The sequence below is a fragment of the Asaia sp. W19 genome (assembly GCF_003994335.1).
In the GTDB taxonomy this organism is placed as follows: domain Bacteria; phylum Pseudomonadota; class Alphaproteobacteria; order Acetobacterales; family Acetobacteraceae; genus Asaia.
The window spans coordinates 1-55404 of the sequence record NZ_PNQZ01000005.1; the positions used below are offsets into that span (position 1 = coordinate 1).

At 60.4% G+C, this 55404-nt stretch carries 64 protein-coding genes, 2 tRNA genes and 1 rRNA gene (1 of these 67 only partly in view); 56 read left to right on the forward strand and 11 right to left on the reverse strand.

The genetic code is table 11. From position 1 onward, the window contains the following. Positions 1 to 165: 165 nt before the first annotated feature. From rrf to C0V97_RS00880, 3 genes are all read left to right on the forward strand, one after another. Positions 166 to 280 (forward strand): 5S ribosomal RNA (gene rrf / locus C0V97_RS00870). 35 nt (positions 281 to 315) lie between these two features. After that, positions 316 to 392, forward strand: a tRNA-Met gene (locus C0V97_RS00875). A 273-nt stretch (positions 393 to 665) separates the two neighbouring features. Next, positions 666 to 1457, forward strand: a complete 792-nt coding sequence (locus C0V97_RS00880) for an alpha/beta fold hydrolase (protein ID WP_127099816.1) — start codon at positions 666 to 668, stop codon at positions 1455 to 1457. 36 nt (positions 1458 to 1493) lie between these two features. On the opposite strand, the gene putA is transcribed toward C0V97_RS00880, so the two are convergent. Beyond that, on the reverse strand, positions 1494 to 5063 hold the full coding sequence (putA, locus tag C0V97_RS00885; RefSeq protein WP_127099818.1) for a bifunctional proline dehydrogenase/L-glutamate gamma-semialdehyde dehydrogenase PutA: 3570 nt from the start codon (positions 5061 to 5063) through the stop codon (positions 1494 to 1496). A gap of 140 nt (positions 5064 to 5203) precedes the next feature. Between putA and C0V97_RS00890 the strand changes: the two genes are divergently transcribed. After that, on the forward strand, positions 5204 to 5656 hold the full coding sequence (locus C0V97_RS00890) for an Lrp/AsnC ligand binding domain-containing protein (protein WP_127100060.1): 453 nt from the start codon (positions 5204 to 5206) through the stop codon (positions 5654 to 5656). Between the two features lie 11 nt (positions 5657 to 5667). On the opposite strand, the gene C0V97_RS00895 is transcribed toward C0V97_RS00890, so the two are convergent. From C0V97_RS00895 to C0V97_RS00910, 4 genes are all read right to left on the reverse strand, one after another. Beyond that, on the reverse strand, positions 5668 to 6759 hold the full coding sequence (locus C0V97_RS00895; RefSeq protein ID WP_127099820.1) for a hypothetical protein: 1092 nt from the start codon (positions 6757 to 6759) through the stop codon (positions 5668 to 5670). 458 nt (positions 6760 to 7217) lie between these two features. Further along, complete coding sequence (locus C0V97_RS00900) at positions 7218 to 8201, reverse strand: hypothetical protein (protein WP_127099822.1); 984 nt, start codon at positions 8199 to 8201, stop codon at positions 7218 to 7220. 492 nt (positions 8202 to 8693) lie between these two features. Further along, a complete protein-coding gene (locus C0V97_RS00905; protein WP_127099824.1) occupies positions 8694 to 9320 on the reverse strand; it encodes a hypothetical protein in 627 nt (208 codons plus the stop codon). Further along, the gene (locus C0V97_RS00910; protein WP_127099826.1) at positions 9317 to 10051 is read right to left on the reverse strand and encodes a LexA family transcriptional regulator; all 735 of its coding nucleotides are present in this window, start codon (positions 10049 to 10051) and stop codon (positions 9317 to 9319) included. The genes C0V97_RS00905 and C0V97_RS00910 overlap by 4 nt, the downstream gene beginning before the upstream one ends. A 197-nt stretch (positions 10052 to 10248) precedes the next feature. Between C0V97_RS00910 and C0V97_RS00915 the strand changes: the two genes are divergently transcribed. The 51 genes from C0V97_RS00915 to C0V97_RS01165 all read left to right on the forward strand — a co-directional run bounded on the left by C0V97_RS00915 (position 10249) and on the right by C0V97_RS01165 (position 47893). Next, positions 10249 to 10554 carry a helix-turn-helix domain-containing protein gene (locus C0V97_RS00915; RefSeq protein ID WP_127099828.1) on the forward strand — a complete coding sequence of 102 codons (306 nt, stop codon included), beginning with the start codon at positions 10249 to 10251 and terminating at the stop codon, positions 10552 to 10554. Next, positions 10551 to 11441, forward strand: coding sequence for a ParB N-terminal domain-containing protein (locus C0V97_RS00920; protein WP_127099830.1), 891 nt, complete (start codon positions 10551 to 10553; stop codon positions 11439 to 11441). The genes C0V97_RS00915 and C0V97_RS00920 overlap by 4 nt, the downstream gene beginning before the upstream one ends. Further along, on the forward strand, positions 11441 to 11893 hold the full coding sequence (locus C0V97_RS00925; protein ID WP_127099832.1) for a hypothetical protein: 453 nt from the start codon (positions 11441 to 11443) through the stop codon (positions 11891 to 11893). The genes C0V97_RS00920 and C0V97_RS00925 overlap by 1 nt, the downstream gene beginning before the upstream one ends. Further along, positions 11893 to 12723, forward strand: coding sequence for a hypothetical protein (locus C0V97_RS00930; RefSeq protein ID WP_127099833.1), 831 nt, complete (start codon positions 11893 to 11895; stop codon positions 12721 to 12723). Before C0V97_RS00925 ends, C0V97_RS00930 begins: the two co-directional genes overlap by 1 nt. Continuing rightward, positions 12720 to 14690, forward strand: a complete 1971-nt coding sequence (locus C0V97_RS00935; RefSeq protein WP_127099835.1) for a transposase domain-containing protein — start codon at positions 12720 to 12722, stop codon at positions 14688 to 14690. Before C0V97_RS00930 ends, C0V97_RS00935 begins: the two co-directional genes overlap by 4 nt. A gap of 50 nt (positions 14691 to 14740) precedes the next feature. Continuing rightward, on the forward strand, positions 14741 to 15727 hold the full coding sequence (locus C0V97_RS00940; RefSeq protein ID WP_127099837.1) for an AAA family ATPase: 987 nt from the start codon (positions 14741 to 14743) through the stop codon (positions 15725 to 15727). Further along, positions 15724 to 15924: a hypothetical protein gene (locus tag C0V97_RS00945; RefSeq protein ID WP_127099839.1), complete on the forward strand. Its 201-nt coding sequence runs from the start codon at positions 15724 to 15726 to the stop codon at positions 15922 to 15924. The genes C0V97_RS00940 and C0V97_RS00945 overlap by 4 nt, the downstream gene beginning before the upstream one ends. After that, positions 15921 to 16121 (forward strand): hypothetical protein, encoded by a 201-nt coding sequence (locus C0V97_RS00950; RefSeq protein ID WP_127099841.1) that lies wholly within the window; start codon positions 15921 to 15923, stop codon positions 16119 to 16121. The genes C0V97_RS00945 and C0V97_RS00950 overlap by 4 nt, the downstream gene beginning before the upstream one ends. Further along, the gene (locus C0V97_RS00955) at positions 16118 to 16855 is read left to right on the forward strand and encodes a hypothetical protein (RefSeq protein WP_127099843.1); all 738 of its coding nucleotides are present in this window, start codon (positions 16118 to 16120) and stop codon (positions 16853 to 16855) included. The genes C0V97_RS00950 and C0V97_RS00955 overlap by 4 nt, the downstream gene beginning before the upstream one ends. Further along, positions 16852 to 17151: a hypothetical protein gene (locus C0V97_RS00960; protein WP_127099845.1), complete on the forward strand. Its 300-nt coding sequence runs from the start codon at positions 16852 to 16854 to the stop codon at positions 17149 to 17151. The genes C0V97_RS00955 and C0V97_RS00960 overlap by 4 nt, the downstream gene beginning before the upstream one ends. After that, positions 17138 to 17416 (forward strand): hypothetical protein, encoded by a 279-nt coding sequence (locus C0V97_RS00965; RefSeq protein ID WP_127099847.1) that lies wholly within the window; start codon positions 17138 to 17140, stop codon positions 17414 to 17416. The genes C0V97_RS00960 and C0V97_RS00965 overlap by 14 nt, the downstream gene beginning before the upstream one ends. Continuing rightward, positions 17413 to 17691, forward strand: coding sequence for a hypothetical protein (locus C0V97_RS00970; RefSeq protein ID WP_127099850.1), 279 nt, complete (start codon positions 17413 to 17415; stop codon positions 17689 to 17691). Before C0V97_RS00965 ends, C0V97_RS00970 begins: the two co-directional genes overlap by 4 nt. Then, entirely contained in the window at positions 17688 to 17990 is a 303-nt protein-coding gene (locus C0V97_RS00975; protein WP_127099852.1) for a hypothetical protein, read from the forward strand. Before C0V97_RS00970 ends, C0V97_RS00975 begins: the two co-directional genes overlap by 4 nt. A gap of 16 nt (positions 17991 to 18006) precedes the next feature. Continuing rightward, positions 18007 to 18630, forward strand: coding sequence for a DUF3164 family protein (locus C0V97_RS00980; RefSeq protein WP_158625314.1), 624 nt, complete (start codon positions 18007 to 18009; stop codon positions 18628 to 18630). A gap of 10 nt (positions 18631 to 18640) precedes the next feature. Continuing rightward, entirely contained in the window at positions 18641 to 18958 is a 318-nt protein-coding gene (locus tag C0V97_RS00985; RefSeq protein ID WP_127099856.1) for a hypothetical protein, read from the forward strand. After that, entirely contained in the window at positions 18955 to 19431 is a 477-nt protein-coding gene (locus C0V97_RS00990) for a regulatory protein GemA (RefSeq protein WP_127099858.1), read from the forward strand. Before C0V97_RS00985 ends, C0V97_RS00990 begins: the two co-directional genes overlap by 4 nt. After that, positions 19428 to 19772 (forward strand): hypothetical protein, encoded by a 345-nt coding sequence (locus C0V97_RS00995; RefSeq protein WP_127099860.1) that lies wholly within the window; start codon positions 19428 to 19430, stop codon positions 19770 to 19772. Before C0V97_RS00990 ends, C0V97_RS00995 begins: the two co-directional genes overlap by 4 nt. Continuing rightward, on the forward strand, positions 19769 to 20023 hold the full coding sequence (locus tag C0V97_RS01000) for a hypothetical protein (RefSeq protein WP_127099862.1): 255 nt from the start codon (positions 19769 to 19771) through the stop codon (positions 20021 to 20023). The genes C0V97_RS00995 and C0V97_RS01000 overlap by 4 nt, the downstream gene beginning before the upstream one ends. Next, entirely contained in the window at positions 20023 to 20412 is a 390-nt protein-coding gene (locus C0V97_RS01005; RefSeq protein WP_127099864.1) for a hypothetical protein, read from the forward strand. Before C0V97_RS01000 ends, C0V97_RS01005 begins: the two co-directional genes overlap by 1 nt. A 69-nt stretch (positions 20413 to 20481) precedes the next feature. Then, positions 20482 to 21189 carry a glycosyl hydrolase 108 family protein gene (locus tag C0V97_RS01010; protein ID WP_127099866.1) on the forward strand — a complete coding sequence of 236 codons (708 nt, stop codon included), beginning with the start codon at positions 20482 to 20484 and terminating at the stop codon, positions 21187 to 21189. 85 nt (positions 21190 to 21274) lie between these two features. Next, complete coding sequence (locus tag C0V97_RS01015; protein WP_127099868.1) at positions 21275 to 21649, forward strand: hypothetical protein; 375 nt, start codon at positions 21275 to 21277, stop codon at positions 21647 to 21649. A gap of 15 nt (positions 21650 to 21664) precedes the next feature. Beyond that, positions 21665 to 21985 (forward strand): hypothetical protein, encoded by a 321-nt coding sequence (locus tag C0V97_RS01020; RefSeq protein ID WP_127099869.1) that lies wholly within the window; start codon positions 21665 to 21667, stop codon positions 21983 to 21985. Continuing rightward, positions 21982 to 22293: a hypothetical protein gene (locus C0V97_RS01025; protein ID WP_127099871.1), complete on the forward strand. Its 312-nt coding sequence runs from the start codon at positions 21982 to 21984 to the stop codon at positions 22291 to 22293. Before C0V97_RS01020 ends, C0V97_RS01025 begins: the two co-directional genes overlap by 4 nt. 3 nt (positions 22294 to 22296) lie before the next feature. Then, on the forward strand, positions 22297 to 22944 hold the full coding sequence (locus C0V97_RS01030) for a DUF3486 family protein (protein ID WP_127099873.1): 648 nt from the start codon (positions 22297 to 22299) through the stop codon (positions 22942 to 22944). Further along, complete coding sequence (locus C0V97_RS01035; RefSeq protein ID WP_233581874.1) at positions 22941 to 24506, forward strand: hypothetical protein; 1566 nt, start codon at positions 22941 to 22943, stop codon at positions 24504 to 24506. Before C0V97_RS01030 ends, C0V97_RS01035 begins: the two co-directional genes overlap by 4 nt. Beyond that, a complete protein-coding gene (locus C0V97_RS01040) occupies positions 24503 to 24733 on the forward strand; it encodes a hypothetical protein (RefSeq protein ID WP_127099875.1) in 231 nt (76 codons plus the stop codon). The genes C0V97_RS01035 and C0V97_RS01040 overlap by 4 nt, the downstream gene beginning before the upstream one ends. Further along, complete coding sequence (locus C0V97_RS01045) at positions 24733 to 24963, forward strand: hypothetical protein (RefSeq protein WP_127099877.1); 231 nt, start codon at positions 24733 to 24735, stop codon at positions 24961 to 24963. The genes C0V97_RS01040 and C0V97_RS01045 overlap by 1 nt, the downstream gene beginning before the upstream one ends. Before the next feature lie 4 nt (positions 24964 to 24967). Further along, on the forward strand, positions 24968 to 26734 hold the full coding sequence (locus C0V97_RS01050; RefSeq protein WP_127099879.1) for a DUF935 domain-containing protein: 1767 nt from the start codon (positions 24968 to 24970) through the stop codon (positions 26732 to 26734). Between the two features lie 3 nt (positions 26735 to 26737). Beyond that, complete coding sequence (locus C0V97_RS01055) at positions 26738 to 28090, forward strand: phage minor head protein (RefSeq protein ID WP_127099881.1); 1353 nt, start codon at positions 26738 to 26740, stop codon at positions 28088 to 28090. 147 nt (positions 28091 to 28237) lie between these two features. Then, positions 28238 to 28744 carry a phage virion morphogenesis protein gene (locus C0V97_RS01060; protein WP_127099883.1) on the forward strand — a complete coding sequence of 169 codons (507 nt, stop codon included), beginning with the start codon at positions 28238 to 28240 and terminating at the stop codon, positions 28742 to 28744. Between the two features lie 216 nt (positions 28745 to 28960). Continuing rightward, positions 28961 to 29953, forward strand: a complete 993-nt coding sequence (locus C0V97_RS01065) for a phage protease (RefSeq protein WP_127099885.1) — start codon at positions 28961 to 28963, stop codon at positions 29951 to 29953. After that, positions 29943 to 30416 carry a hypothetical protein gene (locus C0V97_RS01070; RefSeq protein WP_127099887.1) on the forward strand — a complete coding sequence of 158 codons (474 nt, stop codon included), beginning with the start codon at positions 29943 to 29945 and terminating at the stop codon, positions 30414 to 30416. Before C0V97_RS01065 ends, C0V97_RS01070 begins: the two co-directional genes overlap by 11 nt. Before the next feature lie 13 nt (positions 30417 to 30429). Then, positions 30430 to 31374, forward strand: coding sequence for a Mu-like prophage major head subunit gpT family protein (locus C0V97_RS01075; protein ID WP_127099889.1), 945 nt, complete (start codon positions 30430 to 30432; stop codon positions 31372 to 31374). 4 nt (positions 31375 to 31378) lie between these two features. Next, a complete protein-coding gene (locus C0V97_RS01080) occupies positions 31379 to 31867 on the forward strand; it encodes an HI1506-related protein (RefSeq protein ID WP_127099891.1) in 489 nt (162 codons plus the stop codon). Between the two features lie 20 nt (positions 31868 to 31887). Continuing rightward, on the forward strand, positions 31888 to 32304 hold the full coding sequence (locus C0V97_RS01085) for a gp436 family protein (protein WP_127099893.1): 417 nt from the start codon (positions 31888 to 31890) through the stop codon (positions 32302 to 32304). Further along, on the forward strand, positions 32292 to 32927 hold the full coding sequence (locus tag C0V97_RS01090; protein ID WP_127099895.1) for a hypothetical protein: 636 nt from the start codon (positions 32292 to 32294) through the stop codon (positions 32925 to 32927). The genes C0V97_RS01085 and C0V97_RS01090 overlap by 13 nt, the downstream gene beginning before the upstream one ends. Then, a complete protein-coding gene (locus tag C0V97_RS01095) occupies positions 32924 to 33241 on the forward strand; it encodes a hypothetical protein (RefSeq protein WP_127099897.1) in 318 nt (105 codons plus the stop codon). The genes C0V97_RS01090 and C0V97_RS01095 overlap by 4 nt, the downstream gene beginning before the upstream one ends. Beyond that, a complete protein-coding gene (locus C0V97_RS01100) occupies positions 33238 to 34737 on the forward strand; it encodes a phage tail protein (RefSeq protein ID WP_127099899.1) in 1500 nt (499 codons plus the stop codon). Before C0V97_RS01095 ends, C0V97_RS01100 begins: the two co-directional genes overlap by 4 nt. 6 nt (positions 34738 to 34743) lie before the next feature. Next, complete coding sequence (locus tag C0V97_RS01105; RefSeq protein ID WP_122050356.1) at positions 34744 to 35106, forward strand: phage tail tube protein; 363 nt, start codon at positions 34744 to 34746, stop codon at positions 35104 to 35106. Beyond that, positions 35106 to 35549: a hypothetical protein gene (locus tag C0V97_RS01110; RefSeq protein ID WP_122050355.1), complete on the forward strand. Its 444-nt coding sequence runs from the start codon at positions 35106 to 35108 to the stop codon at positions 35547 to 35549. The genes C0V97_RS01105 and C0V97_RS01110 overlap by 1 nt, the downstream gene beginning before the upstream one ends. A 139-nt stretch (positions 35550 to 35688) precedes the next feature. Further along, a complete protein-coding gene (locus tag C0V97_RS01115) occupies positions 35689 to 37983 on the forward strand; it encodes a phage tail tape measure protein (protein ID WP_127099901.1) in 2295 nt (764 codons plus the stop codon). Beyond that, a complete protein-coding gene (locus C0V97_RS01120) occupies positions 37980 to 39386 on the forward strand; it encodes a DNA circularization N-terminal domain-containing protein (protein WP_127099903.1) in 1407 nt (468 codons plus the stop codon). The genes C0V97_RS01115 and C0V97_RS01120 overlap by 4 nt, the downstream gene beginning before the upstream one ends. After that, positions 39386 to 40744, forward strand: coding sequence for a phage baseplate assembly protein (locus C0V97_RS01125; RefSeq protein ID WP_127099905.1), 1359 nt, complete (start codon positions 39386 to 39388; stop codon positions 40742 to 40744). Before C0V97_RS01120 ends, C0V97_RS01125 begins: the two co-directional genes overlap by 1 nt. Next, a complete protein-coding gene (locus C0V97_RS01130; RefSeq protein ID WP_127099907.1) occupies positions 40744 to 41295 on the forward strand; it encodes a phage baseplate assembly protein in 552 nt (183 codons plus the stop codon). The genes C0V97_RS01125 and C0V97_RS01130 overlap by 1 nt, the downstream gene beginning before the upstream one ends. Positions 41296 to 41352: 57 nt before the next feature. After that, entirely contained in the window at positions 41353 to 41844 is a 492-nt protein-coding gene (locus C0V97_RS01135) for a phage GP46 family protein (protein ID WP_127099909.1), read from the forward strand. Beyond that, the gene (locus C0V97_RS01140; protein WP_127099911.1) at positions 41841 to 42938 is read left to right on the forward strand and encodes a baseplate J/gp47 family protein; all 1098 of its coding nucleotides are present in this window, start codon (positions 41841 to 41843) and stop codon (positions 42936 to 42938) included. Before C0V97_RS01135 ends, C0V97_RS01140 begins: the two co-directional genes overlap by 4 nt. Continuing rightward, on the forward strand, positions 42935 to 43495 hold the full coding sequence (locus tag C0V97_RS01145; protein WP_127099913.1) for a putative phage tail protein: 561 nt from the start codon (positions 42935 to 42937) through the stop codon (positions 43493 to 43495). Before C0V97_RS01140 ends, C0V97_RS01145 begins: the two co-directional genes overlap by 4 nt. Continuing rightward, positions 43495 to 44589: a hypothetical protein gene (locus C0V97_RS01150; RefSeq protein ID WP_127099915.1), complete on the forward strand. Its 1095-nt coding sequence runs from the start codon at positions 43495 to 43497 to the stop codon at positions 44587 to 44589. The genes C0V97_RS01145 and C0V97_RS01150 overlap by 1 nt, the downstream gene beginning before the upstream one ends. 294 nt (positions 44590 to 44883) lie before the next feature. Further along, the gene (locus C0V97_RS01155) at positions 44884 to 45351 is read left to right on the forward strand and encodes a hypothetical protein (protein ID WP_127099917.1); all 468 of its coding nucleotides are present in this window, start codon (positions 44884 to 44886) and stop codon (positions 45349 to 45351) included. Continuing rightward, positions 45348 to 46124 (forward strand): hypothetical protein, encoded by a 777-nt coding sequence (locus C0V97_RS01160; RefSeq protein ID WP_127099919.1) that lies wholly within the window; start codon positions 45348 to 45350, stop codon positions 46122 to 46124. The genes C0V97_RS01155 and C0V97_RS01160 overlap by 4 nt, the downstream gene beginning before the upstream one ends. Then, positions 46121 to 47893 (forward strand): hypothetical protein, encoded by a 1773-nt coding sequence (locus C0V97_RS01165; protein WP_127099921.1) that lies wholly within the window; start codon positions 46121 to 46123, stop codon positions 47891 to 47893. Before C0V97_RS01160 ends, C0V97_RS01165 begins: the two co-directional genes overlap by 4 nt. A gap of 139 nt (positions 47894 to 48032) precedes the next feature. On the opposite strand, the gene C0V97_RS01170 is transcribed toward C0V97_RS01165, so the two are convergent. The 6 genes from C0V97_RS01170 to ssb form a co-directional block, all read right to left on the reverse strand. Next, positions 48033 to 48413: a hypothetical protein gene (locus C0V97_RS01170; protein ID WP_127099923.1), complete on the reverse strand. Its 381-nt coding sequence runs from the start codon at positions 48411 to 48413 to the stop codon at positions 48033 to 48035. A 236-nt stretch (positions 48414 to 48649) separates the two neighbouring features. Next, a tRNA-Lys gene (locus C0V97_RS01175) sits at positions 48650 to 48725 on the reverse strand. A gap of 120 nt (positions 48726 to 48845) precedes the next feature. Then, entirely contained in the window at positions 48846 to 49319 is a 474-nt protein-coding gene (locus C0V97_RS01180) for a peptidylprolyl isomerase (protein ID WP_127099925.1), read from the reverse strand. Between the two features lie 45 nt (positions 49320 to 49364). After that, positions 49365 to 49892: a pantetheine-phosphate adenylyltransferase gene (gene coaD / locus C0V97_RS01185; protein ID WP_233581886.1), complete on the reverse strand. Its 528-nt coding sequence runs from the start codon at positions 49890 to 49892 to the stop codon at positions 49365 to 49367. Then, the gene (gene gyrA, locus C0V97_RS01190; RefSeq protein ID WP_370264822.1) at positions 49882 to 52659 is read right to left on the reverse strand and encodes a DNA gyrase subunit A; all 2778 of its coding nucleotides are present in this window, start codon (positions 52657 to 52659) and stop codon (positions 49882 to 49884) included. The genes coaD and gyrA overlap by 11 nt, the downstream gene beginning before the upstream one ends. 119 nt (positions 52660 to 52778) lie before the next feature. Next, positions 52779 to 53324, reverse strand: a complete 546-nt coding sequence (gene ssb, locus C0V97_RS01195) for a single-stranded DNA-binding protein (RefSeq protein ID WP_127099931.1) — start codon at positions 53322 to 53324, stop codon at positions 52779 to 52781. Positions 53325 to 53502: 178 nt separating this feature from the next. Between ssb and uvrA the strand changes: the two genes are divergently transcribed. Beyond that, positions 53503 to 55404, forward strand: partial view of an excinuclease ABC subunit UvrA gene (gene uvrA / locus C0V97_RS01200; protein WP_127099933.1) — the 5' portion only. 1032 nt of this gene lie beyond the right edge of the window; the window shows 1902 of its 2934 coding nt (coding positions 1–1902); its start codon is at positions 53503 to 53505; its stop codon lies off the right edge, out of view.

Genomic DNA, 55404 nt, shown 5'->3' on the forward strand with positions numbered 1-55404 from the left:
AGCGTGGTAACACGTGAAGCTAACCGGTCCTAATCGCCCATATCGCTCACACAACGCTCTCACAAAGAGAGCATACACATGCATAGCAATCATCCACGTAAACACACTCATCATACCAAACACCAACCTCCACACCGACACATAGTTGTCGGGTGGATCAGAAGACCTGGTGGCTATGGCGGGAGACTTCCACCCGATCCCATCCCGAACTCGGCCGTGAAACGCCCCAGCGCCTATGATACTGCATCTCAAGATGCGGAAAAGTCGGTCGCCGCCAGGTCCCCTGATCCACCCCACAAAACACCCCACCACCCTCGCGGGGTGGAGCAGCCCGGTAGCTCGTCAGGCTCATAACCTGAAGGCCGCAGGTTCAAATCCTGCCCCCGCAACCAAATCCCCACACATACAGATACAGACGTACTCAGCAGCGTAGTGCATAGCGCTTAGCATGCGCTCAAGTGTATGCCTGCTCGCCCTGCACATAGAACGTGCATAGCATAGAGGCGTGGCATGAGCCGCACAGGTTGGCCTCGACGCAAACCACTCTCAGAGGGTTAGAAACGGCGCGCAGGCATCACAAGACTGGCAGATGTAACAACGCTCTCTTGAGCAAGCGGAATATGTCATGAGAAGATGACGTCTCTGTCGAAGCAGGGAGTCGTAAGATGCAGCGTCGTGAGATCCTGACAGGACTCCCCATAGCCGCCGCACTCGGGGGAATTTCCGCCGCCGAAGGAACACCAATGCACCGACCGGTCGTGCTCGTCCATGGATTGAATTGCGGCGGATGGGTCTGGCGCTTCGTCGCACCATTGCTCACAGCGCGCGGGTTCGACGTGATTACTCCGACACTGACCGGCACGGGGGATCGGGCCCATCTCCTCTCCCATGAGATTACGCTCGAGACGCACATAGAGGACGTCATCGCCACAATCGACATGCTGGATCTGGAAGATGTCGTGCTCGTCGGGCATTCCTATGGCGGCATGGTGGTCACCTGCGTGGCCGACAGGCTGAGAGAGCGTGTGAGCAGGTTGATCTATCTCGACGCATTGGTGGCGCAAAACGGGAAGACGGCTTTCGATATCTTGCCTGTCGGCATGGCCGACACACGGCGCGAGCGAGCCCATACGAAAGGGGCTGACGTTGCATTTCCTGTTCCGCCCGAATCTGCGATTTCCTTCCCTGATCCTGAACGCAAGGACTGGTTTTACGCCCATTTGCGGCCTCACCCGGTGGGGACCTATGAGACCCAGGCTCGGCTGAGCCATCAACCGGGTCATGGATTGCCGGTGACCTATATTGCTTATGAAAATCCTGCTTTGGCATCGATAGAACCCAGCCGCGCCTATGCGCGGTCCCGGAGCGATTGGCATTATCGCTCTGAGGCGGTGCCGCATGATGCAGAGGTCGTGTACCCGGAAAAGGTTGCCGGTTTTATCGCTGAGTCCGTCTGAATATCGCCGGAGTGCCTGGCTCCGGCGATATTGGTATCAGACGCGCGCCATCAGGGCGGCGTTTCCGCCTGCGGCGGTCGTGTTCGTGCTGCAAGCGTATTCCAGCACGAGCCATTCTAGCGGGTAGTGGCCTGACATGTCGGGTGCATGCAGGGAGACGATCTGACCGGGACGTGTGGCAAGCTCAGCGCCGAGCGCACGACGGAATGCCTTATCCCCGTTTGCCAGGGCGACGTCGAGTGTTTCGACACTCTCCGCTTTGACGATGAGAGCGTCAAAACCGGGCGGTAATTCGGGGAGCCCGGACAGGAGCTGATCCGGCACGGCACAGCGATTGCCAGTGGCGAGTCCCGCCATGATCTGTGTGCACAGATCATGGGTCGTGGGGCCAGCGCAGAGGACCGTTCCTCTGGGAGCCAAATTGTAGAGATTTGTCTCGCCTACCGGTCCCGCCAGGGAAAGAGAGAGGCCCAGCAAGGTGGTGTCGGGAGCAGGAAGCACGGTCTCGGAGAGGCTCGTCGCGACCCAGTCAGCGAAGAGCCGGGCATTGCTCGGGAGGGCGGTTGTGTACTCGGCAGGAAGAGCTGGGCGCTGGGCGAGCAGGCGACGCAAATAGAGTGGGCCGCCCGCCTTTGGGCCCGTACCGGAAAGTCCGTGGCCACCAAAGGGCTGTACGCCGACGACCGCACCCACGAGATTGCGATTGATATAGATATTGCCCGCATGGCTCTGGGCCTTGAGGGTTTCGATCGTGTCATCGATGCGGGAATGAACGCCGAAAGTCAGGGCGTAGCCTGTCGCATTGATAGCCCTCATGACCTGCGAGATATCCTCGCGGCGGTAGCGCAGAACATGCAGGACGGGACCGAACACTTCCTTCTTAAGGTCGGATATTGCGTTGATCTCGATCAGGGTCGGGGGAATGAAGGTGCCGGACTGGACCTCAGGCGCGAGGGAGGTCTGATAGACGCGATGACCCTGAGCCCCGAGCGTTGCGATATGATCCGCAATCATGGTCTGGGCCTCGGCGCTGATAACCGGGCCGATATCGGTTTCGGGGCGTTCGGGCGTGCCTGTTCGCAACTCTCTCATTGCTCCCTGGAGCATGGTGACCACGCGATCTGCGCTTTCCTCCTGCACGCAGAGCAGGCGCAGGGCGCTGCAGCGCTGGCCCGCACTATCGAAGGCAGAAGCCAGTACGTCGGCGACGACCTGCTCTGTCAGGGCTGAGCTATCAACGATGAGGGCATTCTGACCGCCGGTTTCAGCGATGAATGGCACAGGGGTCAGATCGCTGTTCAGACGACCCGCGAGCTGTTTTTGAATCAAACGAGCAACGTCGGTGGAGCCGGTAAAGAGCACGGCGGTGATGCGTGGATCGCCGACGAGCTGCGCGCCAGCTGCGCCTTCGCCCGGGATAAGATGAACCGCGTTTTGCGGAATGCCGGCCTCATGCAGGAGGCGGATGGCCTCGCGGGCAATGAGGGGCGTTTCTTCCGCAGGTTTGGCGAGAACGGTGTTGCCCACAGCGAGGGCGGCCGATACCTGACCGAGGAAAATAGCCAGGGGGAAATTCCAGGGGCTGATGCAGGCGACCGGACCGAGAGGCGCGGCATCTTGCAGCGCGCCGCGTGCCTGCGCTCCGTAATAGCGAAGGAAATCGACAGCCTCGCGTATTTCGGCCACGGCATTGGCGAGTGTCTTGCCCGCCTCGCGCATGATAAGCGCCATGAGGCGAGGCATATCGGCCTCCAGAAGTTCTGCTGTTCTCTCGAGATGCGCTGCGCGCTGTGTGGCCGGTGTATCGCGCCACAGCGGGAAAGCGGCTTGCGCTTGCTCGATGGCGTTTTCGATGTCGGCCGTACCCATAAAGCCTATATGCCCGACGATATCGTCTCGATTGGCGGGATTGCGGACAGGCGTTCCCTGTGTGCTCGTCAGATGCGGGTCGGGGGCCAGGAAGACCCGCGCGAGTTGGCTCAGTGTGTTTTCGTCGGAGAGGTCGAAACCACGCGAATTCAGCCGCTCGTCACCGTAAAGCGCGGGGGGGAGCGGTACGGTATAGGCAGGTGGCGTTGCCCGGGCGAGGGTAACCGGGTCGGTGCTCAACTCATCCACGGAGATTGTTTCATCCTGGATGCGATTGATGAACGACGAATTCGCGCCGTTTTCGAGAAGGCGGCGGACCAGATAGGCGAGCAGCGTTTCATGGGTACCGACCGGCGCGTAAATGCGTACGGGGCGGTCGAGCTTTTTCGGGCCGACGACCTCGTTATAGAGCCCCTCGCCCATACCGTGCAGACACTGAAACTCATAGCGATCGACGGAGAATTCGGAGCCTGCATAGGCGTGAATGCTGGCCAGGGTCTGGGCGTTATGGGTCGCGAATTGAGGAAAAATGGCGTCCGGCGCGTCCAGCAGTTTCTTCGCACAGGCAATATAGGCGATATCGGTATGCAGCTTGCGGGTGTAGACGGGGAAGTCGCTCTGGCCGTCGCTCTGGGCGCGCTTGATCTCGCTGTCCCAGTAGGCGCCTTTGACGAGGCGGACCATCAGGCGGTGCTGGCTACGTCTGGCGAGATCGATGATCCAGTCCAGCACGAAGGGCGCACGCTTCTGATAGGCCTGCACCACGAACCCGATGCCCTTCCAGTCTTTGAGCGATTCATCGAAACACAGGGCTTCGAGGAGATCCAGCGAGAGCTCGAGACGATCCGCCTCTTCAGCGTCGATATTGAAGCCGATATCATAGGAGCAGGCGAGATGGGCAAGCTGGGTCACACGGGGAAGAAGCTCAGTCAGCACGCGCTCGCGTTGCAGGCGGGCATAACGAGGATGAAGCGCTGAGAGCTTGATGGAAATGCCTGGCCCGCGATAGACGCCCTGCCGGCTTGCAGCCTTGCCAATCGCGTGGATGGCGTTTTCGTAGTCCCGGTAATAGCGCTCGGCGTCCTCAGCCGTCATCGCGGCTTCGCCCAGCATATCGTAGGAGTAGCGGAAGCCTCTCTCCTCAAGCTTGCGGCCGTTTTTCAAAGCCTCATCGATGGTCTGGCCGGTGACGAATTGCTCGCCCATGAGACGCATGGCCATGTCTACGCCACGACGAATGACAGGCTCGCCGCATCGCTTGAGCAAGTTATCGAGCGTTTTCGGGAGGCGGCTTGTTTGCGTGCTGGAGAGGAAGCCGCCCGAAACAATCAGACCCCATGTGGCCGCATTGACGAAAAGCGGCGTGCTGCGGCTGATATGGCCGTGCCAGTTGCCGGTTGCGATCTTGTCCCGGATGAGGGCATCGCGTGTGGCGATATCGGGAATGCGCAGAAGCGCCTCGGCGAGGCACATCAACGCCACCCCCTCCTGCGAGGAGAGATCATATTCCTGGATCAGTCCTTGAACGAGGCCCGGTGTGCCATTGCGACGAAGGGCTTCGACCAGGGCACGTGCCGTCACGCGCGCGGTTTCTGCCTGTGCGGGATCGAGCGTGGCCTCTTTTGCCAGTTGCGTGACGCGGGCGTCTTCCGGCGCGCGCGTATGGTCGGTGATGGCCTGACGCAGGGGGGAGCGTTCAGGGACGATCGCGCGGAAGGCAGAAAAAGGAGCGGTCATGCGAGGCCATATCGTTGCTGGTTGTTTATGATCCCTTAAGGCGGCTTCAGCAAAATGAGCTCTGGAAGATTGATGTTTGAGCCGTTTATTATTCTGTGTTTCTGTGGGTAGGCGAATTAAAGTTTGGGGACGCCATGACGCTGGACGAGATGGATCGCAGGATACTGAGAATACTGCAGAAGGACGGGCGGATCACGAATGTCGAGCTGTCACGCATGATCCATCTGAGCCCTGCAGCAACGCTCGAGAGAGTGCGGAAACTCGAGCAGGCCGCGGTAATACGAGGTTATATGGCGCGGCTCGAACCAGAGACGGTCAATCTTGGTCTGCTCGTTTTCGTGCAGGTGACGCTGGACCGGACGAGCGCCGATATCTTCGACTCCTTCGCCAAGGCGGTGCGTGCCATTCCTCAGGTGAGCGAATGCTATATGGTGGCGGGCGGGTTCGATTATCTGGTCAAGGCGCGCGTACGGGACATGAACGCCTATCGGGCGTTTTTAGGCAAAACCCTGACGCGTCTGCCCGGCGTGAGACAGACGCATACCTACACGGTCATGGAAGAGGTAAAGGCGGATCTGGAACTGCCGATTTGAGGGCAGTGCCGTCAGTCCAGACACGCAACGCCCTGATGGAGGTCAAAAGAGAGTTTCGCGCCCTCGAGAGCGGACATCGTCAGGATGGGAGGCTTCGTGGAATCCCCGACCCTATAGCGTATGCGGGCCTGCACATTGTGATGGTCCAGACGCAGGGTAGTGCGATGCAGAACTGCGTTTTCACTGATCATGCCGGTACCGGTTTCGAATTTTTGTTTGGTCTTCATCCCAGCCTGAGCAGCGAGCGTGGGGCGCTGGATTACCAGCGGCTCTGGGGAATTATCGCCTGTCATCAGTGCAGCCAGACGACGCTGGCCGTCATAGGAGACAGGGAGGAGGAACGCGGCATCGAGCCCCCCGATATCCGATTGCAGCGCGGCATGACGATGGCAGGAAAACGGAGCGTCCGGACCGAAACTCATGCCGTGATCCGTCATGACGACATGGATCAGGACGCCGAGGGACTGAAGGCCAATGACGACATGGCTGGTTTTTGCCACGATCATGAGCTGATTGTGAAAGATCGTATGACCGAGGGTCAGGCTCGAAACCTGCACGAGATCGGCTTTTTCGGCCTGTATCGTGTCGTCGCGCAGTGATGAGACAGTGCCGACCACCGGCCAATGATGACTGCGCTGCAAAGCCTGAGGTACTGCTCCCAGGACACTGCCTGTATTGATGACCGCATGCACCTGGCTTCCGTCCAGATCGATCAGAGTGCCGGCCGTCGCCGTTGTCACACCATCGACGAGCGTCTGGAACGGATTGAAGGAGACCTCATCGCTGCGTGGCCCTTTGACTTCAACTGGGAGCACGCCTGATTCCGGAACTGAAAGGGTGACTTGATCAAGGTCTGTGAGGACAAGGTCGGGTTTGTCGTAAAAGGCGACGAGGGGCGTGCGAAAAGCGCGATCAATGAATCGTTTTCCACCTGCCCATTCGGGAAGGCGGTTCTCAAGAAGAAGGTCGCCGGTCAGGAATGTGACGAGCATGAAATTGAACGGATTGACGCTCTGAGCCGGGTTACTCCATGGGGCTGCGCGGCGTAGTGCTTCCTGAATGATGTGATCGGCGTGGAAGAGGTCACCCTGAGTCCGGGCCATGGAGGCATCACATAGGGCGAGCAGCATCATATTGAAGGCTGGTTCAGGACCAGGAGTTCTTTCGAGGGAATTTCTTATCGTGACCAGTCGGCTAGTATCCCCTGCTTCGAGGGCGGAGAGAATGCCTCGGGTATCGCTCGCGGCAAGCGTGGTTCTACCTCGTTTGTCGGTGGTCAGCAGGTCTGTCTCGAAGAAATGGACTGGCCCTTTTGGCGTTTCTGACGGGGAGTTCCCAGCATGGGCGGGGTAAGCCGCATAGAGAAAAGGTGCTCCAACCATGGTCGTGAGAAGGAGTAGTCGAGACAAGCGCATGTTTCGGAACCCGTTTTGACTCAAAAGTGACGCGGACCGCAGTGCGGGAGAGCAGGATGTCGGCCGCTCCCGGTGTTTCTGGCTCCACCTGTATTCCGGAGGAGACTATCTGGCTCCCCGAGGGACAGGTGAGGCACCCTGGTTGCTCAGCGCAGGCAGGCCATGCTCTCAGGCAGGTCGAAGGAGAAGCTTAGTGTCTTGAGCGCCGCCATTGAGATGACAGGCAGGTCGGCTGGGTTGCCGATCTGGTATCTCACGCTGGAGTGCAGACTCTTCCCGGCGATCTCGATGGTATCACTTTGCATGAATGTCTCGTGGGCGCGCTGACCATAGGCCGTGCCGAGATATTCTGTCCTGCTGCGATGCGCCATATTACCGGAGAAGCTGGCGATATTGACCGTCAGAAGATCGGGAGCATTGTCTTCTGTTCCGATGATTGCCTGGGTATCGCCTCGTGAATAGGACACGGGGAACAGAAGATACATGCTGACCCCGGACCTGAAGCTGCTGACGACAGGCCGCAGATTGCATGAGATTGGCGCTGAGGCGCCGAAGCTGAGGCGACGGTTGGTCATCGTCAGATGACGGAGACGGCTCAGTTGCTGCAAGCCAATCAGAACCGTATCTGAACGCGTTACTGTCATGATCTGGTTTGTCAGGACTGTCCGTCCAATTTTGATGGACGGGATGAGGACGACCGCTTCCGTGCGCGGGTCGGGTGAGGAATCCTTGCTTCCAGCCAACCGGCCAATGACAGGCCAGCGATGGTCCCGTTGCAAAGAGAACGGGATGGAACCGATAACGGTCGCGGTGCCGAAGGTGGCTGTCGCTGGCACGTCGTCAATCAGCACAGTCGCCTTTGCAGAAATTGAGGTTTGGTCGTCGAACTGGGTTTCGGACGGATCCAGATCGATGGCATCCGAGGGCGGTCCATCGAGTTTCGATTCAGGAATTGCACGAGCTGGTACGGAGAGCTTGAGGAAGTCGATATTCTGGAATTCAAGGTCGGGTATATTGTAGTAGGCCCTGACAGGCGCATAGAAGCCGGACTGAAGATGCTCTGTTTCTTCTGCCCAGTCACGGATGCGGCCCATCAACATCAGATTGCCGATATGGATGCTACGCAGCATGATCTGGATGGGATTGATCGTCTGGGAGAGGTCACCGATGAGGAAAGACAGAGAGATGGAAGAAATGGGAAGAGAGGTAACCCGGCATATCGCGGGATAGTCGGGGATACCGTGGGACGCGTGAAAGGTTGACGCGGCTAGGTTTCATCCGTTTCGGGCGATCAGTCAGCAGACCGTCCATGAACAAAGTCGCATTACGGGCACTTAATTATCTGGTTCTTGAGGGAGGCAGTGGGACACGAGGCTTGGAAGAGTTGCGGATTTTGAACCGACTGCTTCAAAAGCGTTTTAGGGGCATTCAAACACCGTTGAAAATTTTGGTACAACTTCGCCGGTCAGCCGATTAGAATCAGGTATCAACGTAGAGGCATGTGATGATGACTGACCTAGAAAGCGATCTCCCCAGCGAAGAGAGTAAGATTCACGTGTCCCAAGGAATGCTCGATGCAGGTAGTTGGGCACTCAATCATTCCTGTACCGAGGATGTAGCAGTTACATCCTATTCCCTTGAGATGGTTTATACTGCCATGGAGAGGAAGCGCATTTCTGAACAGAGTCAAAAATAGCCGAGAACACTTCAGGGATATCGTTCTGTGTTCCTAGTGCCTGCTTTTCAATAATGCGGGCGCAGAAACAATGTTGGATAGCGATTAAGTCTTCTTGCATCGCCGTTAAAATTTCAGGCGAAGCATTTATCTCACGCGTTGGAGGAAGCTTTCCACCTCGAAGTGCATACAAGCGCGCGTTTTCATCCGAGCGAACCCCATTATGTAATATTGCGTTTCTAACCTGCGAAATAACGGATAATTGGGAAATAGCTGCCGATATGTTGCAGGTGTCCGAAATAGCTCTGGCTTTCCTGATATCTTCGAGGTTGTTAATGAGCTTACCGACGGGGGCATTATCGTAAACTACGCGGAAGACCTTTGTATCAATATCTGATTCACTCTGCAGAAGATCGCGTAATGCGGTTTCTGCTTCCGCGAACGTATGGGAAAATCTACCCAAAGCATCGAAATACCTTGCAGGAACTCGATAGGGATATTCGTCGAAAGGGATCTCCCTCTCATCTTCATTGACATCGTCATACTCAGTGACGTGACGTTCTTCTTCGCTCATGACATCCTCTGCATCTTATAGATGACGCGGCCTATGATGGTGATGGCGTCGCTTGTCTGGGGTTTGCCCCAGTGGAAGCGGTCTTTCTGCACTGCTTTTGAAGGGTAGCGATCGTTATCCGAGATGATATCCGCATATCCATCTGGGCCGAGCGAGATGCGCTTTACTAGAACAGTTCCGTCAGAGACGAATACATAAATACCCGACAGGTAATCAGACATTCTTGCGTCAATGATGATGCGATCATGCGGCATTAGGGTTGGTGACATGCTGTCGCCAGACACGCAGATCATGATTGCATCTTTGGCGGGTAGTCGCAGGTCTTCTAAAATTCCTGAAGGAATAGCGATCTCTTCGCAACGCACCTGATCGGCCCCAAGCATACCGTAGCCAGCACTGGCCTGGATGTCCGGGTAGTAGCGGATCATGGCGACATCGGCGCGAGCGGTCTCTGCAGCCGGTGCAGGCGCGGAAGCCTCGCCCTCGCCGAAGAGCAGCCAGTCGAGCGATACGCCACATGTCCTAGCAAGCTTGGCGGCAGGCAAAGCGCCCATCTCTCTTCGAGCAGCTAGATAGCCATTCAAAGTGCTCAATGGGACACCCGATTTCAACGAGACCGCCTTGTTGCCTCCTGATGCGCGGACGGCTTCCTTGAGGCGGTCAGCGACATCGGACACTTCCCAGTTCTCTTTGAGATCTGGGAAGTTTGAGATCGGAGCAGGGTCAGCCATCAAAAGCCCTTGCCGCGTAAGGATTTTGCGGACTTATCCACAGAAAATTCTCTTTTGAGAACTGGGAAGTGCTCAAAAGAGATTGCGCGGAGTTCTCTTTCGCGTATTCTCACGTCGTTCTCTCTCGTCTCGTTCACGCGTTTCGGAGTGAAAAATGAAGCCGGGTGGCAGCCCGGCTGTTTTGAAGGAGTCTCCTTATGGCACAGAAGCCATGCGGAATGCACGCGGAAGACATCCGTGCTGCGATCCGCAAAAAGTACGGCACCATGGCCGCGCTGAGCCGCAAACTGGGCAAACACCAGAACACGGTTGCCACCGTGATCAGCCAGCCGGGCCACTCGATCGTGTTGGAACAACGCATTTGTGAAGAGCTTGGGCTCAAGCCCGAGATTGCGTTTCCCGATCGGTATCATGCTGACGGCACTCCTGTTTCCACTCGTATGGCCAGAACCAATACGGCTTTGCGGGTGTCCGATCTCCGTAGAAACGGAGCGGCAGCATGAACGTCCAGGAGATTGCAATCGAGCTGATCGACATGGGCGATCGCCTGCGCTCGATCGACACGGATTATGTCTCGTTCCTTGCCGCAAGCATTGAGGAGCATGGCCTCCGCCAGCCGATCGAGCTGCGCAAGATCGGGCGTAGTGGGAAGTATGCGCTGATCTCAGGTGGGCATCGCCTGAATGCGGTGATCTCGCTTGGTCATCAAGCCATCATGGCGTGCGTGGTTGTGGCCAACGACCTTCAGGCGCAACTGCTCGAGATTGATGAAAACCTGTTCCGCCGTGAGCTTTCGCCACTGGACCGCGCGACCTTCCTTGCACGCCGCAAGGAGGTTTATGAGGAGCTTCACCCCGAGGCGAAGCATGGTGGTGACAGGAAGTCCGATCAAGTGGACAAGCTTGGCCACTTGATCCCATCCTTCTCGGAAGTCACGGCAGAGAAGCTTGGCGTTTCCGAGCGAACGGTTCGCCGTGCCGTCCTGCTGTTTCAGGGCATTGCTCCGGATGTGCGTCATCAGATCGCCCATACCTGGCTGGCCGATAGCGGGTCGCAGCTGGATGCGCTGGCCAAGCTGACGCCCGATCTCCAGCGTAAGGTGCTGGCAGCCATCCCCCAACTGCCGGATATCCGTCAGGTCGGCGAGATCATGCGCCAGATCGAAGGCAAGCCTAAGCCTGAGCCGGCGGGAAAGCTGGAGAAGTTTCTGGCCTTCTGGCGCAAATGCGACCCGGAAGAGCAGGAGCAGATCGTGCGCCACGCTGCGGGTCAAATGCCCTCTGTCGCCTTCGAGGCGGCATGGGAGAAGGGATCGACCTACCAGCGCGACACGATCATCGATTTCCTGTCTCCCCACCTGCCGGGTGCGGTGCGTAAGGAGGCTGCCTGATGCCGACCATTCATACCAGGGCACAGATGGACCTGCTCGACTGGTCCGCGCCGGTCGCACTTGCCGAGTTCGACCCACGTCTTATCCGGGGCAACTCGTTCCAGTCGCGTCTGAGCCGGGCGGTGTCTCTGGCCTGTGACGGATCAGGGATGTCACGGCCTGAGATCGCCGAGGGGATGAGCAGCTATCTGGATGTGAAGATCTCGCTGAATATCCTGAACGCCTATGCCTCGCCCAGTCGGGACGATCACGTGATTTCGGTGCCGCGCTTCGATGCGCTGCTCCACGTCACGCGGGACAGGCGGCTTCTGGAATTCGTCGCAGCCGATCATGGCTGGGCGGTGATCGATCGCCAGTATCTGCCAGCCGTCGAGCTGGCGCATCTGGAACAGCACAAACGCAATGTCGAGGCCCGTGTGCGCAAGCTGCGTGCCGGTGTCAGGGGGCGGTGATGATCAGAACTGCTTACTATACGAAGATGGATTTTCAGCCTTGCGAGGCCGGGGTGCTCGGTATCGTCGTCGAGTTTGAAGAAACCGATCTGCCCGACATGTTCAAGGTTTACATCGCCGAGGGGCTTTATCTCGACTTTGAGCGGTGGAGCTCTGATCGCACATATCGAGCGACGACGCCCAGCGCATGGAACGTTCATAGGGATCAAATCCAGCCTATCCGTCGGGATTCGGGTCGAAAAGCAACAAATGCTAATCCTAACGACCCACAGGTTAATGGCGGCGAGGGCACGGCCTTGCAGCGGCATCTCAGGGCAATGCGCGCGGATGCAGAGATACATGAGGCAGCACGGCTCATTGGTAAGGCGCTGGCATCGCTCGGAAGAAGTGGAGCGCAAAACGCGGAGCTTCCAAGCCGTTTGGAGCGTATGACCGCAGAGCTTATGACGGCTGTGGTCTTGGATCTGTCTCATAAATCGTTGCCTGTCGAGCCTGCTGGTCTTCGGCTAAATGCTGAAGCTGTGCGCAAGCATTTGGCCGCCTTGCACGAAGCAGATGCTCGCAGAGATAATTTTGCCGATCGCTCTGTGAAGGATGCCGTCAAGGGAAAAACCGGCCTCGAAGATCCGTCAGAAGGGCGGTCCAGGCACTGGGCGGAGCTGTGGGCCGAGGGACAGCCACGTGGGCATATGGTTGCCAGTGAAGGCGCGCCTGATGCTCTTCTGAAAGAGCTTCGCGTGTTCGTTGACCAAGCTCTGGCCGGGAAAATCACCTTTGGTGAATTTCAGGCCAAGTTCAATGAGCTTGCCTTTTCGTGGAGGGGCGCATGAACCTCGCCGAAACAGGACACGCCTGGTTCACTTTGGCCGAACTGGCCGGAATGGGACTGCCCGACGTGCCGACGACAAAACGCGCCCTGCAGCACCGCGCGAATGCCCAGAACTGGCTCGCCCCGGAAAAGGAAGGCCTGACCTGGCGCAAGCGCAAGGGTGCGGGCGGCGGATACGAGTTCACGCCTTACGTTCTCCCGCTTGCAGCCCGTGCGAAGCTCGCTGTGGCGGCTCACAAGGCAGCGGAGCCGACACAGGCTGAGAAGCGCGAGAAGGAAGAGCTATGGCGCCGTTACGAAGCCCTGCCTGACGTTCACAAGGCCAAGGCGATCAAGGCCCTGTCCGTCATTCAGGCGGTGGAGACGCTGTGCGCCTCGGGAACACGCAAGACCTACGCCATCATGATGGTGGCACAGGAGGCCGGTGTCGGTCACACGACTATCAATAACTGGTATCGCGACCTGCGCGGCCTCAACCGGTGTGACTGGCTTCCGGCACTGGCGCCGAAATACAGCCGCTTTACCGAACAGGCAGAGTGCGCTTCGCGGATCTGGGATTTTATTCGTGCGGACTATCTGCGCCCGGAAAAGCCGAATTTCTCGGATTGCTACAGCCGTGCCGAGGGTCTCGCGAAGGCAGAGAAGCTGCCGATACCTTCAGCAAAGACCCTTCTGAGGCGCTTTCAGAAGCTGAATCCTGCCATTCTCATTCTTGGCCGTGACGGACAGGAAGCGCTGACCAGGAAGTTTCCACCCCAGGAGCGCGACCGGACGTTCTTCTATGCCCTTGAGGCTGTGAACGCGGACGGTCACGAATGGGATGTGTTCGTCAAGTGGCCGGATGGCACGGTGGGCCGTCCTGTCATGGTCGGGTTTCAGGATCTCTATTCGGGCATGATCCTGTCATGGCGCGTCGATCGCTCGGAAAACACCGAGGTCGTGCGTCTGGCGTTTGGGGATATGGTTTCGGAATGGGGCATCCCTGAGCGCTGCTATCTCGATAACGGCCGTAACTTCGCGTCCAAGTGGCTCACGGGCGGCACACCGACACGATACCGCTTCAAGGTGCGTGACGAGGAGCCGGACGGGATCATGGTTCAGCTGGGGGTCGATGTGCGATGGACGACGCCCTACTCAGGCCAGTCCAAGCCGATCGAGCGCGCCTGGAGAGATTTTGCGCAGCGTATCGCGAAGCATCCGGCATTTGCGGGAGCCTATAGCGGCAACCGCCCGACAAACAAGCCGGAGAACTATGGCAGTCATGCTGTTCCGCTCGACGTGTTCCTCACGACGATTGCCGCCGAGATCCGCGAGCATAATGCCCGCACGGGCCGCAAATCGAAGACATGCGGGGGCAAGCTTTCGTTCCTTCAGGCGTTCAAGGCGTCTTATGAGAACGTGCAGATCCGCAAGGCAACGGAAGAGCAGGCCCGCCTGTGGCTGATGGCAGCGGAATCCATCCGTGCCGATAAGGTGCGGGGTGAGATCAAGTTCGCGGGCAATCGCTACTGGTGTGAAGAGCTTCTCCAGGTCAGGGGCGAGATGTGTGTCGTTCGGTTCGATCCTCAGGATTACCACGCCGGTATCCACGTCTATCACTCGAACGGGTCTTATCTGGCGTCGGCAGCCTGCATCGAGGCGGCAGGGTTCTCCGACCGGACGGCTGCACAGGACCACAATCGTGCGCGCAAACAGTGGAAGCGGGCGACGAAAGAGGCTCTGGCTGCCGAGCTCAAGATGTCGATCGCAGAAGTTGCGCAGATCACGGCGAACTACACGGAAGAGAGCGACGAGCCAATCGAGGCGAAAGTTGTGCGCCCCGTGTTCTCTCCCGGATCGGCCCCGACGCGAGGCAACGCAGCCCTGGCGCTGCGCGAAGCCTCGGAAGAGGATCTGTATTTGGAGAAGTATAACGAGATGGTTCGACCGGACCGTCAGCGTTTTCAGGTGATCAGTTCAGACGACTGACGCGAAGTATTTCATTCGCACCAGTACCAAAGCTCCACAGGATTGAAATAATGAATATGGCTGTCATTGACAAGGGAAACGCCGAAATGGCGAGAGAGGAGCTGCGCGCTCGTGTCCGGACGGAACAGGCACGCCTCGGCCTCTCACAAAAGCAGATTGCCGACCAGGCGGGTATGTCGTCGGGCACGTTTTCGACATGGCTGAGCAACACATACAAAGGCAATTACGAGGCCTACGATGTGCTGATCGTCAAATGGCTCGAAAGCTGCTCGGCTAGGTCGCGCATCCGTGCCGTCCGCGCCAGGGCGCCGGAGTTTGTGCATACCCACACGGCGCGCAAGCTCATGGCGCTGATGGAAGCCGCGCAATATGGCCCTGAACTGGGCGTCGTGGCCGGTGCAGCGGGCGTCGGCAAGACCATGGCGGCAAAGGCCTATGCGGGCCAGAACCCCAATGTCTGGATCATCACGGCAGACGAAAGCATGAAAAGTGCTGCTGCCACGCTGATCGAGATCGAGGACGTGCTTGGCTGCGCCTCGGAACGCGGGTCGCGCCGTGTGCGTCGTGTCGAGCGCTTTCTCGAAGGCCGTCAGGGGCTGATCGTCATCGATGAGGCGCAGTTCCTCAGCACGAAGGCGATCGAGCAGCTGCGCAGCATCTTCGACAAGACGCAGACCGGCATCGTGTTCATGGGCAATGCGCCCCTGAACGATCGCTTCGGCGCTCTGGGCCGTCTGCCGGATCATGCGCAGCTTTTCTCGCGCATCGATGAATGGGAAATCATCAAGGGGCCGGTCTCGCAGGACGTGGATGCAATCCTCGACGCCTGGGGCGAGCTCGACAGCGACGTGCGCGAGGCGTGCCGCGCCGTGGCTGTCCAGCAGGGTGCGCTGCGCTCCATGAACAAGGTGCTGCTCAAGGCTTCCACCATGGCGCGTGTACGCAACGCCGAGACGATCAGCGTCGATGACGTCAAAGCGGCCTGGAAGAAGCACATGACGGGCGAGATGCCCGCTTTCCGGAGGATCGCGGCATGATGACGCCGATCGAACACTTGCCCGCGCGTGACAAGCTTACCGCTGTCAATCGGGCGCTGTCCTTCCATCGCACTATGCCGTTCGGTCTGCACAAGACGCCGGAACGGCTGCGCATGATCGCCGAACTGGAGGCTCTGCGCAGTGTGGCGATCGCGGCCAGTCGCGTGCGCTTTCCTGAGCCGGGAGACGTGCAATGACCGACGCCGTATGCGGGCTGATGGTGCTCTACCTCATCAGCATGGTGATCGTCCTGATCGGCTTGAGCCAATTGATGGAATGGGTCCGATGCCGCGAATTGCAGGCCAATCTCCGGCTGCTCGATGAACTCAATTCCCCACCCGAAACGCAGCCTTGGGCCGATCGCGTCCGGCATGCGCACGGAGAAGAAGCATGACCCAGACACGCTACGAAGCCTGCCTCAGCCTGCTGGAACAGATCGAGCAGCAGGCAGACCTGATCGAGGACCGATATCCTAAAGAGGATGGCTGCTACGGCTCATGCGAGAGCGAGGCAGGGGAAATCCGTGTGGCCGCTCATAAGCTAGGAGTTCTTCTCAAAGCCGCGCGCGCTCAGCCCCTTGGCATGGAAGGCGGGGGAAAGGAGCCAATCATTTGGGCGCTCCTCGATCTGGATTGCTGCAATGTTCTGGCAATCACGGATGAGCTGAAGCACGTCGAGAGCCTGAACGCGAAGTTTGGCTATCCGGTCATGACGCCTCTTTTCGCCGCCATTCCGGAGGAAGAACTCCAGACTGAGCGCCGGAAAGAACAGGGCAGGCTTCTGCATGCTCTCGATAGTGAAGTCGAGCGAATTCACGCGCATTGCTGCAGCGGCGCTGACATGACGGTGCTCTGGCGCGAGCTGCGTAACTTATCGGCCCGGATTGTCGGCATTACAGAGCCTTCAAACGCGCTTAATGACAGAGTGAAGGGTTATTTCGTCTTCAAAGGGGAGCTCGTCGATGCGTTGAACGAGCTTGTTCGCGTCCAGGAGGACTTCGGACAGGCCGACCGGGCCGATCTGCAAGGGCAAATCACTGCGGCGCCACAGCATATGGCACGTCTGGCCTACGCCGTGCGTGAGGTGATTGGCGCATGGCGCACTGTCCGCGAGGGAGACGCGCCATGACCCTCTCCAAGCGCGACGCCATGCTCGCCCGTCTGAAGTCCTGCGCCGAGGGCACGATCTTCGAGCAGCAGGAGCGCTTGGAGGGCACCGCAATCGCCATCCGGCAAATGATCCGCAGCAATGCTCCGAATGCCAATGCCTCGGAGCTGGCGATGATCGCCCGCTGCTTCCCCGATGCGTTTTCCGGCACCTCTGCGCGCCGCGCAGTCGTGGCCGAATTCTTCGACTCTTTTCCTGACGATCTGCCCGCGGTGCGTATCGCGGAAGGTCTGGAGAACAATCATGCGCAAGCTTGATATTCCGAACGATCCGCCCGGACCTGGGATGGGGCAGGAGCTTGTCCGTCTCGGGACGGATATGCTCGCCCTGAAGGGAACGATCACCGCCGCCGAAATGCGTGCCCTGGCTAAGTATCTGACGCAGGCAGGTGCTCGTCACCAGAGTGTGGTGAATGCCGCCAATATCTTGTCGGCGAAGGACCGTCTTAATCGGCCCTTTCGGCCACATGAGGTGACGTGTGATGGTCTCACGCTCATTCCGGTGATCGGAGTGGTGTCATGAGCGGAAAGACTGACTTTCTTCAGCTCTGGAAGAAGGCATGCAGCGGCACGTCCTTCGCGCAAGACGACGTGTCTGAACTCCTGCGCAAGCACGCAATCTCGACGCTCGTGAAGCAGCCGCCGGGACGGTCTGCCATGGAAACGGCAGACCGCAGCCGCGCCATGATCAAACGCAATCAGGGCGATCAGGAACAAGCACGGATTGTCGTCTCGTTCCTCTCATCCGTGCCGGCAGGCACCCCCATCAAGACAGTCGTGGGAGGGCTCTGGGTATGACCGACACCGTAGAGCTGAACGTCAAGTTCAACCTGGATACTCACCTGCGGGAGGTGGTGACCCTCGCTGATCGCCTTTGTGAGTCTCATCCTCGCTACGGGGAGCTGCGGGCTCGTTTGAGCGAGTTTCTGGCCCATTTTGACGCGCAAACGGCAGGAAGCGTTCTTCCGGAACCACACATCGTCGCTCTTGCCAAAGATATCGCGGCCACTGCGCTCGCGCTCTCGATTCATACCTCGGCGCTCTCGCTGGCGCTTTCCGGAACAGATGGTGGCGCTGTCACCGTCACTCGCCACTGACTTGGGAAACCCCACTATGAACACGATTGACAAAGCCCCCGTTAAAACGATCCCCGATGCCTCGGGGCGCCAGGTTCCCGTCAATTGCATTCGCGCTTCCACGGTGCTGCAGCACGAGGTGGCGGAGAAGATCAGGGACCATTTCCGTGAGCTTGCGGCATTCAACAAGGCCAAGAAGGAGCAGATTTTCGAAGCGATGCAGGCATACCGTGATCTGCTCGCGCAGGAATACGGCCTGCGCTCCGGCGGAACGCGGGGCGGTATGACGATCCGCACCTATGACGCCCATACCGAGATCAAGCTCGAAGAACGCGACTATCATCGCACGACGCCGGAGATCTCGATTGCGCAGGAGCTGGTTGCCCAGATCATCGACGATTACACCGAACGGGCAGATGTCGGGCTTCGGGAGCTCGTTATGCGCGCATTCGAGACAGACAAGAAAAACGGCCGTCCCAATGTAGGGGATATTCTCAAGCTGAAATCCCTGAACCTGGAACACCCCCTATGGCCTGAGGCAAAACGAGCTCTTGAGGACTCGATAGCCGTCCTTGCCTCGAAAACAGCCGTGACGTGCCGGGTGCGCCCCAATCGGGACAGCAAGCACGAACAGCTCGTCGTCGATTTCTCACGGGTTTGAGGGGCGTATTATGAGCGTTTCCAACAAAATTCCACGCACCTTGCAGGTGGGTATCTTGCTCTTAATTCCGGTATGTACGACCGGAGTTTTCGGGTTTTTGATCAGCGAGCTTGCCGCCTCTACCCGAGTACCGGAGACGCATGACTCCGAACTCATCGTGCAGATGGTCAAATCCGGGGCGTCACCCATCGAAGCCGCCTGCGCGATCGGCCGTATCGATCACAATGCGCCTGTCTGCGTCATGTCGCTCATGAGCGCGACCCCGGCTGACGCCCCGCTGCCCGAAACCCTGCCTCCAGGTGATGATCATCCGGGAGACCCGACATGACCCGCCGCCCGCATCTCGTTCAGCACGTTTCGGCCAATACTGGCCGGAACGTTTTCTATGTGAAGCTGCATGTCGCCCGCAAAGAGCTTGCTCTGGACGAGGATAGCTACCGCGACATCCTCCAGCGTGTGGGCGGCTCCTATCACGCCAAGGACATGTCTATCTCAGGTCTCGAAGCGGTTTTAGCGGAGTTTAAACGGCTGGGCTGGAAGCCCAAGCCCGGGAAGCGGCGCACGCCTGACAGCGTGAAGGCCCAGGTGCGCATGATCTACGCCCTATGGAAGGATCTCGAACCCTATGTGCGTTCCTCGGACAAGCTGGCTGCGCTCCGCTCTTTCGTGCTGCGCCAGACAAGGACCGCCGCCAATCCACAAGGCGTTTCTGCCCCTGAATTCCTGGACGCAGCCCAGGCGAACCGTGTGATCGAGGGGCTGAAGGACTGGCTTCGTCGCGAAAAGGAAAAACAGCCATGATGTTCTTCAAACGCAGACGCGACCAGCGCGCACCTGTAGCACTCGATGGTCATGGTGTGCGGCCAACGTCGCCGAGGCCCGGCCCCGCAAAATCGCAGCTCGTTCGGTCATTCGAGGTCGGGCGCATGACCGAACAAAGGATTCACGCCCTGGAGACGCGTATCAAAGAGCTTGAGTCGGATGTCGCTGAGGGACTAGACGCTGTGCTCTGTGTTGCTTCCTACGCGCTCGGCGCCTGCCAGGGCACGGGCAGATCGTTGAACTTCGACGCAGTCAAGGTGTGCGATAAGGCTGGGCGCCTCGGTGAGATCGTCCATCGCCTCAAGGCAATGCAGTCATGAGCGAGGGTGTCGCAGTCCAGGCGCAGGTCGAGAAGGCACATCTCGAAGCCCTGGAGGCGTCGCTGATGCATTTGCGTCGCCACGTCGGTGTTGCGATCGTGGGTGGTCTCGATGGAAATCGTGACGCGCTTGAGCAGAAAATCGGGCAAATGCAGGCCATTTTGCATATCATGGGCCAGCATGACGAAGTGTCTCCCGCCCGCTGCCTTGCCTATGCCACCGCATTCCTTGAAAACTTGAAGGTGCGCTGATGACCGTCCCTGCTCCTGCCAATATCGAATTCCTCGCGCAAGCCGTTGGCGATGATGCGGCACTATGCTTTATCGAGCAGCTGGCGGGACAGGAGATTTTCATTCCGGCTGTAGCGGCTGGCAGCCGCCTCGAGACGCTTTATGGCCCTGAGATTGCGTCGGCACTCTCAAGTCGGTATCCAAAGGAAATGTGGCGTGTTCCGGTTTGCCGTGACTGGCGCATTCGCAGATATCTTGCGATGGGCCTCACGGTCAATCAGATTGCAGCGCGGGCTGGCGTCACGTCGGACTCGGTTTATCGTTCTCTGCGCAAGCCCTATCGTGGCAAGATGGCCGCGAGACCCGAAAAGCCCCGCTATTCCGATCATCGTCAGATTTCGCTGTTCTAGTCTGGAAACGCGCGGCCCCTAGAATCGTCTAGAGGTCCGTTGCCCGATCCGCCTCTCTAGAAAAGAGGCATGCGAAACAACTTCCCCCTCATCGCCCAGTTCACCGCCTCCTACGAGGGGCTTTATCAAGCATCGCCTAGTGATGCCGGGAACTGGACGAGTGGGCAGCTGCGTGTCGGTCGCTTGGTCGGCACGATGCGTGGGATTTCCGCGCCCGTCATGGTCCAGTGGTGCGGTGACGCCAAGCTCGTCACGGCCGAAACCATGAAAACGATCTCCGACGCCACATTCCGCGCCATTTATTCGGCGCTCTACTGGCGTCCGGTCGCAGGCGACGATCTGCCGGGCGGCATCGATCTGATGCTTGCCGATTTCTGCTTCAATTCCGGCGTGCGTCGCGCATCCAATCAGCTTCAGCAGATCATTGGCATGCTCAAGGATGAGATCGACGGCAATATCGGCCCTGAAACGCTCGCGGCCCTTGCGGCAGTAACGCCTCAAACGCTCGCGCCCTGGATGCGCGGCGTCTATGCCGAGCGCCTGCAGAAAGATCTCGGTGTCGCCGTGGACGGCAAGATTGGCCCAGTGACGCTCGACGCTGCGGTGCGGCAAGGGGCGGTGATGCGCATGGTTGTCTATGCGCTGGCTGGTCGCCAGGAGGCAGCCTATCGCAGCTTTGAGAGCTTCAACATTTTCGGGAAAGGCTGGCTGGCGCGGCTCGATGCCCGCCTGACGCGCGCTCTTGAACTCCTCGAACCTCAACGCGCGATCGCGTGACGGTCATACCGTCACGGACGCGTGGCGGCATGGATCTGATTGATAGGCGTGGACGGCGCGCTGACAAAATCTCCGGAGCCCTTCCATGAACTGGAAATCTCTTCTCTCGTCGCTTTCCTCGACCATCCTTTCCGTGGCGCAGCCTCTTCTGGGCTCGATCATTGCGGGCAAAGCCACGAAATACCAGGACATCGCCCAGACCGCCGTCAAAAGCGCCGTCACCAAGATCGACGGTGGGATCGATCAGCTGGCCGAGAGCTACAACACATTCCGTGAGGACAATCCGGTCTTTGTCGAGGCTCAGGATGAATTCCTGGCTCTCGCGAAAAACGCCGGGATCGTGATCCCTGACCTTGCCGTGGTGCAGACGCACCTCAAGGAGGCGATTTTCGATCTGGCAAGCGGCCTGTTTCCGAATGCAGGCCTGACCCCGCCTGTCGCTTCGACGCCGGCCGTCTGACGGCGATCCTGGAACATGACCCCACAGACACCCGCCGGATCAGTCGTTCAGGCCGTTGCGGCGGGTGCTGCTGCGGGGGCAGCAAGCAGTCCGATCCTCGTGCTCATTCTTCTCGCCTTTGTGCTGCTGGCGATCGGGCTCTCGATCGCAGCCGTGCTCATGGGCTTCGGCAATCGGGGGCGCATAGAAGAAATCGAGCGTGATCACGCCGAGCGCCGCGCCTTTGAAAACCGGACCGAGCGCGCGATCGAGACGATTGCCCGCGATCTCAGAAACAATACTGACCTGCTGCACGTGATGATCAGGGGTCACATGGACAAGAAAGACATCCCATGAACGCCGTTAAGCGCGCCCTTGAAGAAGATCGTCGCTGGTTCGTCCTGGACGCGGTTGCGCAGATGGAGACCCGCACGCTCAATGAGCAGCTGATCCTGCGCATGATCCACGGCATGGGGCGTCCCGTGAATGCCGAGGATCTGCGCAACGATCTCCTGCTCCTCGAGCGTGCCTCCAGTATCAGGATCGAGAAGCTGCCCCGCCCGACCGGGGGCGAGCTCTGGGTCGTGACCCTGACCACCGAAGGGCTGGAAGTCCGTGACTGCGTGCGCGTCGTCCACGGCGTCGCCGCGCGCAAGCCACTCTGACCCATGGCGAAGCGGCCACAACCACCCAAACCGAAGGGCGACGGTGCGCCTAAGCCGAAAAGACGCACAGGCTATACCGCAAGCCGCCCCTCCTCTGTGGACAAGCTTCCATTGGAGATCCGTGACGAGATCGGCCGCCTGCGCGGTGAGGGCTATACGATCGACGAGATCCTCGCAGCGTTGCGCGAGCTCGATGTCGTTACGATCAGCCGCTCGACCCTTGGGCGGCACGTCAAGGGCATGGAAAGGCTGGGAGCCAAGCTGCGGCATTCACGCAATATCGCCGAAGCCCTTGTGCGCCAGCTCGGCGATGAACCGGCTTCGCGGGCAGCACAGCTTAACATCGAACTGCTGCACACCACGATCACCGATCTCTTCCTCGCTCAAAATGATGACGGCGAAATCGATGAGAATGGCAAGGCTGCTCTCAACGGCAGCCCGGAAGGCATCATGCTTCTCGCCAAGGCCATGGATCACCTGACCAAATCCGCCAAGGCGGACGCCGAATATGCGGCCAGGATCGAGGCCAAGGTTGAGGCGCGCTTCAAGAAGCAGGCTGAAGCAGGCTTGGCCGCTGTCGCGCGCGAAAAAGGTTTTAGCGCCGAGAACATGGCGTTCATCCGACAGCAAATTCTGGGAACGTCGAAGTGAAGCCAGAAAACTCCCCTCTGCTGCCCTATCAGTCCCGAGTGATCGAGGAGGTGTTGTCGCACAACATCACGGTCATCGAGAAGTCTCGACGTATCGGCATCTCGTGGGTGCTCAGCTGGCTGGCGGTCACTGTAGCAGCATCTGCGCCGTCAGGGGGCGGTATGGATGTCTTCTACATGGGCTATGAAAAGGAGATGACCCGGCAGTTTATCGACGATTGCGCAGATCACGCGAAGATACTGCTTTCTGCGGCGGTAGAGGTTTCCGAAGAACTGTTCGTCGATGATGAAAGACCCGAGCAGTCGATCAAGGCATTTCGCATCGAGTTCGCTTCAGGACACAAGATCCTGGCGCTGCCGTCTGTGGCCCGCGCATTCCGGTCCAAGCAGGGGCTGGTCATTCTGGATGAAGCCGCGTTCGTGGATGATCTCAGGGCGGTCATCAAGGCCGCTCTCGCCCTGCGCATCTGGGGTGCAAAAATCGTCATCCTCTCGACGCATAAGGGGGATACAAACCCTTTCAATTCGCTCGTCGAGGAGGTGCGTTCGGGACGCAAAAAATATCACCTCATGCGCATCACTTTCGAGGATGCGGTGGCGCAGGGTCTCTATCGCAAGATCGCAGCCAAGCAGGGTATTGCCTGGACGCAAGAGGGCGAAGATGCATGGAAAGCCGAAATTCTGGACGAATTCGGGGACGATGCCGATGAGGAATTGCATGTCATCCCGTCGCCTTCGAGTGGCACCTATCTTCCGTTCGCTCTTCTCGAAGCCCGCACGGATCGCAATGCAGGGGTTGCCCGCTGGCAGTGCGACGCCCAGTTCGCGCTGCAGCCTGAGGCAATCCGCACGGGCGAATGCGCAAAATGGTGTGGCGAGGTGCTGCTTCCCCTGCTCGATGCGCTTGACCAGAAGACGCCTCATGTATTCGGAGAGGATTTCGGACGATCGGGCGATCTCACTGTCATCTGGCCGCTTGCGATCGATGCCGGCATGAAGCGCCGCACCCCGTTCACGATCGAACTGCGCAATGTGCCCTTCGACCAGCAGCGCCAGATCCTGTTTTTCGTGCTCGATCGCCTGCCGCGTTTTCGGGGCGGCAAGATGGATGCGCGCGGCAATGGCCAGTATCTGTCTGAGGTCGCGGTGCAACGCTACGGTGCGCGGGTCGAGGCCGTCATGCTTTCCGAGAGCTGGTATCGCGAGAACATGCCGCCAATGAAGGCGGCGCTGGAAGACGACAGTTTCAGCCTGCCCAAAGACCGCGACACCGTGGATGATCTGCGCAGCATTCAGATCGTGCGAGGCGTGCCGCGCATCCCTGACAGCCGCACGGCGAGCAAGACAGGCAATCGTCACGGTGACGCGGCGGTAGCAGCCTGCATGGCCTATGCTGCAAGCCGCGCCGATATCATCGAATACGCGTTTGAGCGCGTGCCATCCCGGCCAGGTTCGCTCGACGGAAAGGTCAATCCGAATGCATGGCCGATCGAGCGCGAGATCGAGGCCGAGCGCCTGGGGCAACGTGAGGGCGCTCTTGGCCTCAGAGGGAGGATCTTTTGAATTCGGCATCCATCATTGCGCTCAGTGCGATCGCGGCCGCCATCCTCGGTTTCGGGGTCTATGTCATCCACCTGGCACGCGGCGCGCAGGCGACAAAAGAGGCCAAGGAAGATGCTCGGGACACCGAGCAAGCGGCCAACACGCAGCACGCCATGGATGCGGCCCAGATCCAGGCGCAGGCCGACCCCGACGCACTGGAACGTAGCCTGCAGGACGGAACATTCTGATGCGCGCTCCTCTTCTTGGTCTGTGGTGCGCATGCGTTGCCCTCAACGCCTGCACGCCTTCTGCACCCTTGCAAACCTGCACGATGCTTGTGGCCTATAGCCGCCAGGATGACGATGCGCTGCTGGCCGAACTCGCAACTCTTCCCAGAGATCGCTATCCGCAGCTGCGTCGCTACCTGACCGACTGGCACGCTGCGCGCACCTCGATGCGACGCTGCACGAAAGGCTGAAACGATGAAGCTGCTCGACCAGTGGGGCAATCCAATCCAGCCGGCCAGGCTCAGCGAGCCTGTGGCGGGACCGGATGTCTTTGGCAACCGCCCGGCCATCATCAGCACGCCCATCATCGGCCTCGACCCAGAGATGATGGGTGCGGCCATGCGCGCCGCCGATCAGGGGGATTCGCTTGCCTGGCAGACCATTGCCGAAACGCTCGAGGAGCGCGATCTGCATTATCTGGGCGTGCTGAATACGAGAAAGCGCACGGTCGCCCAGCTGCCGATCACGGTCTCGGCCGCGAGCTCCGACCCCGAGCATGAGAAGCACAAGGAATTCATTGAGGCCTGGCTGCGCGATGAGCTCGTGGCGCACATGCTGTTCGATATGCTTGACGCGATCGGCAAGGGCTGGAGCGTTCATGAACTGACCTGGGCGCTCAATCCGGGGGAGAACAGGATCGTCGATGCTGTGTTCCGTCCCCAGCGCTGGTTCGATGTTTCGAATCAGGACGGCAGCACGATCATGATCCGCGAATTCAATTCTGCTCCCATGCCGGCCGTGGTGCCTGGAGGCGTGGACCAGATCGGGTTTATTGCCCTCGATCCGCGCAAGTTCGTCGTCCACAAGCATCCGAGCTGGTCAGGCCTGCCTTTGCGCAGCGGGCTGACGCGGGCTGTCGCCTGGGCGTCAATGTTCAAGGCTTTTTCGTCGCGGGATTGGGGGCTGTTCGTCCAGGCCTATGGACTGCCGATGCGCGTCGGATTTTATCGGCCGGGAGCAACCGAGCAGGAAAGGCGCGTGCTGATGCGTGCCGTGACCGATCTTGCGGGAGCCGCAGCTGCCATCATTCCAGAGGGCATGAAGATCGAGTTTCACGAGCCCAAGAACGGTGCAGGGGCGAATGATATCCATCAACGACGGTGCGAGTGGCTGGATGCCCAGATCAGCAAGGCGGTGATCGGTCAGACGGGCACAGCGGACAGCAAGCAAGGGGCCCATGCCTCGGGCGCGATCCATCGTATGGTTCAAGAGGATATCGAACGGGCCGATGCACGACTGGCAACGCGTACGGTCAATATGCAGATGATCGAGCCCATGATCGCCATGACGTTCGGGCCGCAGAAAGCCTATCCCAAGATCTCGATCGGCCGGCCCGACGAGGTGCCGATGGATATCGTCACCACGGCCTTGCAGTGGCTCGGCCCGCAGGATCTGAAGGTCAAGGCGTCTGAGCTACGTCAGCGTTTGGGGCTTACAGATCCGGAAGACGGTGACGAGATTGTGGGGGGGCGTGCTCCAACACCTCCACCGACGCCGCCCCATGATCTGAGCGCGCGGATCGAGCCAGCCGAGGATCGGCCTGGCACAGTGCCCCCTGCCACCATCCGCGATCTGCCCGCCGTTGCAGAGGGCAAGCCTGCCACCGCCAGCGCGCCACCCGGCCAGACCCGGACGACGCGTCACAGCGCTCTGGACCATGAAGCGATTGGGCGTATGGTGCATCGCTTCACCCAGGCACAGGGACCAGGCATCGTGACGGCATTGTCGGAAAGCCTCTCAAGAGATGCAAAGCACGCCATGGAAACGATGGAAGCGCGTGCCCGCGAAGCATTTGGCAACGCAAAGAGCTTCGAAGAGATGACTGAGGCACTCCAGGCCCTGGACCTTCCCAGCGACGAGCTGGCCGATGTGATGGCCAAGGCCATGCTCGTGGCCGAGCTCGCGGGTGAGGCGACGATCCTCGATCAGATGATGGCGCAGCCGGCAAAAGGCCGCGCCTGATCCATGGCCGATGACGATGCCACCCTGAAAGCGGTCAGACTTCCTCCGAATGATGCGCTTGCCTATTTCAGGGGCAAGGAGAACGTCTCTACGGTGCACTGGACCGATCTGTGGCATGAGGCCCACGCACGTGGCTTCATGGTGGCGGGAGCGGCGGCCGAGGGGCTTCTGAAGGATCTGCGCGCCGCCGTTGACAAGGCGATCAAGGGCGAGATCGTCTTCAAGACTTTCCAGAAGGAGTTTGAGGCGATCGCCGAGCGCCATGGCTGGAAGTACAATGGCGAACCCGGCTGGCGGGCGCGGATCATCTACGACACCAATATGGCCACGGCCTATTCAGCCGGCCGCTATCGCCGGATGTCCACACCAGTGGCGCGCGAGATGTTCGCTTACTGGCGCTACCGGCATCATGCCTGCCCCCATCCGCGCGTGCAGCATATGGCCTGGGACGGGATGATCCTGCGCAATGACGATCCCTGGTGGAACACGCATTTCCCGCCCAATGGCTGGCGCTGCCATTGCGATGTGGAAGTCGTTTCAGAGGGCATGCTCGAACGCAATGGCTGGACCGTCTCCGACTCTCCCAAGATCGAGATGACGTCGTGGATCAATCCCCATACCGGCCAGGTGCATCAGGTGCCGGTCGGGATCGATCCCGGCTTTGGCTATAATCCGGGCAAGGCGTGGGAGGATAACGAGGCGGCCCGTGTGGGGCGTCCAGCGCCGGTGCTTGTGCCGGAAGGGCTGATCAAGCCCCCCACACTCCGTCCTGGTCCTGCTGACGCAGATCCGGAAGGCTCGGAAATCACCTACCCCTTCGACACGCATCCTCTGGCGCCGCGACCTGAGGAGGCGCGCCCGGATCTGGCGCGGCCCAACCCGCTCTCGCCAGAGCAGCGACGCGTTTCCCAGCGCAATGCGATCGATGCGTTCATGCGTATGCCGGTCGGGAAGCCGGAAGTCGGAACGGTGCCGGAAAGCGTGCGTCAGATATTGGGGGCTGAAACGCCTCACGTGCTTCTTTCGGACGAGACGCTGACCAAGCAGAATTTGCGCCATCCCGAGATCACGGCCGAGGAATACGGCAAACTGCCCGATATCCTGGCAGCCCCCCATATCATCGCACAGGACGGCGCGCGCCGTGTCGTGTTCTTCCGGCGTGACGGGAAGGATTACCGAGCAGCCCTGAAAACCACTCAAGACGGCAGCGAGACCTATCTGGTGTCGTTCCATCGCACGGAGCAGGTCGCCATACGGCGCGCACTCAAGCGCATGACGATCCTCGACGGATCGGTCGAGGATCTGCTCGGCGCCGAGTTGACGGCGAAATCCGATTTGGAAAAGGGGGAGGAATAGACGACGCGCTGGAGGGGCCTGCCAGGGAACCCCTCAAAGCGATCCCGGTCCCTGCAAGAGAGGCCGGTCCTACGGCAGGCAGAATATCACCGTGTCTCAGCGCGTCGCCTGACCCTCATATAGCGCATCGCATGCCGGAGTTCCACCATGGCGAGCATTACCATCACAGGATCGTTCCAGCCGATGCGCGAGGCGCTGACGCGGATCGCTGCGATCGGGCGCGATCCACGACCTGTCCTGGCGGCGGCTGCACTGCCACTCGAAGACAATGTGCGTCATCGCTTCGACACCGGCACCGACCCCAAGGGCCTGAAATGGTCGGATTACGCGCCGCTCAACCCGCTCTATGCCCAGGACAAAAAAGGGCCTGGCATCCTGAACGAAACGGGAGAGCTTCGGCGGACCATTACTTCGGTAGTCGAGGGGCATGCAATCGTCATCGGCTCACCGCTGGTCTATTCAACCATCCACCAGTTCGGCGGCGTTATCAGAGCGAAGAATGCGCCTGCGCTATTCTTCGTCATGGGCGGTCATGGCTTCAGGCGCCAATCCGTCACTATCCCGGCACGCCCCTATCTCGGCTTCTCGACCGAGGATCGGGAGGTGATCGTCTCGGAACTCGCGCGCTTCTTCCGCAAGGCGGTTTCCGGCTGAATGGTCTGCATGTGGGCAGGTCGGTTTTAAAACGCCGCTAAAACCGATTTAAACGGGGTAGAAGGCCGCTCACCTTCTGCTATCGTCCGAGTGGGGCCAAAACACCCCAAGGCGCTCCTGAGGGCGTTTTTCCGAGGGAGTGCCGTAAAGGCGCCGTGCTCCCCCTAGAAACGTTCAGAGGTCCATCCCGGGACGCATTCGTGCATTCTGTGCGCCATGACAAAGACTGTCCAGATCACACCCGCGCTGAACGCGCTTCCACCGGGCCAGGTGCCTGAGTGGATGCACGTCCTGCCTGCCGGGCGCTTCACCGGTCGCAACGGGGTTGGTCCGTTTGTGCTTGATGACGCGCAGGCCGTGATCCAGGCTTCCCTGGCAGATGGAAAGATCGCGATCGATGTAAACCACGCCACAGACCTCAAGGGCGCGCGGGGTGAGCACGCGCCGGCCGTCGGCTGGATCTCAGCCATGGAAGCCCGCGCAGATGGCATCTGGGCGAAGCCGCAATTCAACAAGGCTGGTCGCCACATGATGAGCGAGCTCGAATATCGCGGCGTCTCGCCCGTGATCGACAGCGCTCCCTCGGGTCGTGTCCAGCGCATCCTGCGCGTGGCTCTCACCAACACGCCCAATCTCACCCTCACCACATTGCACAGCTCACAGACATCGGAGACGAGCATGGACCCCGAAGAGATCCGCGCGCTTCTGAGGCTCGCCCCTGACGCGACGGACGATGAACTGCGCGCCGCCCTCAAGGCAGCGGGCTCGCGCACCACGTTGCATTCCACCATCGCCGGTGTCGTGGGCGTGCCTACCAATACGGATCAGGCCGCGCTTGTCGCCGCCCTGACCAGCAAGATCGGCGGCGATAATGCGGCTGTTGCGGCGCTCAAGGCCCAGCTGGAGACAATCCAGAAAGAGCGCTCGCAGGGTCAGGCATCGCAGATGCTCGACAAGGCTGCAGCCGAGGGCGTCGTGATCACCCAGGAGATGAAGGAGAGCATCGTCACGCTGCACAGCAGCGATGCGAAGCTCGCCGCCAATATCGTGGCATCCTGGCCGCGCACGAACCTCAACAAGGGTAGCGTCACGCTGCACTCCGCCCAGGCGAATGCCTCGGGGGGTGAAGTCTTCGAAAGCCTCGCCGCCGGTTTTGGCATCGATGCCGCCGACCTGAAGAAAGCGATGGGGGATCGTCATGGCGCTTGAAGCCGATCGCGCCCTTGTGCGCCTCATGGTCGCGCGCGGCCCCGTATTCGGATATGCGGTCGCTGCCGGATATGTCGTCTATCGCGGCTCAATCACCGCGCTGCTTTCGGATGGTACCGTCATTCCTGCCGGTGTTGCGGCACCTGCCGGTCTTACAGTGGTTGCCAATATCGGGCTCGCGAGCCAACAGCAGAACAATATGGCGAACCAGAACGTCGTCAGCCCGAATTATGGTCCCGGCCCGGTTGAGATCGATCGCGGCACCTGGGCGCTCCCATTCGATGAAGCCCCCTCTTGGGCAAATTACGGCGCGTCCGTCTATGCGATCGACGATCAGACGGTCTCACTCAGCGACGGATCTTCGCCCGCATCGGGCAACACCCCGGCTGTCGCCGCCACGCGTCTCAAGATCGGTGTTCTCGCCGGTTTCGACGAACGCGGCACGCCCTTCGTGACGATCTGAGGACCAGAAAGCCATGCAAATCACAGGCCCTAATATTGCTGCGCTTTCGACCGCAGTCAGTCTTGCCTTCAACAAGGCGATCGGCACGGCGCCCTCGCGCTACAGCCGCTTTGCCCAGGTAGTCCCTTCGGAAGCCGGCGAGAATTTCTATCCTCGTCTCCCGGAAATGCCGGGAATGCGCAAATGGATCGGCTCACGCGAGATCCATCAGCTCTCGACGATGCAGCAATATGCCATTCGCAACGAGACCTATGAAGAAACCATCGCCATCAAGCGCGAGGACATTGCGGATGATCGCTGGGGCGTGTTCATGCCCTATATCGAGCAGCTCGCGCTGGATGCGGCTGAGCTCCCCGACCAGCTGTGCTTCGGAGCGCTGGAGAACGGCACGAAGACGACCTGTCTTGATGGGCAGTATTTCTTCGACACCGATCATCAGGCGGTGAATGCGAACGGCGAAACTTTCACCTACCCCAATATGGCTGGGCCAAAGGCTGGCGAGACGGGCGGTCCCGCCTGGTACCTGCTTTGTACGACGCGCGCGCTCAAACCGATCATCTTCCAGACCCGTAGCCCGTTTACGGTCACAGCACGCACACGGCTGGACTCGGACAATGTGTTTGAGAACCGCGAATTCCAGTGGGGCGTGGATGGTCGTTGCGCCGCAGGTGTCGGGTTCTGGCAGTTCGCTTATCGCTCAACCCGTCCTCTGACCATTCAGAGCTTCGGCGATGCCAAGGCCGCCATGGCCTCGCTGTGTCGTGCGGATGGCACCCCCTACGGGATCGTGCCGGATCTGCTCATGGTGCCGAGCAACCTCGAACAGGCTGGACGCACGCTGCTCAAGGCGCAGTTGGCACCGCTTTCGGCGGGCAACAACTTCGCGACTGGTACGAACCCGTGGATCGGCGCCGCCGATCTGATGGTCGCCGAGCGTCTTTCCCAGCTGAACGGATAATCCCATGGCCAAGACACCCACGCGCGCCCAGTCGGGCGCGCATGACAAGACCCCTGATCAGGAAGCTCCCGTTCAGGGCGCGAATGCCCCCGGCGCCGAAGCCCCCGTACCGGCGAACGGGGAGGCCGTAAACTATCCCCTCGCCGATGAAGACGGTGCACGTATGATCGCCAGTGGCGGTGCAGCGGGAGGGTTTCACGACTCTCTGCGCGACACGCAGCCCCATGAATTCGGCGGGGTTGGGCATACGCTGACCATCGGTCATGGACATCCCCACGGTGAGAGCAAGGCGGCCGGGCATATCCTTCTCCCTGAAGGCCGCACCCGTCCGCTTCAGGTCGGCGATCTCGTGATCACCTGCCAGGAGCCGGGCTTCCGCCGCGCGGGCGTCGCGCACCCTGCTTTTGCCATCCATGACAAAGGCCGCTTCTCGCCGAACCAGATCGACCTGCTTCGTAACGAGAGCAAGCTGACGGTCATCGAGATCGGCTGAGCAGAGGAGCGCGCGCGATCATGGCCTACGCAACGCCAGACGATCTGATTGCCCGATACGGGGAAGTGGAGATTATCCAGATCTCCACGCCGGACGGACAGGCAATGGATCAGGTCAATGTACCACGGGTCGCGATCGCTCTCGGCGATGCCTCGAACATGATCGACAGCTATCTGCGGCGCCGCTACGTGACGCCTGTCGCAACGCCGCCTCTGGCCCTGACGCAGAGCTGCTGTGCGATCGCCCGTTTCCTGCTCTGCCAGATGGGCGGCACGACGAGCGCCGAAAAGGTCAAGGAGGCCTATCAGGCTGCGCTCTCCTGGCTGCGCAAGGTCGAGGACGGTTCCGTGACGCTGGATGGCGAGCTTCTGCCCAACACAAGCCCGAACTGGGCGGAATTCCAGGGACGCGAAAGGACCGTGAAATGCTGGTCATGAACCCTGCGCCCGACGCGACAGAAATCCAGGCATTCCAGGCGATCATCTCGGGCGGCGTAACAGGCGCGGCTTTTCAGGCAATCCAGGCACAGCTCAAGGCTTTTTTCGATCCGGCCTGGTTCTTCCATGCGGTCATTCCGGCAAAGGTGTCGCAGGCCACCTGGAAAGACATCACGAGAACAAAGAACCTGATCGGCTTGGGCTGGTCGCACTGGTCGCCGGAGAGCGATAACGCCGGTACCTTCCGGGGCACGCTATCCTTTCCGCTGATCCTGATGGTCTCATTCGACAAGCCCGAGCAGCGTTATCTGGGCGCGCAGATCGGATCGGGCGCCTACCTGCCCGGCATGATGGGCTTGCAGGAATATGCGATCGCAGCGCTCCACGGCTTTACGATCGAGGATATCGGCACGTGCCGCGTAACTCAGGTGAGCAGCACAGAGCTGGCTGACTGGAACCAGGACGGCAAGGCAACGGTCGTGCTCGAAATCACGATCCCCGATGTCGCGCTCGATCTGCCGACTGTCACGGCAACGCTCAATGATTTCCTGCGCCTGCAGGAGCAGCTGATCAGCGACCAGACCGATCTCGGCACCACAACCATCACCGTGAGAGAAGAATGAGCCCCATGAACGTCAGCACGGCCAAGGATCGTGTGGTCAAGGATCTGAGCGGCAGGCCGGTTCCTGCGCAATTCTCCGTCGATCCGACCGACCCGTTCTGGGCGCGGCTGATCGCTGCCGGCGATATCGTAGAGATCAAGGCAGACCCGACGCCGGCAGAGTCCAGCCCGGCACCGTCCGCCGGTTCAACGGCCAGTTCGACCACCGCCCCGTCGAACAGTGTCTCGTCGAACAGCGCCTCGACGACACCCACCCCGGCCGCATCCGCAGCGAGCGTGGCCTTAAGCCCAGCCAAGAAGGATAGCGGCTCGTGAGCGAATTCACGCAGATCCCCGGCATCTATAACGTTCCGGGCGCCTATACCGAGGTGCAGTTCACGCCCCCCGACACCGTTTTCGCAATGCCGGTCCGGGTTTTGTTCATCGCCATCCAGCAGGGACTGGCAGCGGCCACGCTCCATCAGAACGTGTCTGCCAGTCAGATGCAGGCCACGATGGGGATCGGTTCTTCCGCTTCGATCGCGATCGCCGCATTCACTGCCGCCTGCCCGGGTGTCGCGATGGATGTCCTTGCTCTTCCGCCCGGCGCTGGTGCGCAGGCTTCAGCGGCAACGATCGTCTTTAACGGGCCAGCTACCGCTTCCGGGACGCGTGCGCTTTATGTGGGCGGTCAACGCATCACCTTTGGAGTGTCATCCGGCGATACGCCCGCAATCATGGCTGCGAACTTTCTCTCCGCCTATGGCGCAGGAACAACCTCGTCGGTTCTGGCGCAGACCGGCCTGATCGCGTCTGCCACGCTCTCGTCGGACGGCAAGAGCACAGTTGCGAACAGTGTCACCCTGACGGCACTCGAGGAAAGTCAGTATGGCAATGACATCGATGTGCGGGACTCGCCCTATGTCAGCGATGCCGTAGCTGGCGCCACGCTCGATATCACGCCCGCCGGTGGTGGCGCGGGAGCGCCCAGCATCTCTGCTGCTCTCGGGCTGATCTCGGCGACCTGGTACACGGACATCGTCACCCTGCTCTATGACACGCCCAATCTACAGACACTCGCCCAGGAGGCGCAGCGTCGTTATGGCGCGATGGTCAAACAGGATGCGCGTGTCTATGCCGCCCTGCGCGGCAGCTATGGCAGCCTGCTGGCGGTGACGGCCCAGCTCAATTCGATGCTGCTCAATGTGATCGGGGCGCAGAACCCGATGTGGACGCAGGCGGCGATCGTCGGCGCTTTTGCCGGCCAGTGCTGCATGTCGCTCAATAGCGACCCCTCCGTGCAGTTGCGCGGTCTCACGCTGGACGCAGTCGCCGGTATGGGGCCACAGGGTCTCGATGCCTTCATCCCATCACAGCGCAATGTGCTCCTGGGCTCTGGCATCAGCACCTTTACGATCGGCTCTGATGGCACGGTCGCGCTCGAACGCGTCGTGACCACCTATCAGAACGCGGCCTCGGGTGTGCCCACAGGCCTGCCGCAGGACATCATGGTGCCTGCGATCGCGAGCCGCGTGCGCTACGATTTCAACGATTACGTCGTCACGACCTATCCACGCGCCAAGCTCGCCCAGAACAATGCCGTTTCGGCGAACGTGCCCAACGTGGTGACGCCCAAGACCATGCTTGGGGCCTGGGCGGCACGCTGCAAGCTCTACGAGGCCAATGGCTGGATCGAGGATGTGGACACGCTCGCCGCTTCGGCTTCGTTCAGCATCGATACCACCGATCGCAACCGGCTCAATGCCATGCTGCCGATCAAGCCGATCGGCGCGCTGATCATCGATGCCAATATTCTTCAGGTTCAGGGGTAAACGATCATGGCTGCAACCGTCGGCATCGTCCGCCTCTGGTGGGCGGGCACACAGTATAATGTGGTCAAGGGCTCCTCGATCCGCCTGTCGGGCATCAGGAATGTGACGCAGGTGGCCGGGTATCAGGCATTTCGCAGCGCCGAATTCCAGGCTGGCGAAGTCCGCGCGACCCTGCTCATCGCCAAAGGCATGAAGCTCTCATCCCTGATGCCTGGGGAAGAGCAGGAGCTTCAGTGGCAGGCCGATACCGGCCAGCTCTACACCTCGCCGGACGCCTTCATTCTGGATGCGCCCGTGCTCAGCGATGACGGCGGCAAAGCACCCGTCGTCTGGAATTTCTCCTCCTACATCGAACTGGACGCAAGCTGATGGATTTCGACCCGACCCGCCCCTCTGTGCATCACGAACACGCCCATGTGACGCCTCAGGTGCTCGATGCCAGCGAACGCGCCGACAAGCCCGTTACCGTCGATATGCGCCCGAAGCTGCCAGAAGGCGCGCGCTGGAACACGGATGGAACGGTGACGATCGCACTCGATGAGCCGGCCGGAATCACACGTCGCTCCGGTGAGCACGAGGATATCGAGCAGATCCGCGAGATCACCTGTCGCCGTCTGCGTGGCGGCGACATGATCGATGCCGTCGATGCTGAAGGCGCGTCGGGGCGGCAGCTGTTCCTTCTCAAGCGCATGACCGGGCTTGAGGATATGAAGGGTGAATTGTTCATCCGCGCCCTGTCCCATGCTGATTACCTGACCCTGGTCGAGGTGCTTGGCGTTTTTACACGGCGTGGCCAGAAGACTGGCCGGTAATTCTGGCGGCTCTGGCGCACACGCTCCATTTCGACGAGGCAAGCCTGTGCCGCATGAGCCCAAGGCGGGCGCTGTTCTGGAATAACGCGGCCAACGCGCTCGGCGAGCGTATCAGAAAAGAGAATGAGGCCCGGAACTGATGTCGGACTCCCTGCACACTCAGTTCCGGATCGACCTGGCAGACGGCATTTCCGGACCGATCGACAAGATCATCGGCATGCTGGCGCGGATCGACCAGGCGCTCAGCCGTGTCGGAGGGACCGATCCCTTCGACAAGATGTGGGAGCCAATCGAGCAGACCACACGCGCCACCAATACCTTCTCAGAAACGATCGGCCGCGCCGAGGCATCCATGCAAGCCGCCATTGGGGCGACAACCGCCCTGGGCGAGGGGCTGTCGCGCACGGATGCTAGCGCGACAGCAACGGCCGAAGCCATGGGGGCATTGGCAGGCGCGGCCGATCGTGTCGATCAGGCATTTGCTGAAGGGAACCAGGCGCACGGGTTTGACAGACTGCATGAGCCGGTCGAGCGTGCCGCCCAGGCCACACGTGCGCTCGATGAAGCGCTCAGACGCACCGATGCCTCCATGGCTTCGGCAGAGGGGAACACCCGGGTTTTCGATGAAAGCCTCGCCGCTACCGCTAGCGGCGCGACAGAGGCGGGCGATGCTCTGAACCGCATGGGTCAGAACGCCCAACGCGCCGCTGAGCAGGCAATGTCAGCCATGCGCGCCGTACAGGGCACGCTTAATTCAGGCTATGGCGCATCGGGCAACGGCGGAGGTGGATTTCCGTCGGGACCAACCGGATCGAGGGCCTATCTGGGGAATGTTCATCACTCCCTGGAGAATGTGCATCGCTCGGTCGAGGAAGGCATGGGCCGGGCCTTCGGAGCCGCAGCCGCGGGCTTTGGGTTGATTGAGCCGGTCCACGCGGCAGCCGAATTCGACAACACACTCACCCATATCGGCATCGGCCTTGGATATGACGGTGACGCGAACCATAAATTCGCAGCAAGCTATGGAATGCAGATCAATCAGCTGGCACGCGCCACGTCCCAGCGTGGTGTGGATCTGGCCGATGCGGCGGGCTTCTTCAGTCGCGAAGGCTATGCAGGCGACAAGCTCGATGCGGTCTTGCCCACAGTTGCTCATATCGCCACTGCCTATAATGCGGCGCCCGAAGCTGTAGCGAAAAGCACCTTCGCATTGCAGGAAAACCTGGGTGTTAGTGACAAGGCACTAGGAGGGGCTCTTGCCTCAGTAGCCATCGCGGGCAAGCAGGCGGATCTGCCCTTCGAAAAGCTGGCGCCCTTATTGCCTCAGGTTGCGGCTCAGGCCGGAATGCTCGGTGTCAAAGGGCGGTCGGGGGTTGATGATCTGGCAGCGCTTTTAGCGGTTGCGCGCAAGTCAACGGGCACAGAAGGCGAAGCCGTCACCAATACACGTGCCTTCCTTCAGGCCATTACGAGCCCGCATACCGCAAAGCGCTTCGCAGAGTTCGGCGTCGATCTCTTTGGCACAGAACAAAATGCCCGCGCCAAGGGCATCGATCCCATGATCGCCGTGCTTCAGCAGGTCAACCGCATCACTCACGGCGGCACTGACGCGAAGGTCCTGGGCACCCTCTTCAACAATCAGGAAGATCGCGCATTCGTCACGGCCATTCTCAAGCACATGGATCAGTATTTCTCGATCCGGCAGAAGGTGGCGGGCGCCGATCAGAGCGTTATCGACCATGATTTCAACACGGGCCAGCATTCGACCCTGAGCGAATTAACGGCGTTCGAAGAGGCGCTAAGCCAGGTTCTGCGCATCATCGGCGAGGGCTTTGTGCCGACGCTGCATATGCTCACGATCGGGCTGCACGGTGTGATCGATGTCATGGAATGGATGCAAAAGCACACGCCTGGCGTGCTCCCGGTGATCCTTGGAATCACGAGCGGCCTTATCGCTTTTGCCGCCGTTATGGCAGCGTGTGGAGCGGTTCTGATCCCGCTCAAGGCGGGTTTTGGCCTGATTGGGGCTGTGCTGTCACCTCTGCGGTTCGTGATCGGTGCGGTAGCCGGTGCGCTGGAGATCTCGGTTGGCGCGTTTGCTGCCTTGTCGGTGGGCATTCTCGCCGGCGTCGCTGTACTCGGCTTTGTGGCCTATGAAACCTACAAGCATTGGGACGCGATCAAAAAAGCCTTCATCTCATTCGGTGGATGGCTCGAGTCCTGGGCGAGCTGGCTCTTGCATCTGGGGTCGCATGGCACGCCTAAGGCCACAGGCGCATCACCGGATAAACTCGCCATGGCGACCTCCGACAAGAACCCGAAACTCCACCTGCATATCTCCACCGACCCGGGTGCCAAGGTAGAGACCAAGCAAAAGCATCCTGACATCAAGCTTGCCATGATCGATACCGGCCGCATGTTGGCGCGCGCATGAGTGGATCTCTCTCCACGGCCGGTCTCGGCGAGATCGGCGCTTCCACGCTTTCCAGCCTGGGCGGCATTGCGGGGCTGGCCAGCTCGGCGCTGGGACGCATCCTCACCACAGCCTCGTTCCGGGGCGTCACGTTCTTCATGCCCGATGTGCGGGAGGCGGGCGGCCGACGCGTAGTTCGCTGGCTTTTTCCCGGACGCGACATCCAGCGCTTTCAGGATTTCGGGGCGATCGAGGGGCCGATCCAGATCACCGGCCTGATCATCGGCGATGATTACGTCATCCGCGCCCAGCGTCTGCGCAAGGCATTCCTGTCCGCAGGCCCGGCCACACTGGTGCATCCGTGGTATGGTCGCCTGCGCGTTCGCCTGGCCGAGCAGCCGCCCGAGATCTCCTTCTCCGATCGCGAGATCCGCGTCGCACGGTTTACCGCCTCTTTCTATCGTGACCCGGAGACATCGGGCGCACCCGGGCTCTTCGCGTCGATCACGGATACGCTCACCAATCTGATGACCCAGGCCGATGGGCTGGTCGATGAAGGTATCCTCGCCTGTCAGGGGGTACTGTCAGTGCTGGCTATCCCTCTTGCGCTGTCGGGCGCTGTAGGATCGCTGATCAGCCAGATCTCCGGGGTCTGGGATGGCCTTCTCGGGAATGCGCCGCAACCCCTGCAAGATGCGACGGCTGCGGCGCAAGTCACACTCGCCAATGGCGTTTCTCCGCCTTTGGTCAATGACGATACGAGCTACGCCGATGCTGTGTCGACGGCATTTGCCGTGGTGCCCGCTGCCATAGCCTCAGTGGCCATGCCTGCCCAGGCGGCCGCCATAGCCCCGGCCTCGATCGTCGCGAACGGTGTGACGCTCACCGTCGCGCCGGCTACGATCGTCACGATCCTTTTGCAGGGCGCATCGAAGATCGGGACGGTTGCCCTCAACACGTCCCAGACCAGTCAGGCACCCGCTTCCGTTCTGGCCCTGGGGGTGGTGGCACGCATGGTCACGCTCGCCCAGGCCGTGGCCGCCTCGACATCGGTCTCCTATGTCAGCCAGCCTGATGCCCTTTCCGTGCGCGACATTCTCGTTGCGGCCGTCGATGCTCTGGGCGCGGATATGGGCAATGCCGCCGCCGCAGGCGCTCCGCTTCCCATGTCGGCCATGTGGGGCGCGCTTCGGGATCTGCGGCTTGCCATCCTCGCCGATTTCTCGACCACGATCGGAAGACTGCCTCCCGTCATATCGATTGCGACGACACGTCCCATGAGTGCCTGGACGCTGGCCTATGCGCTCGCTGGCGACACGCCCGCCAATGTCCAGACCACGTTCGATGACATGGTGGCGCGCAATAACCTGATCCACCCCGCCTTCGCCGGTCCCGGTGCGGTGCAAATTCTGGACCTGAGCTGATGAGCGATACCAGGACCGTTTCCCGCCGCCCCATGACGGTGAAGATCGCGGGGCGCATCCTCGAAACCTGGACCAGCTGCGAAGTAGGGCGAGACCTTGCCGATATCGCCGGGTCTTTTCGCATTCGCTACCTGGACGAGCTGCGCTCTGCTGCCCTGCTTGGCGGTGAGACACCAGAGGTCGCCGCGATCCATCCTCGCGATTCGGTGGAAATCTCGATCAATGCAGATGTGGTGCTCAAGGGATGGGTGGACGATATCAATCTGACGGCCGACGAGCATACGGCAGAGGCCATCATCAGCGGCAGAGACGTGACAGGCGATCTCGTGGATTGCTCAGCCAACCCAACGGGGCCGGGGGAGTACCGGCAGATCCGCCTCGAAAGTCTGGTGGGCCATCTGACCAACCCCTACAAGATCACCCTCGATCAGCAGATCGAGACGGGAGCACCCTTTACCCTGGTGGCGCTGGATCCGGGCGACACGGTCATGGATGCAATCGAGCATCATGCCAGGCAGCGCGGCGTGCTCGTGACATCCGATGGAATTGGCAAGATCGTGCTGACACAGGCGGGCACGACAAGGGCCAGTGACAGTCTGAGCTTTCCAGGCAATGTGCGCGGCATCGAGGTGCGGATTTCCTCGCGTAATCGCCATTCCGATGTCTGGGTCAAAGGCCAGTTCAAGAGCCAGTTAAGACCCGTCAAAACCACGCTCGATGCGAATGCTGCGCCGCTTTCTGCAGCTCCGGCGCAACCGCCGGCCGCGCCTTCACACCGCAAGGTCGAACTCGCCAGCACAACGCGTTACGGACATTGGGTCGATCCTGAGGTTCAGCGCTATCGCCCTCGGGTATGGATGGCCAAGACGCAAAGCGGCGGCTCGGTGGCCACACAGCAAACGACGAATCCGCCACTGGACAGCACCGCACAGGGCCTGAGCGACGAGGTCGGGCCGCCGCTCGCCTTTCATGCCGGCACGCGCCACAAGAAGCGCAAGGCGACGAAGCCCCGCGAGGACGCCGACCCCTGGACCTTGCAGGATCAGGCGGAATGGCGTGGTCGCACAACGCGGGCGGGCTCGACGGCCCATGTCTATATCGTGCCCGGTCTTCGCAACAGCAAAGGCGATCTGTGGCTGCCCAACCAGCTCGTCTCGGTGACAGATCTGTATAGTGGCCTTACCCAGGACATGCTGATCGGTGCCGTAACGTGGGTGGCCTCCGATCAGGGCTATGAGACGCGGATCTCTGTCGTGGCGCCCGATGCCTATAACCTCAAGGGGGATGAGGATCACACCCGTGCCGGTGCCCGCAAATCCTCGCATCTCACCGCACGATCCCTCATAGGGCGAAGCTGATGCTTGCGGCCTTTCACATGGCTCTGCGCAGCCTGTTCTCACGCGGCGTGATCGCCGATATCGATGATACGGGCGGCGATCAGACCGTGACGCTCGACACGCATTACGGGGTAACGCGATCGAGCGTGCCTGTTCATCACCCCTTTGGTCTTGCAGCCCATGCCCCCCATGACGGGGCTGTGACCCATGTCGTCGCCAATGGCAGCGATCCGGCCGATCTTGTGGCCCTGCCGCCCGCAAACCCTTCGGTTGCCCGCATGGGCAATCTCGCCGAGGGGGAGGTCTGTCTCTATGATTCCATGGGGCAGAAGCTCTATTTTCAGGGCGGCAAGATCGTCAGGGTCGATTGCGCAAGCGAGTTGCAGGTCCGCATCGGGGGCACTACGGTGTTTGATGTCAATCAGGACCGGATCTACACGTCTCTCGATATCCAGACGGATGGCAAGATCACTGCCAAGGGCGATGTCGTCGCGGGTAAGGTAAGTCTGCAAACCCACATCCATACGGGCGTGCAGGCCGGTTCCGGAACAAGCGGACCACCACAAAGCTGATAGCCTCTAGAATCGGTCGGGGGTATGGGCGGGGCGCAGACATGACATTCTCCCCTCATGTCGGCCGCATCCTTTTCCAGCATGAAACTCGGGATCAAACCCGGCCCGGGAGTGATCGATCTCTTCATCGATCCCGTCGGGAATGGGCGCGGGCGTATTGCGATCGACCGCACGCCAGCAACGCCCCTCCTGGTCGCGCTGTGTTCTGATCGGCGCGCGGCGAGCGATGATGTCGCACCCGAAATGCAGACAGCGCCGGCAGGAACCCAGGCGCCGCTTTTTTCCCGCAGGGGATGGGTGGGTGACGTTCTCCTGGAAGACGGCCAGCGCTTTGGGTCACGCTTATGGTTGCTCTCTCGTGGGCGCGCCTCGGAAGCGACCCGTGTCGCGGCGCTCGATTATGCCAATGAAGCGGTTGCCTCGATCGTCGATTATCATGGCATCGAGGTCGATATCGACGCTGCCTGGTACGACAAAAAGCCGGGCATTTTGATCATCACAGCGCAAGCGCTGGGGCTTTCCGTCAATGCGCCGGTGACGACGCTATGACTTTACCCATCCCAAGTCCCGACACACTCGCCCAACGCTTTGCAGCGGCGCTTGCGCAGCAGGAATTCACTGCCTCGGACGGGTCTGTGGTGCGTCTCGATGCGACAGCTCCCCAGACGCTGGAGCAGGCGCTCTCCATCATCAGCGCCCTCGACCTCTATCAGGTCTATCTCTACGCCCGTGACATCGGGCTTGAACTGATCGTCTCGACATCCACCGAAAGCGGCTTGCTACCGAACCACGCCGAGATCTGGGGCGTGCCGCGAGAAAGCGCGTCTTCTGCGATCGGTAATTTCATCTTTGCTACGTCTCAGGCCGTCGATATCCCCGTTGGAACCCTGATCACGATTGACGGCTCGACCCAATGGGCCGTGACGACAGCAACCGATATCGCAGCCAACGCAACGGCATCCGTGCCGGTGATGGCAACCAGCGCCGGAACCGCTGGCAATCTGGCGGCCAACACGTCCGCGCAGCTCGTCTCGCCGATAGCCGGCGTCGTTTCGATTGTTTCGGATCAGAGCGGGATTGCCGGCGGGGCTGCGATCGAGAGCGCTAAAGCCTGGAAAGCGCGGATCATCAGCGTTATCCAGAACCGGTCGAGTGGCGGCACGCTCGCCAACTATGAAACATGGGCGTTGGCTGCAGGCGCCGCCTATGTCTATGCGGTGCGCGCCTATGACGGTCCAGGAACCGTTGGCATCATTGTCGCCATGGCAGGGCCGACTGCTCCCACACCCGCTCAGATCGTGGCTATCCAGACCTATATCGATAGTGTGCGACCCGTCCGAGGCAACGCCACCGTCTATTCGGCGCAGATCGTCCCTCAGAACATGACGATCGCACTCAACCCGGACACGAGTGCTGCGCAAGCCGCCGTTCAGGCCGCTCTGGCACCGGTTTTCCTGGCGGCTGGCATCGGGGGAAAGAATACGAGCGGCCGCATCACGATCGCCGCTCTCGAAGCAGCCATCGCGGCGGTCGCAGGAACACAGAACACGCTGATTGCTCCTGCAAATGATCTTCTAGTGCCGATCAATCAATTGACCATCCTGGGAACGATCACCTGGCAGGCAGGAGGCGGGTCGTCATGACGATGCTTGCGCCCCGCACTGCTGATCAGATTGCCACGCAATGGGTCGAGGAACTGACGCCGTCTGGCAATGCCTGGTCCAGGGACAGGGCGACGAACCTCGCGGCGCTGTATCGGACCCTCGCTATTCCCCGCGCACAGCTCGAAGCCGATATCGCCGCATTGACCTCGGAGATCTGGCCCGGTTCTGCCGTCACCCTACTGAGCGACTATCAGTCCCTTCTCGGACCAGATCCGCTCGGCCGCGATGTCGGAGATCTCAGCCAGGCCCAGCTTCAGCAGCTTCTGGGACAGCGATGGGTCGCCTCCAGCGGACAGACCTTCGAGTTCTATGAGCGCATGGCCGCGAGCTATGGCGTCACAATCACCATCATCGAGCCCGATCCTGCCATTTGCGGCCCGGCTGTTTGCGGCGAGGCAATCTGTAGCGACTACACGCTGCGTTTCTACTGGATCGTCAACATGGATCAGGACAGCGCCAATCTGCGCGCCGCCATAAAGCTCAACGCGCCCGCAGACACGATCGTCGTCTTCATGGTTCAGGGGGTATATGTCTGATGGATCGCACTCAGGCCAGCGGCTACACCACCAACGCCGCAGGAAAGCGCGTTTATGCGGACAAGGTGCCTGGACAGGCGCAGGGGACCAGTCTGGTTGCTGCGGACCGTACCGCGACACAGGAAGAGATCGTTGGGGCTATCGAAGCCTCGGGGCAGACGCCTGACCCTGTCAACCTTGCGCAGCTTCAGGCCGCTATCAAAGTACTCGGCAACGCGCCCGTCTGGTCTGCGGCCTTTGCCAAGCTGATCGGTGGATACCCGAACAGGTTTCTCGTCCAGGACGCGTCCTCTGCAGGAGTATTCTGGCTCTCGACCGTTGCAAACAACCTGACCACGCCCGGTGAGTCTGGCGCGTCGTGGGGCAATCTGTTCGCAGGACTGGCGACCGAGACGTATGCGGCACAATATAACCCCGGTCGCTACCTCAATACGACCGTCATTACATCGTCCCAGACTTACACAGTCCCGGCTGGCGTCTATAAAATTCGTGTTCGCCTCCAGGCTGCGGGCGGCGCGGCTGGGGGGAGCGCTGATAACACCGGCGGCAATGGATCTTCCTGCGCCTCAAGCGGTGGCGCGGGTGCTTATGTAGAAGCAATCTTCCCCGTCACTCCTGGTCAGCAGATCCCGATCAGCATCGGCGTTGGTGGCGTTGGTGTGACTGGCAAGGCGGGCGGAACCGGAGGCGCCACCACATTCGGCCCGTTTGGCTCGTTTGCTGCGCTCTCATGCCCCGGTGGGCTTGGCGGCTATGCCGGAATACAAACATCCTCCAGCGCTGCGTCGTCAATTCCGGGATGCCCTGGTAATGGAATGCCGAGCGGACCGAACATTGTTTACGCGGTTGCAGCAGCGGGCGGTTTGCCCGGTGTCGCTGTACTGGGAACAGCCGCTGCTCCCCCTGGTAGCAACAGCCCTATGGGTGCGGGTGGGTCCGGCATCACTGGCTATAATGGCAGCACATCGCAGCCGGGCGGGAACGCAGGCGGCTGGGGCGGCGGCGGCGGCGCTCATGCGAACCAGCAAGCAGCCCAAAATGCGGGAGGCGCAGGAGCCAATGGCGTCGGCATCATCGATGAATTTAGCGCCTGAGGAGTACAAACATGACGCAGCCTGACGCCTACTCGGTATATCTTACCGCAGCTACGGTTGAGCATCCGATCGGATACGTTATCGACCGAGTGTTATGGGATGGGACCGCTGATTGGTTGCCCCCTACGGGTACAGCGATCGTAGCCGATCCTAACGGAGCATATCCGATCGGTAGCAGCTACACTGCGCCGTCCAGCAGCACAGCGGGATAACTCCCATGACATGGCGCTCATCAGCGCGGATCGTGCGCCCTGGCGACGACATTGCCAAGATCGTCGGTAGCGTCGTCTGCTCATGATCAACATTGCAGCTTTATGGGAAACATGGAGCGGTCCGGGAGGTGCCGTGATCGGGGGCATCCTGACGTGGGGTGGAACGGTGATCCGTGCGCGTTTGCAGGCACAGCGCAACCGCTTGGACGCAGGACAGCAGGCTCTCACTCTAGTCGATCAGAGCCAGAAACAGCAGGCAATGCTCTCAGCTGCGCTTGAACGATCTCTGGCCAATGAGCTCTCTGCCCGTGCGCGGGAAGTTGCGACCGGCGATCTTCTGCAGGAGATCCACGTGCATCTCATCGGCGCGAGGCTGAGATGTCACGATGTCGAAATGCGTTTCGGGCTGGAACCTACCGTCTTTCCGCTTATCCCGGCTTTTCCTTGGAAAATCGCATCGGACGACACCGCGCTTACCACAGGAACTGGTGATCGCTCCACGACCAACGGCGTCGATGAGACCGCTTCGGCAGGAAAGGTGCATTCATGATCTGGCGTCCATCTGAACGGATTGTGCGTCCTTTTATGCTTGCCAATCCGAACCTGCGTTCGGTTCTTCAGGCCCAGTTGGTATGGCCCGATAGCAATCTGAACGGCGGTGCAGACTACAGCGTCGATTTCTCGGAGATCCTGGGACCTAACGAAGCCGTCCTCTCATTCGACTTCGACCCTGGGTCATTTGGTTCGATCGCGTGGGTCTCATCCTACGGATCATGCGTCACGGCTTATATCAGATGGCTCGTCGCCGGCAGCATTACGGTTAACGTGGGCGTCCTCTCCAGTCTTGGAAACACCTATCAGATCGCCGTATCCATCACTGTCAGCAGTATTCCGGCTCTTATTCCTCCGATTCCACAACCTGGGCCAGGCCCGATAGCACCATTCATCGACAGTGGTGGGATGGAGGGCTGGTTTGCCTGTCTTGGTGTGGATCAGCCCGTGGGAGACCGGTGGTGGAACAATGCAGGCATTCCGAATTTCGCGGGACGACCGGATTTCAGTGATGCTTCGATACCGGGCCTAACCATTACGTGCACTGGCATGGGCGCGTGGCTCGCGTCTTTGCCCATATCCTCACCCTCGCGTGGATGGTGGAACAACGGGGGAGTGATGACCTTTGTCGGCATACCCCGCCGCCGATCCACGCAGATCAATAGCGCCCAGATGGCCGCATGGATGGCTTCATTGCCATTCTCTCCGCCAAGCGCTGGAGGCTGGTGGAGCAACGCCAATATTCCAACCCTGACCGGGATCATTCAATGAAGCGCTTCCTCTTTCTCCTGCTTGCGGTCGGGACAATGCCCGCCGCTGCCCTTGCGCAGCCTTCCACGGCGCAATTCGTACCGCCGAATGGCCTGCCCATGAATACGCCGCTTGGCACGGCGCGCAATGCAGACGGATCGGGCGTCGTCACCTTTGCTACCCTTCAGGCAGGGATCTCGTCGGCGGTCACTTCGGATCAGATGCAGAGCGCACTGGCGGACTACCTGACGACCTCGGCAGCCGCATCGACCTATACAACGCCCGCTGCCGTATCCGCAGCCGTGCAGACCGAGGCCAACCGGGCCGCGGCGGCAGAGGCAGCCAATGCGGGCAATATCGCCGCCCTGCAGTCAGGCACACTGAGCAAGGCGGAGGCCGCCACATCCTACCTCTCCCTTTCCGGCGGTTCGCTCACCGGGAGCGTAACAACGTCAGGCGATCCAATGAAGGCGGGCTTTGTTGTCCTGGACCCCCAGCAATCCGGCATGTTCACCGGGCTTTGGTATGACGCCAATAAAGGTGAGTTCACGATTGAGAACAACACCGGATCAAACAACGCCCTGGCCATCAAGACAACCAATGCGAACGGATTTGCTGCGATAGCTTTTGACGGCCCCGACATGACTTATGGGGGCAATTTCGAGCACGGGGCGGTCGGCTGGGGGCCGAGGGTGGCATATGGCCCCGATGTGGGCGTCGATTATTTCGAGATCAGCCGGTTTACCTATGATGGCACGTTCAACCGGCAGCCGGTTCCGTTCATGTGGCAAACAACAGGCACAGAACTTGTGCCCTGGGGCATGACCACGGCTTATGGCATCGTCACCAAGGGAAGCGCCACAATCACATGCGTTGGCGGGTGTACATTCCCAGGCGATACGGGGCAGATCCTGGACACGCCCGCAGAATATGGCCTGTTCCCGGCAGGGACCACCATCGTCTCCGGCGCAGGCACCAAGACGATGACCCTAAGCAAGGCCGCCCTTGCTTCGTCGGCAAGCGCCACGGCGGGCACGTATTTCCGTTTCGGCAACGCTGAAGGATCGCAGCACGATTTTCTCGTTTATACGCCGATGGGAAACGCCGATTACTACCGCTTCAGCGACGCGAAATGGGGCAATTTCACGAACGCCCCCTATTTCTCGATCGACCGGGTGAATGGTCGCCTCGGGGTACTCAACCCGCTGCCCGCGACACCGCTCGATGTATCAGGCGCGATCCTGTCCAACATCTCGGGCGCGACCAGTCTCAACGCCTATTCCGGCAATGGCGCGCTGAACGCCCAGGTCACGCCGGGCGTGGCAGGGCAGAAGAACATCCTGCACGCCTATGCGGTGAACACGAACCAGTTCAATCTGAACTGGGAAGCGAACCCGCAGCGCATCACCATGCAGGATGTGAACGCCGGGGCCAACATTTTTGAGTTCCGCATGGATGGCAGTTGGCAGAGCCAGCAATATGCCCACCCCGTGGACACGATCACGGCAGACACCACCCTGAGCAATACCGCCCATTGTGGGCGAACCCTTGCTGTAAACTCAAGCTCGGCGGTCACGATCACTGTGGCGAACTGGACACTCGTTGGGTGTCGCATCACCGTCACCCAGGCCGGGACCGGGGCCGTTACGCTTGCCCCGGCAGCGGGGCTGACACTCGGCAGTTACGTCACCCAGGCCCAGACGGGGCCGTACACCCTGCCGGGCCAATATGCCTCTGTCGTGATCGAGGCGAAAGCGCCCAATCTCGCAACCGTGGAGCGCGGCCAGTGACGTAAAGACATCAACCCGCCAGAAACATGCTCAACCGGATAGACTTTTAACGCAGCTCAAGCAGGGATTTTCTGTCGTTTGAACAGGGTAAAAGGGTTCCATTTCGCTTGTCCCTCTGTTCCAAAATCAATGTCCCGCTTCAACCGAACTTCCCTGCCTCGTGAAGAGCTTGCAGGATGATATTCGATGAATGGGCGAAATCACCGTCCACGCGCGCAATGGAGGCATCACACAGAGCGATCATCATCTTGCGTAGCGGAGGGGCATTTTCCGCTGAAGCCACGACCGCACGAAGACTTTCGATGCGGGCTCTGTCGCCCGCTTCCATCGCATCGTTGATTCCATAGCTGTCACGAACGCCGATATGGGCGATGTTTGTCCGATTATCCCGGAAGATCAGATCTCGATCAAAACCCAGAATAACGGGTCCCTGCGGAAGAGGCGTAGCGGCGGCTGTGTAATCAGCCGAGCCCCATAGAAATAGGGCCAAGAGCGGGATAAGATGCGGGAGATAACGCACGACAATGGCTCCATAAGGGAGTTCTCGTTAATTTCCCGACAGTATATACGTGGTATGTTCCTTCGAATATTGAGATCATAGGATCATCCGATCGGGCCTGTGAAGATGTGACGCAATTGTCACGCGTCATCGGCCCTCTTTCGGCGAAGGGGCGTGAGAGACGCAGCCTTGTGCCGGACAACGCATCCATATCCGCCGCAATGGGGTATTCTGCCGACCATACTGTTTTTGGGGGGTGGTGAACCGGGTGGGACTCGAACCCACGACCATTCGATTAAAAGTCGAATGCTCTACCGGCTGAGCTACCGGTTCACTTGAGGCGTCTGGCTACAGGAAGCGCCAGAAGCCGTCAACCGACTGAATCGGGTTCCGCCGGTTTTCGGCAGGGTATTACCCTGCGTAGTCGCCCGGTTTTCGGCCGGGCGGTGGAAATCAGGCTTCAGGACGCATGGAGAGAATGGTGTCGGGGTCCTTGACCATGCCCGATGCACCGGCACCGCGCTTGATCTGGTCGATATGCTCCATACCCGAAACGACCTGACCGGCAATCGTGTACTGGCCGTCTAGGGAGGGGGTGGGCTGGAACATGATGAAGAACTGGCTGTTGGCCGAGTTCGGGTTCATGGTACGTGCCATGCCCAGCGTGCCACGCTCGAACTTCGCTTCACGGGTGAATTCGGCCTTCAGGTCGGGCAGGTCGCTGCCGCCCGAACCGGTACCTGTCGGATCGCCGCCCTGTGCCATGAAGCCCTCGATGACGCGATGGAACTTCACGCCGTCATAAAAGCCCTGCTCGGAAAGGGTGCGCAGGCGCTCTGAAGCGAGGGGGGCGAGGTCGGGACGGAGTTCGATCACGACATCGCCGGTCTTGAGCTTCATGACGAGGCGGTTATTGGTCTCGGACATTGACTTCTATCCTTGTGTTTGCGGAGCCTGAAAAGGCCACGCGGCCTATGTCGGCCTCTTTCCTGCTTTCGACAAGAGAAGACGGGCGATATTCGCGGGAACGTACGGGTTTATATCCCCTCCGAAGGCCAGAAGCTCGCGCACGATGCGCGAGGCAACGAGCCGGTGTTCTTCCCGGGCGGTCAGGAACATCGTTTCGAGCTCGGGAGCGAGTTGTCGATTGATGGCCGCCATCTGGCTCTCTGATTCGAAATCGGCTGAGGAACGCAGACCGCGAATGACGCAATGGGCACCCTCCTTGCGGGCGGCCTCAATCATGAGCGTGTCAAACCCGACAACCCGAAGGGACTTTCCACCGGGGCACAGAGGCAGAAGCGTCTGTTCGATGACGCTGCAGCGCTCATCCAGAGAGAGTAGCGGGCGTTTGGCGGCGCTGAGCGCTACGCCCACGACCAGCTCATCGAATTGTGCGAGCGCGCGAAGCGTTATGTCGCGATGACCAATCGTGAAGGGGTCGAACGTGCCGGGATAGAACCCGACACGTCTGCCGCCGGGAAGGAACTCAGCCTGCACTGTCTTCAGGCGCGGCTGGGCTTTCAGGGGGTTCAGGCGCGGAGTCGGATGTTGCGATGGCGTCGGATTCCTCGAGAGAGGTCTCAGCGTCATCAGCCTCGGTGCCTTCGGATTCGGCAACCGGGAAGATGCTGGTTACGCGCTCCTCTCCCCCGACGCGGAATAGGGTGACGCCGCTGGCCTGTCGGGCCATGACGCGCACCTGCGAAACGGGGACGCGGATGAGGCGGCCCACATCGGTGACCATCATGACGTCGGTGCCGTCGAGTGTGGGCAGGGTCGCAACGACCTCGCGACCGCGCTTGGGATTGGTGAGGGTCATGTTGGCAATGCCCTGGCCACCGCGACCGCTGACCCGATATTCGTATGCTGAGGAGCGGCGGCCGAAGCCGGCGTCAGTGACGGTGAGCAGGATCTCTTCCTGCGCGGCGAGCTCGTCGAAGCGTTCCTGAGTCAGATCGCCGGCATCGACGGCTTCATCGGCGTCGTCAGAGGCGATCTCCTCGATCTCCTCCTCGGTGCCTGCGGCATTGGCCGCAGCTTCCGCGCGTCGCTTGGCGTTGGCCGCACGCAGATAGGCGGAGCGTTCCTCGACGCTGGCGTCGACATGGTTGAGGATGCAGAGCGAATTGACCTCATCGCCTGTGGCAAGACGGATACCGCGTACGCCCGAGCTGTCGCGTCCGGCGAAGACGCGCAGCGTATCATCGGTGATCTGGAAGCGGATGGAGCGGGCCTTGCGCGTGGCCAGGAAGACGTCCTGACCCTCGCGGCAGGTGGCAACACCGACAAGGCTGTCGCCCTCATCGAGCTTCATGGCGATCAGGCCGGAGGCGCGGATATTCTTAAAATCGCTCAGGCGATTGCGTCGGACATTGCCGCTGGCCGTCGCAAAGACGAGGTGCAGGTCTTCCCACTGCTCTTCTTCCTGCGGGAGAGCGAGAATGGCCGTGATCGAATCCGTGCCGAGGTCAGGCAGGAGATTGACCAAAGCGCGCCCTTTGGCGGTGGGTGAGGCCTCTGGCAGGCGCCAGACTTTCTCGCGATAGGCCTTGCCGCCCGAGGAGAAGAACATGACCCATTGATGGGTGTGGGCGTTGAAGCTGTTGACGATGACATCGTCACCACGCCGCCCTGCTGCCGTGCGGCCACGACCACCCCGGTTCTGGGCGCGGAAGATTTCAAGCGGGGTACGCTTGATGAAGCCGTCACGCGTGATGGTGACGACCATCTGGCCGGGTTCGATCAGGCTTTCATCCGACTGGTCGCCCAGTGCGTCCGAGATCTCGGTCATGCGCGGGGTGGCGATTTCGGCGCGGGCCAGGAGCAACTCGTGACGCATGACTTCCATGCGACGGACATGGCTGCCGATGATCTCAAGCAGTTCGTTGATCTTGGTGGCGACCTCGCTCAGCTCGCCCTGGATCTTGTCACGTTCCAGTCCGGTCAGGCGCTGCAGACGCAGTTCCAGAATGCCACGGGCCTGAACTTCGGTCAGATGAACCTTGCCATCAATGATGACATTGCCCTCATCGTGGATCAACTCGATGAGCGGTTGCACGTCGGCGGCGTTCCAGGCGCGGGCCATGAGCGATTCGCGTGCAGTGGCGGCATCGGGGGCGCTTCGGATGAGCGCGATGACTTCATCGATATTGGCGACCGCGATGACGAGACCGACCAGCAGATGGCCGCGATCGCGCACCTTGTTCAGGTCAAAACGCGACCGGCGCAGGATGACATCTTCGCGGAAACGGATGAAGGCTTCCAGAACATCCTTGAGCCCCATGGTGCGGGGCTTGCCGTCATCGAGGGCAAGGCAGTTGACGCTGAAGGAGGTCTGAAGCTGGGTGAAGCGATAGAGCTGGTTCAGCACGACTTCCGGGGTTGCGTCGCGCTTGAGCTCGATCACGATACGCATGCCGGAGCGATCGCTCTCATCGCGTATGTCGGAAATACCCTCGATTTCCTTGGCACGAACGAGATCGGCGATCTTTTCCTGCAATGTCGCCTTGTTCACCTGATAGGGAATTTCGGTGACGATGATCGCCTGACGGTCCTTGCGGATATCCTCGATCTCGGCGCGCGCGCGCATGGGTACGGAACCGCGACCCGTTTCGAAAGCCTGGCGGATGCCGCGGCGGCCCATGATGATGCCGCCCGTAGGGAAATCCGGGCCGGGGATGATCTTCATCAGATCATCAAGGGTGGCTTCCGGGTTTTCGATCAGGGCGAGGGTCGCGTCGATGACTTCGCCGGGGTTGTGCGTTGGAATGTTGGTGGCCATGCCTACGGCTATGCCGGAGGCGCCATTGACCAGAAGATTAGGGAAGGCAGCGGGCAGAACCTTGGGTTCGCTCTCGCTTTCGTCGTAGTTCGGCTGGAAATCGACCGTATCTCGGTCGATGTCGTCGAGCAGGAAGGACGCCGATTTGGCCAGACGTGCTTCAGTATAACGCATGGCGGCCGGGCTGTCGCCGTCGACCGAGCCGAAATTGCCCTGACCATCGATGAGACGGACGCGCATGGACCAGGACTGGGCCATACGCACCATGGCGTCATAGATCGAGCTGTCGCCATGGGGGTGGTATTTACCCATGACGTCACCGACCGCACGGGCCGATTTGCGATAGGGCTTGTCGGAGGTGAAGCCGCTCTCGCGCATGGCGTAGAGAATGCGGCGATGGACCGGCTTGAGGCCGTCACGCACATCCGGCAGCGCACGCGACACAATGACCGACATGGCATAGGCGAGATAGGAGGAGCGCATTTCCTCCTCGATGGTCACCGGGATCTGGTCAGTCGGGGCGGCAGGCGGCGTCAGGTCGGTCAAGGCAGGTCCGTCTTGTTGCTGTGTCGGTCAGGGAGGAGAGAGTCGGACGAGGGGGCTCAGAACGGAATTTCGTCGTCCAGATCACCGCCCGGCGCATCCCAGCCACCGCCATTATTCCCGCCGGTGTTGCGCGCGGGGGGCTGATTCATGCCACCGCCGCCACTGCGAGCCGGGGCATTGCCGCCGCCATAGGAGCGTGATGGGCCGCTTTCATAGCCACCGCCCATGCCTCCACCGGACTCGCCGTCACGGTTGTTATCGAGCAGGGTGAGCTCGCCACGGAAACGGTCCAGAACGATCTCGGTCGTGTAGCGCTCCTGACCCGACTGGTCGGTCCATTTGCGGGTCTGGAGCTGGCCTTCGACATAGACCTTGCGGCCCTTGCGCAGGAAACGCTCGGCGACATCGGCCAGACGCTCATTGAAGATCACGACGCGGTGCCACTCGGTGCGCTCCTTGCGCTCGCCCGAGGCGCGGTCGTTCCAGCTTTCGGAAGTTGCGACGGTAAGGTTGACGATCTTGGCGCCGGACTGCGCATTCCGGGTCTCCGGGTCGCGGCCCAGATTTCCCACCAGAATGACCTTGTTCACACTTCCTGCCATGGCGACCGACCTTACATACTGAAAAACACACCATCCTACCTCAGCAACGCGTCGCCGTCACGCCCGGGGCTTCGTCAGGCTCGACTTTAATCCTGTGACCGGCAATCTTACATAGGTCCTGAAACGTTCTCGTTTGCTGATCCCCTTCTCCTGTCCCTGTTCCTGACGCGTGGTGCTGATGTCTGATCTGCCGTACAACCAGTCCATTCGTGTACGCGGTGCCCGTGTGCACAATCTGAAGAATATCGACGCCGATATTCCCAGGGACCAGCTGACGGTAATCACGGGGCTGTCGGGCTCCGGCAAGTCGTCTCTCGCTTTCGATACAATCTACGCCGAGGGGCAAAGGCGCTATGTCGAGAGCCTTTCAGCCTATGCGCGTCAGTTTCTGGAATTGATGGGTAAGCCCGATGTGGACTCCATCGAAGGGCTGTCACCTGCCATCTCGATCGAGCAGAAGACCACGTCGAAGAACCCGCGTTCGACCGTAGGGACGATTACCGAGATCCATGACTATATGCGCTTGCTCTGGGCGCGGGCGGGCGTTCCCTACTCGCCGGCTACCGGCCTGCCCATCGAGGCGCAGACGGTGAGTCAGATGGTCGATCGTGTAATGACAATGGAAGAAGGGACGCGGCTGATGCTGCTGGCCCCCGTCATCCGTGATCGCAAGGGGGAGTACCGCAAGGAGCTGGCGGAGCTCCAGCGCAAGGGCTTCACAAGGGTGAAGGTCGATGGCGAAACGTATGAAATTGCTGAGGCACCCCATCTGAACCGCAAGCTACGCCATACGGTGGAAGTTGTGGTCGATCGTGTCGTGGTCAAGCCGGGTATCGAGACCCGGCTGGCCGACAGCTTCGAAACCGCGCTGGGCCTGGCCGATGGCGTGGCCTATGCGGAGCAGGTGCGCCGTGCGGGAGAGGATGGCGAGAGCGAGCACATCGTCTTCTCGGCGAAGTTCGCCTGCCCGGTGAGCGGTTTCACGCTGGAGGAAATCGAGCCGCGTCTTTTTTCGTTCAATGCGCCGATGGGGGCCTGCCCGGTCTGCGACGGCATTGGCACCGAGACGCATTTTGACGCCCGTTTGATCGTGCCCGATGAAAGTCTCTCCCTCGCCGAGGGCGCTCTTGCGCCGTGGCGGGACGCCAAGACCCCTTGGTACGACCAGACGCTCGAGGCGATGGCGAAGCATTTCAGGGAAAAGATGACGACGCCCTGGAAAAAGCTGGGCGAGGCCTTTCGAAAGGCGCTGCTGGAGGGGAGCGAGGACTCGATCCTGTTCACCTACAAGGATGGCAAGCGCGCTTACGAGCTGACAAAGCCGTTCGAAGGGGTCATGCGCAACCTTCAGCGCCGTCTGGCCGAGACGGACAGCATGTGGGTGCGTGAGGAAATGTCGCGCTACCAGTCTGACGTACCCTGTCATGCCTGTCATGGCGCGCGTCTCAAGCCTGAGGCGCTCTGCGTACGCATCAACCATCTCAATATCGCCCAGGCCTCAGACCTGACGATCAGGCGCGCGCTCGACTGGTTTGGGGGGGTAGAAGCCTCTCTGACACCGCAGCGCGCTGAGATTGCCCGGCGCATTCTGCGCGAGATTCTCGATCGCCTACGCTTTCTGGATGATGTGGGGCTCGATTATCTGACCTTGTCGCGCGGCTCTGCAACACTTTCAGGCGGGGAGAGCCAGCGCATTCGCCTGGCGAGTCAGATCGGATCCGGGCTGACGGGTGTGCTTTATGTACTCGACGAGCCTTCGATCGGGCTTCATCAACGCGATAACGAGCGACTACTCGGAACGCTCGACCGGCTCAAGAAGCTGGGAAATACGGTGATCGTGGTCGAGCATGACGAGGACGCCATCCGAGCGGCGGACTGGCTGATCGATATGGGCCCCGGGGCAGGCGCGCTGGGCGGCACGGTGGTTGCGAGCGGTCGCCCGGAAGAGGTGGCGAAGAACGAGAACAGCATTACGGGAGATTATCTTTCCGGCAGGCGCATGATCCCGGTGCCCGCAAAGCGACGACCCTATGACGCGGAGCGCATGCTCACTCTGGTGGGCGCAACGGGTAATAATCTG

Coding starts and splice junctions, on each gene's coding strand:
- C0V97_RS00900 (WP_127099822.1), bottom strand. CDS start 8,201: ATGCTGCGTAGCATCCATATCGGCAATCTGATGTTGATGGGCCGCATC.
- C0V97_RS01180 (WP_127099925.1), bottom strand. CDS start 49,319: ATGTCCGAGACCAATAACCGCCTCGTCATGAAGCTCAAGACCGGCGAT.
- ssb (WP_127099931.1), bottom strand. CDS start 53,324: ATGGCAGGAAGTGTGAACAAGGTCATTCTGGTGGGAAATCTGGGCCGC.
- C0V97_RS00955 (WP_127099843.1), top strand. CDS start 16,118: ATGACCCAGACACGCTACGAAGCCTGCCTCAGCCTGCTGGAACAGATC.
- C0V97_RS01110 (WP_122050355.1), top strand. CDS start 35,106: ATGGATTTCGACCCGACCCGCCCCTCTGTGCATCACGAACACGCCCAT.
- C0V97_RS01030 (WP_127099873.1), top strand. CDS start 22,297: ATGGCGAAGCGGCCACAACCACCCAAACCGAAGGGCGACGGTGCGCCT.
- C0V97_RS00980 (WP_158625314.1), top strand. CDS start 18,007: ATGAACACGATTGACAAAGCCCCCGTTAAAACGATCCCCGATGCCTCG.
- C0V97_RS01080 (WP_127099891.1), top strand. CDS start 31,379: ATGGCCAAGACACCCACGCGCGCCCAGTCGGGCGCGCATGACAAGACC.
- C0V97_RS01145 (WP_127099913.1), top strand. CDS start 42,935: ATGACGATGCTTGCGCCCCGCACTGCTGATCAGATTGCCACGCAATGG.
- C0V97_RS00895 (WP_127099820.1), bottom strand. CDS start 6,759: ATGGCCCGGACTCAGGGTGACCTCTTCCACGCCGATCACATCATTCAG.
- C0V97_RS00940 (WP_127099837.1), top strand. CDS start 14,741: ATGAATATGGCTGTCATTGACAAGGGAAACGCCGAAATGGCGAGAGAG.
- C0V97_RS01075 (WP_127099889.1), top strand. CDS start 30,430: ATGCAAATCACAGGCCCTAATATTGCTGCGCTTTCGACCGCAGTCAGT.
- C0V97_RS01045 (WP_127099877.1), top strand. CDS start 24,733: ATGCGCGCTCCTCTTCTTGGTCTGTGGTGCGCATGCGTTGCCCTCAAC.
- C0V97_RS01155 (WP_127099917.1), top strand. CDS start 44,884: ATGATCAACATTGCAGCTTTATGGGAAACATGGAGCGGTCCGGGAGGT.
- C0V97_RS00995 (WP_127099860.1), top strand. CDS start 19,428: ATGATGTTCTTCAAACGCAGACGCGACCAGCGCGCACCTGTAGCACTC.
- C0V97_RS01095 (WP_127099897.1), top strand. CDS start 32,924: ATGAGCCCCATGAACGTCAGCACGGCCAAGGATCGTGTGGTCAAGGAT.
- C0V97_RS01130 (WP_127099907.1), top strand. CDS start 40,744: ATGCTTGCGGCCTTTCACATGGCTCTGCGCAGCCTGTTCTCACGCGGC.
- C0V97_RS01060 (WP_127099883.1), top strand. CDS start 28,238: ATGGCGAGCATTACCATCACAGGATCGTTCCAGCCGATGCGCGAGGCG.
- C0V97_RS01165 (WP_127099921.1), top strand. CDS start 46,121: ATGAAGCGCTTCCTCTTTCTCCTGCTTGCGGTCGGGACAATGCCCGCC.
- C0V97_RS01000 (WP_127099862.1), top strand. CDS start 19,769: ATGAGCGAGGGTGTCGCAGTCCAGGCGCAGGTCGAGAAGGCACATCTC.
- C0V97_RS01005 (WP_127099864.1), top strand. CDS start 20,023: ATGACCGTCCCTGCTCCTGCCAATATCGAATTCCTCGCGCAAGCCGTT.
- C0V97_RS00920 (WP_127099830.1), top strand. CDS start 10,551: ATGAACGTCCAGGAGATTGCAATCGAGCTGATCGACATGGGCGATCGC.
- C0V97_RS01135 (WP_127099909.1), top strand. CDS start 41,353: ATGTCGGCCGCATCCTTTTCCAGCATGAAACTCGGGATCAAACCCGGC.
- C0V97_RS01140 (WP_127099911.1), top strand. CDS start 41,841: ATGACTTTACCCATCCCAAGTCCCGACACACTCGCCCAACGCTTTGCA.
- C0V97_RS00965 (WP_127099847.1), top strand. CDS start 17,138: ATGCGCAAGCTTGATATTCCGAACGATCCGCCCGGACCTGGGATGGGG.
- C0V97_RS01115 (WP_127099901.1), top strand. CDS start 35,689: ATGTCGGACTCCCTGCACACTCAGTTCCGGATCGACCTGGCAGACGGC.
- C0V97_RS00910 (WP_127099826.1), bottom strand. CDS start 10,051: ATGGCTGACCCTGCTCCGATCTCAAACTTCCCAGATCTCAAAGAGAAC.
- C0V97_RS00960 (WP_127099845.1), top strand. CDS start 16,852: ATGACCCTCTCCAAGCGCGACGCCATGCTCGCCCGTCTGAAGTCCTGC.
- C0V97_RS00970 (WP_127099850.1), top strand. CDS start 17,413: ATGAGCGGAAAGACTGACTTTCTTCAGCTCTGGAAGAAGGCATGCAGC.
- C0V97_RS01090 (WP_127099895.1), top strand. CDS start 32,292: ATGCTGGTCATGAACCCTGCGCCCGACGCGACAGAAATCCAGGCATTC.
- C0V97_RS00945 (WP_127099839.1), top strand. CDS start 15,724: ATGATGACGCCGATCGAACACTTGCCCGCGCGTGACAAGCTTACCGCT.
- C0V97_RS00950 (WP_127099841.1), top strand. CDS start 15,921: ATGACCGACGCCGTATGCGGGCTGATGGTGCTCTACCTCATCAGCATG.
- C0V97_RS00925 (WP_127099832.1), top strand. CDS start 11,441: ATGCCGACCATTCATACCAGGGCACAGATGGACCTGCTCGACTGGTCC.
- C0V97_RS00990 (WP_127099858.1), top strand. CDS start 18,955: ATGACCCGCCGCCCGCATCTCGTTCAGCACGTTTCGGCCAATACTGGC.
- C0V97_RS01085 (WP_127099893.1), top strand. CDS start 31,888: ATGGCCTACGCAACGCCAGACGATCTGATTGCCCGATACGGGGAAGTG.
- C0V97_RS00935 (WP_127099835.1), top strand. CDS start 12,720: ATGAACCTCGCCGAAACAGGACACGCCTGGTTCACTTTGGCCGAACTG.
- putA (WP_127099818.1), bottom strand. CDS start 5,063: ATGACCGCTCCTTTTTCTGCCTTCCGCGCGATCGTCCCTGAACGCTCC.
- C0V97_RS01025 (WP_127099871.1), top strand. CDS start 21,982: ATGAACGCCGTTAAGCGCGCCCTTGAAGAAGATCGTCGCTGGTTCGTC.
- C0V97_RS01070 (WP_127099887.1), top strand. CDS start 29,943: ATGGCGCTTGAAGCCGATCGCGCCCTTGTGCGCCTCATGGTCGCGCGC.
- gyrA (WP_370264822.1), bottom strand. CDS start 52,659: ATGCGCTCCTCCTATCTCGCCTATGCCATGTCGGTCATTGTGTCGCGT.
- C0V97_RS01020 (WP_127099869.1), top strand. CDS start 21,665: ATGACCCCACAGACACCCGCCGGATCAGTCGTTCAGGCCGTTGCGGCG.
- C0V97_RS00880 (WP_127099816.1), top strand. CDS start 666: ATGCAGCGTCGTGAGATCCTGACAGGACTCCCCATAGCCGCCGCACTC.
- C0V97_RS00985 (WP_127099856.1), top strand. CDS start 18,641: ATGAGCGTTTCCAACAAAATTCCACGCACCTTGCAGGTGGGTATCTTG.
- C0V97_RS01010 (WP_127099866.1), top strand. CDS start 20,482: ATGCGAAACAACTTCCCCCTCATCGCCCAGTTCACCGCCTCCTACGAG.
- C0V97_RS00930 (WP_127099833.1), top strand. CDS start 11,893: ATGATCAGAACTGCTTACTATACGAAGATGGATTTTCAGCCTTGCGAG.
- C0V97_RS01120 (WP_127099903.1), top strand. CDS start 37,980: ATGAGTGGATCTCTCTCCACGGCCGGTCTCGGCGAGATCGGCGCTTCC.
- C0V97_RS00915 (WP_127099828.1), top strand. CDS start 10,249: ATGGCACAGAAGCCATGCGGAATGCACGCGGAAGACATCCGTGCTGCG.
- C0V97_RS01125 (WP_127099905.1), top strand. CDS start 39,386: ATGAGCGATACCAGGACCGTTTCCCGCCGCCCCATGACGGTGAAGATC.
- C0V97_RS01055 (WP_127099881.1), top strand. CDS start 26,738: ATGGCCGATGACGATGCCACCCTGAAAGCGGTCAGACTTCCTCCGAAT.
- C0V97_RS00975 (WP_127099852.1), top strand. CDS start 17,688: ATGACCGACACCGTAGAGCTGAACGTCAAGTTCAACCTGGATACTCAC.
- C0V97_RS01065 (WP_127099885.1), top strand. CDS start 28,961: ATGACAAAGACTGTCCAGATCACACCCGCGCTGAACGCGCTTCCACCG.
- C0V97_RS01150 (WP_127099915.1), top strand. CDS start 43,495: ATGGATCGCACTCAGGCCAGCGGCTACACCACCAACGCCGCAGGAAAG.
- C0V97_RS01015 (WP_127099868.1), top strand. CDS start 21,275: ATGAACTGGAAATCTCTTCTCTCGTCGCTTTCCTCGACCATCCTTTCC.
- C0V97_RS01050 (WP_127099879.1), top strand. CDS start 24,968: ATGAAGCTGCTCGACCAGTGGGGCAATCCAATCCAGCCGGCCAGGCTC.
- C0V97_RS01105 (WP_122050356.1), top strand. CDS start 34,744: ATGGCTGCAACCGTCGGCATCGTCCGCCTCTGGTGGGCGGGCACACAG.
- C0V97_RS00905 (WP_127099824.1), bottom strand. CDS start 9,320: ATGAGCGAAGAAGAACGTCACGTCACTGAGTATGACGATGTCAATGAA.
- C0V97_RS01160 (WP_127099919.1), top strand. CDS start 45,348: ATGATCTGGCGTCCATCTGAACGGATTGTGCGTCCTTTTATGCTTGCC.